The organism is Streptomyces sp. CB00455, from assembly GCF_001905445.1.
In the GTDB taxonomy this organism is placed as follows: Bacteria; Actinomycetota; Actinomycetes; order Streptomycetales; family Streptomycetaceae; genus Streptomyces.
On record NZ_LIVQ01000001.1, the window covers coordinates 282,603 to 338,136 of the forward strand.

Here is a 55,534-nt window from a genome sequence, read left to right on the forward strand (position 1 = left end):
GCAGGTCACCGTCTCTGCCGGAAAACCGTACGAGGCCCGCCAAGCGGTGTCCTGGCGGATCCTGCGGGTCCTGGCCGCCGAGGGCCGCATCCGGCGCGGCCGGCCCGCCGGTGCCTTCAACTCCAACCAGTTCCGCTGGACGCTCTCCACCCTGGCCGACGCCGCCGGTACCTGGGAGACGGGCGAGGCGAAGCAGGAACTGGCGCGCCGCTACCTGGCCGCCTTCGGGCCGGTCACCACCGAAGACCTCGCATGGTGGACCGGCTGGACCCTCACCGATACCCGCAGGGCCATCACCGCGACCGGCGCCCAGCCGGTCGAACTGGACGAGGGCGCCGGCCACCTCCTGCCCGACGACTTCGACCCGGTGACGGCTCCCGAGCCCTGGGTCGCGCTCCTGCCGGGCCTTGACCCGACCGCCATGGGCTGGCGCCACCGCCACTTCTACCTCGACCCGGCTCACGTCCCCGAACTCTACGACCGCAACGGCAACATCGGACCCACCGTCTGGGCCGACGGCCGCATCGTCGGCGCCTGGGCCCAACAACCCTCCGGCCGCATCAACACGCACCTGCTCACCGATCCCGGGCCCTCCGCCCGCGCCGCGCTGTGCGCGCGGGCCGAGGAACTGGCCTCGTGGCTGGGCGACCTGCGCATCACCCCCCACTACCGCACCCCCCTCGAACGCCGCCTCGCCCAGGCCGCGGACGGCAGTCCTCCCCGCGGCGGCGGGTGACTCCGAGGGGCGGACGCCCGGCGGGAAGCGCCTGGCGGGTGGTGTCAGGTGCCGTCCCGGCCGGCCCCGTCGTCCCCGTCGTCCCTGTCACCCCTGTCGTCCCTGTCGTCCCTGTCACCCCTGTCACCCCTGTCGTCCCTGAAATGGTCGCGCTGGACGTGGCAGGCGAGGACGCGTCGCAGCGCGGCGGGCGCGGGAGAGGCGGCCTTCGAGGGAAGGTCGAGGCCCCGGCTGATCCGGTCGTACGCGTCCCGGTAGGCGGTGGGGAATTCCAGCCGGTGGGACGCCAGGTCCTCTTCGAGCAGGCGCCGCAACTCGTCGACGTTCCGCGGGGTGAGGCGCTTCCTCCCCCGGGCGATGGCGTGGACGTAGCGCGTGCAGCGGGCCGTGTCGCATGCCTCCGCGATCTCCTCGGCCAGTCCCCAGAGGCGTCCTTCCAGCCACGGGGCGTCGTACTGGTCGAGGGTGAGATCCATCGGCGTCGGAGCCGGCGGTTCGCCGCTCCTGCACCTCGCCACCTGCTTGGACACGGCGGGCTGGCTCATGTCGGTGAGCCGGGCGATCCTGTCCTGGGTCCAGCCGAAGCCGACGAAGAGTCCGATCATCTCCGCGCGCAGCTTCCGCATCTCCTCACCGGCACGAATGACGTCGTTCATGCCCGCGAGCATCCGCTCGGCCTGCCGCTCGGTCAGCGCCCCGGACTGCCGGCGCACGTTCGCTTCTCTGTCCACACTGCGGTTATACACCCCTCGACCCCGACATATAACCTGGTTGTACAACCGAGTTATACGTGCCAGGATCCGGCTCCATGCCCACATTCACCGCACCGGACGGAACCCGGCTCGCCTACCGCACGCACGGCGTCAACGACGACGCGGACCCCGTCGTCTGCCTTCCGGGAGGACCTGCGGACTCCGCCTACCTCGGCGACCTCGGCGGCCTGTCCGCACACCGCCGACTGATCTTCCTCGACCTGCGCGGCACCGGTCGCTCCGCGGTTCCCGAGGACACCTCCTCCTACCGCTGTGACCGCCAGACCGGCGACGTCGAAGCCCTGCGCGAACACCTCGGTCTCCCCCGGATGGACCTGCTCGGCCACTGTGCCGGGGCCAACCTGGCGATCCAGTACGCGGTCCGCCACCCGGAGCGCGTCGGCAAGCTCGCGCTGATCACTCCTGGTACCCGCGCGGTCGGCATCCCCGTCACCGGGGAGATGCGACGAGAGGTCGCCCGGCGGCGGGCGGACGAACCGTGGTTCCCGGCCGCCTTCGCCGCCCTGGAGGCGATCACCCGGGGCGCGGGCGCCGACTGGGAAGCCATCACGCCCTTCTCCTACGGCCGCTGGGACGCGGTGGCGCACGAGCACCACCTGAGCGCCCGGCCGGGCAACGACGAAGCAGTCGCCCTCTTCGGGGCCGACGGGGCCTTCGACCCGGACGCGACGCGGTCGGCCCTCCGCGCCGGCGAGAGCCCCGTACTGGTGCTTGCGGGCGAGGTCGACGTGAACAGCCCCCCTCCCGCGATGGCCGAACTCGCGGCCCTCTTCCCCGACGCCACGCTCGTCCTCCAGCCGGGAGCAGGCCACTTCCCCTGGCTCGACGACGCCCACCGGTTCTCAGCGGCCGCCGAATCCTTCCTCAGCCGGCCTGCCGTGCGTGCCCGCTGACCGGGGCCCCGCCTCGGCTCCGCCCCGAGCCCGGGGCCGTCGACCAGGGCCGGGGCCGGGGCGACCGGCTACCGCGCACGTCAGGGTGGTGCGTCGCCCGCGTCCCGGTGCTGCCGGGCGACCTGATCCGCGTCGCCGAGCCGGTCCAGGCCGCGCACGGCCCGGGTCATGCGCGGATTGCCCTCCAGCCGGGCGCGGTGCCGGCGCAGGAAGGCCCAGTAACCCACGGTGTACGGGCAGGCCCGGGCGCCCGACCGGTCACCGGGGCGATAGCGGCACCCGCCGCACAGGTCGCTCATCCGGTGGATGTAGGCGCCGCCCGAGGTGTACGGCTTGGTGGTCATCAGACCGCCGTCCGCGTACTGCGACATGCCCACGACGTTGGGCAGCATCACCCAGTCGTAGCCGTCCACGAAGCACCGGTGGAACCAGTCCGTGACCGCCCCCGGATCCCAGCCCCGCTGGAGCGCGTGGCTGCCGAGGACCATGAGACGGGGGATGTGGTGCGTCCAGCCCGTGTCGCGGACCTGCGCCAGCACGGTCGACAGGCAGCGGGCACCCACCGCGTCCGCGTCCAGCTCGGCGAACCAGTCGGGGAGGGGTGCGGTGTGGCGCAGCGCGTTGCGGTGCCGGTAGTCCTCCCCGAAGTGCCAGTAGAGGTGCCACACGTACTCGCGCCAGCCGCAGACCTGCCGGACGAAACCCTCCGCGCTGTTCAGGGGGACGTGCCCGGCCCGCCACGCCTCCTCGGCCCGGCTCACGCACTCCCAGGGGTCGAGCAGCCCCAGGTTGAGGGAGGAGGACAGCAGGCTGTGGCTCATGACGGGGTCGCCCGCCAGCATCGCGTCCTCGTACGCACCGAAGGTGGGGAGGCGGTGCGTGACGAAGTGGTCGAGCGCCGCCAGCGCCTCCTGCCGGGTGGCGGGGAACAGGCGCGGGCCGTCGCGGCCGGCGAAGGAGATCCCCTCCTCGCGCTCCCACCGGTCCAGGTCCCGCCGGACCTCCTCGTCGATCTCGTCCTCGCCCGGGCGGTAGGGCCGCTCCACGTCCAGGGCGTCCGCGCCGCGGGGCGGCGGCTCGCGGTTGTCGTGGTCCAGGTTCCAGCGGCCGCCCGCCGGCCGGTCGCCCTCCATGAGGATGTCGTGGGTGCGGCGGGTGTGCTCGTAGAAGTTCTCCTGGAGCAGCCGTCGGCCCTTCTGCCGTGCGGCCCAGTCCGCGAACTCCCGGTGGCCGGTCAGGAAGCCGCGCGCGGGGTGGACCGTCACCTGCGGCAGCGAGTCGACCAGGGCCAGGGCGGCCCTGGACGTGGGGTGGTGCACCGACACCGGCCCCGCGCCCACCGTTCGCGCCAGGCCCTCCCGGTAGGTCTCCGCGCTGACGTGGCGGGCCCGGTCGCCCAGCTCCGCCGCCCGGTGGCGCATGGCGCTCAGTACGAGGTGGGCCTTGGCGCGGTGGAAGCGGCGGCGGCGGAAGACCGCCCGGGACTCGATGAGCAGCCACCTGGTGGCGGGCGGTGTCGCGCCGCCGTCGGTGGCGGTGAAATGCGGGCCGAGCTGGTCGCCGAACAGCCAGTGCACTGGACTCATGCTCAGCATCCAACCAAGCCGGTACGGGCCGGTGTCGGCAGGCGCGGCCGTCCCGCGCGTCGAACGCCCGTGTCGCCCACTGCCCGAGGTGCGGGAGCGGAGCGCGTACCGGAGCCTGGGACACGGGCGTCGATCCGGACACGGCCTACCGCCGGAGCTGTGCGGGCGGCCAGGACAGCAGGGAGAGCGTCATGAGCGGCAAGGACGACCTGAGCCGGGGTGACGAGGTGACGTGGAAGAGCCACGGCCGGAATGTGAAGGGAAAGGTGAAGAAGAAGATCACCGACCGTACGGAGGCGGCGGGCCGTACCGTCGACGCCTCGGACGAGGAGCCGCAGTACGAGGTGGAGAGCGACGCGTCCGGGCGCAGCGCGGTGCACAAGCCGGACGCCCTGCGCAGGAAGGGGCGCTCCTCCTGACGGCCGCGCTCACGTCGGCTCGCCCGCCCCGCGGTCGGACGCCGGCCAGACGTACGGCAGGTCGTCCGGCACATCGGGGAAGTGTCTGCGGTAGAAGTCCGGGTCCTTGCGCACCAGCGCGGACTGGTGGCTGCGGTGGAAGCCGGCATCGCCCAGCCACGGAGGCAGGTCCCCGTCGGCGGCGAGGCGCTCCTGCGTCCTCGGCTCCGGATGCTGCTCTCCGTGCGGCTCTGCGCCCGGCTGCCATGTCCGGAAGTCCTGGACCAGGGTGACGGCGCAGGTGTCCCCCCGGCCCCTGGCCGTCCAGATGTGACAGACGTCCAGTCCGTAGCGCACGAGGGCCTCCTCGTAGCCGGCCCACATCCGTACGGCCGGATGCCTGCGCCAGCCGTAGTCCGGGACGATCAGCCCGCGCAGCACCTGCACGGCCTCCACCCGTTGCTTCCCGAGCCGCCGTCCGTCGAGCACGGCTGCCGAGGCCTGGAAGGAGGGGAACGGCAGGAACGTCTGCACGGAGGTCTCCTCATCGTCTGCGCCCTGGATCGCGGCGTAACCCGCGTGAGCCGCGCAGCCTGACCAGGGCTCTCGATGCTTACCACGAGGTGGCAGGTTGCGCGAGCGGCGCGTGGGGCCGAGGCGGTGGTGTCCCCGATCGCCGAGCAGGGCTTTCGCCCACCGGCGCACGACGCCCGGGCGCCGCGCCCGTGGCTTCGGGCGCGGCGCCCGGGCGGGCGGCGGGCGGGTCAGACGGCGGCGGGGAAGCGTTCCCACACGCGGTGGGCACCCAGGAGCCGGACCACCTCTTCCAGCACCGTGGCGCCCGTCTCGCCCCGCACGACGCCGGGTGCCTCGGCGGGGATGCCGGCGGCGGGCAGGACCGCGTCGGCGCCCGCCCAGACGCCGATCGCCTTTCCGTGGCGGAACGCTTCGTTCAGGAGCAGCGGCAGCCTGGGGTCGGCGGTGGCGGGGTCGGCGTTGCCGGCCTTGGCGTCCCGGGCCCCTCGGGCATCCGCACCGGGGGCGGGGACGCCGGCCAGCAGGAGGGCGTCGAATTCGATGGAGCGGGCCGTGGCGAAGGTGCGCTGGACGGTGAGGGGGTCGCCGTCCGCGTCGATCCTGCCGCCGGCGGGAGCGATCACGAGGGGGACCATGCCGGCGTCCAGAACCGCCTGGCGTACGGACCTGACGCCCTCCACGTCCGCGGCGCCGTCGGTCACGATGCCGATGACGCGACCGTCCACCGGCCAGGTCCCGCCCAGCTGGGAGAGGGCCGGGCTGGGCTCCGGGTCGACGAGCGGGCTGGAGGGGGCCGGCGCGGGCAGGCCCAGTCCGGCGGCGACCCGGGCGCTGAGCCGGGGGTCGATGTTGGCAAGGACGGCCAGCGCGCGTTCCTTGACGGCCTGCTCGTAGCACTTGCCCAGTTCGAAGGTGTAGGCGGCGATGATGTGCTCCTGCTCGGGCGGGGTCATGCTGAGCCAGAACAAGCGGGGCTGGGTGAAGTGGTCGTCGAAGGAGGCCGGGGCCTGGCGCACCTTCTTGCCCTCCGCCACGTGCGCGGGGACCTCGATGAACGCCCCGGTGTCGGCGCCGGCGAGGAAGGGGCAGCCGCCGTCGAGGCTGTTGGGCCGGTAGGGCGCCGCCCCGCGGTGCACGGCGGTCTGGTGCATGCCGTCGCGGAGCATGTCGTTGACCGGAGCGTGCGTGCGGTTGATCGGCAGTTGCCCGAAATTGGGCCCGCCCAGCCGGGTGATCTGGGTGTCGAGGTAGGAGAAGAGCCGTCCCTGCAGGAGCGGGTCGTCGGTGACGTCGATGCCCGGGACCAGGTGACCGACGTGGAAGGCGACCTGCTCGGTCTCGGCGAAGTAGTTCGACGGGTTGGCGTTCAGGGTCAGCAGCCCGATCGGCCGGACCGGCGCCAGTTCCTCCGGGACGATCTTCGTCGGGTCGAGGAGGTCGATGCCCTCGAAGGTCTGCTCCGGCGTGTCGGGGAAGGTCTGGATGCCCAGCTCCCACTGCGGGTAGGCGCCCGCCTCGATGGCGTCGGCGAGGTCCCGGCGGTGGAAGTCGGGATCGACGCCGCCCGCGATCTGTGCCTCTTCCCAGACCAGGGAGTGCACCCCGAGCTTGGGCTTCCAGTGGAACTTGACCAGGGTGGTGGCGCCTTCGGCGTTGACGAGGCGGAAGGTGTGGACGCCGAAGCCCTCCATCGTCCGGTAGGAGCGGGGGATGCCGCGGTCGGACATGTTCCACAGGGTGTGGTGGGTCGCCTCGGTGTGGAGCGTGACGAAGTCCCAGAAGGTGTCGTGGGCACTCTGGGCCTGCGGGATCTCCCGGTCCGGGTGGGGCTTTCCGGCATGGATGACATCGGGGAACTTGATGGCGTCCTGGATGAAGAACACCGGGATGTTGTTCCCGACGAGGTCGAAGACACCCTCGTCGGTGTAGAACTTCGTGGCGAAGCCGCGGGTGTCGCGGACGGTGTCCGCGGACCCCCGGGACCCCAGCACCGTGGAGAAGCGGACGAAGACGGGGGTCTCGGCGTCCTCCGCGAGGAACGCGGCCTTCGTGACGTTGGCCGCGGTGCCGTAGGACCGGAAGACGCCGTGGGCGGCGGCGCCGCGGGCGTGGACCACGCGCTCCGGGATCCGCTCGTGGTCGAAGTGCATGAGCTTCTCGCGCAGGTGGTGGTCCTGCAGCAGCACCGGTCCCCGCGGGCCCGCCTTGAGCGAGTGGTCCGTGTCGGGCAGCCGCGCGCCTTGAGCGGTCGTCAGGTACGCGCCGCTCTGCGCGCTCCGGGCCTGCTCCGCACCCGTGGGCTGGCCCGTGGGACTGACGGTTTCCGGTCCGTGCTGGTCCTGCTTGGGCGGCAGCGGCTCCGCCGGCTCGGTCGGCTCCGTCACCGGGGGCGGGACCGGGCCCGGCTTGCCCGGAACACCGTCCTGCGGGCCGCCGTCGCCCCGGAGCGCGCCGGCGATCTTTTCCGCCGCGGTCTTGATGGGGTTGTGCTCGTTCACTTTCCACTCCTCTGTACATGTGCGTGACAAGGCGGACCGGAGAGAAGCCCCGAACGAGGACTCCGTCCTGCGGCCCGCGGGGGTGCCCCGTGCCGGTTCAGGGGCGCGAGCGCAGCGGATGGTCCGCCGGTACCTCCACGACGGCGATGTGCACGCCGTCGGGGTCCGCTATCCACATTTCGATCAGGCCCCAGGGCTCGCGCCGCGGGGCACGCAGCACCTCCACGCCCCCGGCGCTCAGTTCCTCGTACACCGCCCGCACGTCCGCGACCTGGAGCCACAGCCGCAGGCCGGGGGCCGGCGGCTCGTCGGACCGGCCGGACACCTCCAGGAACCCGCCGCCGAGGAAGTAGACCGTGCCGCGCTCGGGGCCGGTGCCGAACTCGCGGTAGACGGCGAGGCCGAGGGTGCCGCCGTAGAAGGCGCGGGAGCGCTCCGGGTCCGCCGGGCGCAGCAGGATACGGCTGCCCAGTACGTGCACGATGGTCACTCCTGCTCGCAGGACGGCCCGGGGACGAAACCCCGGGGGCGGCGACGATCCGTCAGGTCAGGTGGCGGGGAACGGCGTTGCGGGACTCGGACGGCCGACCGGGCGCAGGGCGTGCTCGTGCGTGGCCCCGGGAAGATTCCTCGGAGCCACGCACGTGCCCCGCCCGGTCGTCACCGCGTGGGGGGCTGCTGCGCGCCGGGGGCGCCGCGTACCTCGCCGACCGTGTCCTTTCCGACCTGACGCAGCCCCTCGGCGGTGTCCTGGCCGGCGTTCTGCGCGTGCTCGCTGGTGGTCGCCACGGCCTCCTGGGCCGTGCCCTTCACCGATTCGACGGCCTCCCCGACCGGCTCCTTCAGTTCCTCCCGGACTTCCTGCGCCGCTTGGAGGGCGGTCTGCTTGACCGGTTCCAGCAGCTCGTCCGAGTGCTCGCGCAGGTGCCGTCCCGCCTGTTGCTCGGCCTCGGTGGTCGGCAGGAGGGCGGCTGCGAGCATGCCGGCGCCGAAAGCCATCAGACCTGCCGCCAGGGGGCTGCCCTGCGTCTGGCGCTTGATCTGCGCCGGGGCCTGCTGCAGGGTTTCCTGGGCGCTGCTGCCGGCCTCCTTGGCGGTTCCCGCGATGCTGTCCGCGGCCTGGTGAAGGCTCCCGGAGGTTCCTTGTGCAGCGTCGTGTGCCGTACCCATCACCCGCTCCTTCACTCCGCCGGCCCGGTGGCGCAGCGAGTCGACCTTGCGCTGGGCCACCTTGCGGGGGGTCATCCTGTCCGCCAAGAGATCGACGTTGCGCGCGAGGTGCGCACGCCGGTATTCCACGTCGTTCCTCAGCTCGTCGGGTGTCGTGCCCATCGGGCGTCCTCCTTCAAGGTCTCCACGGTCTGTTCCGGCTTGAGGTTGACAGCGCGCAGGCGCTCGCGGCCCTTCGTGTACAGCACCCCGCCCACCACGGCCCACAGGGCCGTGACGATCAGGGCGGCCCAGGCCGGGTCCATCACGTTGGCCAGGGCGAAGACGACGGTCAGGCTGCCGAACAGCAGCACCACGTGTCCGGCGTAGCCCGCGCCGCCCAGCATGCCGACCGCCTTGCCGGCCTTGGCGGACTCCTGCTTGATCTCGGCCTTCGCCAGCTCGATCTCGTCACGGACGAGCTGGGACAGGTCCTGGCTGATCTCACCGATCAGATCACCGAGTGACGGCTCGGCCGCCGTCGCCGGCGGCGGGGCGGGCGCCGCCGGTCGTTCGTGGGAGGAAAGGGCCATGCTCAGACTCCTCCCCCGGGCTGCGGCGAACCACCGTAGGGCGGCGGACTCGCCGGCGGGTAGGCCGGCGGGGCCGGGGCGACGTGCGGCGGCTGCGACTGACCGTAGGTGTCGAGGGGGTCCTCGTAGCCGGCGGGGATGCCACTGCGGTCGGGAAGGGGACGCTCCACCGCCGTGTGCTCACCGGCCCGCGCGGGGGGTCCGCCGACTTCGGCGGGAGAGGTGGGTCCGCGGTCCGCAGGGGCGCCGGAGGAGGATCCCTCCGACGAGGCGGCCGCACCGACGCTCTTGCCCGCGCGTGCGACGACGAAGCCGGCCAGGGCCGCGCCGGCCAGGAACACGCCCGGGCGGCGGCGGGCGAAGTTCTGCAGGTCGCTGACCAGCCCGTCCGGGCCCCGCTTCTCCATGTGCGCGGCCACCTGGTGACCGCCGTCCGCTACCCGGCGTGCCATGTCGGCCATGGTCGAGTCCGGCTTGCCGTTCTCGCCCAGCTCCCTGAGCTCCTGGGAGAGCCGGCGCACGTTCTCGGCCAGGCGCTGGGTCTGGGTCTCGGCCTGCCCGGTCAACTGGGTGCGCAGCTCTCCGACGAGGTCCCGGGCCTGCGCGGTGGCCTCGCCGACGACGTTCGCCGCCTGCTCCTTGGCCGTACCGCCTACTTCGGCGGCCTTGCCGCCGACCAGCGCAGCGCTCTCCCCGGCTTTGTCCTGGACGGTGTGCGCTACCCCCGTCGTCCTGCTCTCGTCATGCCGGGCTGAATCCTGGAAGTCACTCAAGGCTCCTCCTGGGCAGTCGATCGGATCTACCGTTCACAGGGGCGCTTGCCCACGTTTCGGCCGACCACCCATCGCCCGGCCCTCAAACACATCCGGTTCCTGCCATCCCTGCCGCCCCGCCTCCTGCGTGCGCACGCACAGCCCACCTCTTGCCCTGCCTGCCCCGCCGGCGGACAGGGCTCGTGCGGCGAACCCGCCCACCGCCCGGCCGCGGCCCCGGCCGAGCTCCTCGGCACGGACTCCTGCATCGGCGGCCCGACCGCGCACCGCGCAGTTCGGCGCGCTCCTCCGAGCCCCAAGTGGTCCTCTCAGGATCGGCTGAAACTCGCCCATCTCATCAGAAACGGAAACTGCCGTCGGTACGTTCGACGATCTGTCAGGGCAATCACCGCTCCACCCGAGGAGTAACGCAGTGCGCATCCTTTTCACCGGCCCTGCCGCGGCAGGCCACCTGTTCCCGATGGTGCCGACAGCCCAGGCACTCCAGGCTGCGGGACACCAGGTGCTGTTCGCCGGTTCGGCTCCGCTCGACCACCTCCGGCAGACCGGCCTGCCCACCGTCGAGGTCGGTGACGGCTCGACGCTGACGGATGCCTTCCGGCGCGCCTCGGACGGCATCGATCCGCAGTTCGTCACGGACGGCAACAGCCCGGAGGACGCCCAGCGGCTGGCCGCGGCCGGTTTCGCCGAACACGGCCGGGTCACCATCGACGACCTCCTCGCGGTCGCCACCGCCTGGCGGCCGGACCTCATCGTCCACGCCGCCTTCCAGGCGGCCGCGCCCTTGGTCTCGGCGGCACTCGGCATACCCGCCGTGGTGCACAACTTCGGGGTGATGTCCGGCATCGGCATGGTCGGCAGCCTCGCCGAGCTCCTGGCGGACGAGTACCGGGCCCGTGAGGTCGAAGGGCCGGCCACCCGTACCGTCCTCGACGTCGTACCCGCCTCCCTCGGCGGGGACGGGGCCGGCTTGCGGGTCCGCTACGTGCCGTACAACGGCGGCGGCACGGTGCCCGTCGACCTCATATCCGGGGGCTCCCGGCCCCGGATCGCGGTCACCCTCGGGACGGTGGTGACCGCTTACGCGGGCGTCGACCCGGTCGCCCGGGTGATCGCCGAGGCGAGCTCCGTCGACGCCGAGTTCCTGCTCGCCGTCGGCGACACCGACCTGAGCCCGCTCGGCACCCTGCCCGCCAATGTCCGCCCCCTGCCCTGGGTGCCACTGGCCCAACTGCTGGACACCGCCGACGCGATCGTGCACCACGGCGGCTCCGGCACCATGCTCACCGCCGCTGCCCGGGGCGTCCCGCAGCTGATACTCCCGCAGGGCGCCGACCACTTCATCAATGTCGATGCCGCCACGGGGCTGGGCTTCGCCCTGCGCGGCAGCGGCGACGGCGTGGACGCCGCCCTGCTCAGCCGCCTCCTCACCGACGACGACCTCCGCAAGGCCGCGGCCACCATCCAGGCCGACATCACCGCGCTCCCCTCCCCCGCCGACCTCGTCGCCTCCTTCGAGGCCCTGCGATAACACCGGTCCCAGGACCGCGGGGAACCGCGCGCCGGCCGACTCCCGGCCGTGCCTGCTCGGCAGCGCGGTTCCCCGCCGCTCAGCACCCCGGGTTCGTTCCGAGCGGCAAGGCACCCCCGAGGACACCCGCGGTTATGGCTGGCTCCTGTGCAGCAGCGGAGGGGCGGCCTGGGCCAGTCCATGCTGGCCGCCGGCCTGTGGATGCTCCCCGGCGGGCTGATGATGCTGGCCGTCTCCCCCCTGGGGGGCAGGCTCACCCATGCCCGCGGCCCGAAGGTGACCAGACTCCTCGGGGGGCCCGGGACCGCCCAAGCGCCGTGACTACGTAGCGTCCCCGCCGCCCCTGGCGCGGCTTCCCCACCACGGAGGCGCCACCACGGACGCGACGCCACGGCCGTCGGGCACGCCCGCGGTCATGGCGTCGCGTCAGTGGCGGCGAGGAGTGCGCACTGGTCGAAGTTCATGCAGCCGCACTCCAGACAGTCCGCGACTGCCTGTCGTAAGGCGACGGTCTGGGTGATGTGCCGGTCGAGTTCGGGCAGCTTGCGCGCGGCCATGTCCCGCCACTGGCGGGTAGCGGAGGGCGTGGCGCTGCCGGCCAGCAGCTGCCCGATCTCGGCGAGGGTGAACCCGGCCCGCTGCGCCATCTTGATCAGCGCGACCCGGCGGACGGTGGTCGCGGGCCACACCCTGCGTCCGCCCTCGCGGCGCGCGCCGGGCAGCAGACCGCGCTCCTCCCAGTAGCGCAGTGCCGAGGCGCGCACGCGGGCCCGGTCCGCGAGTTCCCCGATGGGCAGGTACCGCATGCCGGCCCCCTCCTTGTTCATGCTCGTCAGGCCTTGACTTCAAGCGTGCTTGAAGGACGACTGTGACCCGCATGTTCTCAACTGCTCCGGGACGCCTGGTGCCCGGCCCCTACCGCTCGCTGTTCGCCGACCGGACGTTCCGGCGGTTGTTCCCGGTCTTCGCGTTGTCCGATCTGGGCGATGGCATGAGCGTCGTCGCCGTCGTGTGGCTGGCACTCGCGCTGGGGCCCGAGGGCGGTGAAGGGGCACTGGCCGGCATCGCCGTCGCCGCCTACGTCCTTCCCGGCGCGCTGGGCGCGCTGGTGCTGGGACGGTGGATGCGGCGGCTTCCCGCAGGGCGGCTCCTGGTCACCGACTCCTCGCTACGGGCCGCCCTGTTGGGGGCGGTCCCGCTCGCGCACCTGGCAGGCCTGCTCACCCCGGCCGTGTACGTGGGGCTCCTGGGTGCCTCCTCGCTGCTGCACGCCTGGGGCAAGGCGGGCAAGCACGCCCTGTTCGTCCCTGTGCTCGGCCCGGCCCAGCGGCTGACGGCCAACAGTGTGCTCAGCACCAGCCTGTGGAGCGCGACCATCGCGGGCCCGGCTCTCGCGGGCCTCCTCGTGACAGTGGTGTCCCCGGCATGGATCATCGGCCTGGACGCCGCCACCTTCGCCGTGCTGGCCTTCCGGACCCGTCGCACCACCCTGCCTCCTCCCTCGGCGCCTGCGACGGAACCGGCAGAGCAACCGCCGGCGCAGCCGGCACCGCAACCGGTACACGTGAACGGCGGTGCACAGCGCGGGCTGCGCATCCTGCTCCGCCGGCCGGAACTCCTCGGCCTGCTCGCGGTGACCTGGGTGTTCAACCTCGCTTTCGGCCCCGTCGAAGTCGCTCTGCCCCTCTTCGTCGTCGACGACCTCGATGCCGGCGCCGGGCTGCTCGGCGTCTACTGGGCCGCCTTCGGCAGCGGAGCCGTCATCGGCGCCCTCGCGCTGGGCGCCGTCAGGCGGCTACCGCTGTGGCCGGCCATCCTCGGGGTCATCGCGGGTCACGGGATCGGCCTGCTGGCCTTCGCCTTCACGCACACCCCCCTCCCCTCCCTGCTCGGCTTCGCCTTCGCCGGCCTGGTCTACGGCCCCTACTCCGCGCTCTCCCTCACCCTGATCCAGGGCCGCACACCCGCCGAGTCCCTCACCTCGGTCCTGGCCGCGCGCAGTGCCGTACTCCTGACGGGCTCGCCCCTCGGAGCGGCGCTCGGTGGACTCCCCCTCGACCGGACCGGCGCCCCGGCCGTACTGGTCGGCTGCGGTGCACTGATGATCGCCCTCGTCCCCGTCAGCGCCGTGGCACTGAGGCTCACCGCCCGGCACCGACGACGGCGGCACCCCCTGCCCGCGCCGGCCTGACCCGGCGCGCGGCCAAGGGGCCGACCGGGCGGCCTGCGGGGTCCTGACCGGCGCGCCCGCCCGGGCCGTGCCACCACCGGGGGCGTCAGCGGACGCGGCGGATGCGGATCGGGCCGCGGGCCTCTGCCGGATCGACTCGGCGGCCGCCCTGGGTGATCTCCACCTCGCCGGCCGTGACCAGCCGGCGGGCCGCGCGGCGGGCCGGTTCCATGAGTGCGCGCCAGCCGTCGCCGTCGCCCTCGTACACGGCCCGTGCGGCGTCAGAGGGACAGATCGTCGCGGTGGGGCCACGACGCTCCAGCAGCTCCAGAATGGTTCGCTCCAGGCGCCGGTCCGTCCGGCGTTCGCTGTCGGTCACCCTGCCATTGTCGCCCCGGCAGCCCGGCACCCCGTTCCTGGCTCCCGGCACCTCGGCTGCCCGGCTGAGCGTGCGGTGTTCCTCGGGCCTTCCGACACGGCCCGGGGGGCACGGGTCAACACGGTGATCGTCAGGTGATCGTTCGGTCATCCTCCGGGCCTCTTCTTCCGCACGTCCATCCTGCGGCGGCCCGCGGCGCCGCATCGGCGCGCTCCCGATCGGTCCGACGGCCGGAGCGGACCGGCGGTGTCAGCCGGTGAACCCCGGCACCACCAGGCCGGTCTCGTACGCGATCACCACCGCGTGGGTCCGGTTCTGCGCGCCGAGCTTGGTCAGCACGTTCCCGACGTGGGTCTTGACCGTCTCCAGGCTCACCGTGAGCGAGCGCGCGATCTCCGGATTGGACAGGCCGGTGGCCATCGACCGCAGCACCTCCTCCTCCCGCCCCGTCAGCGCCGCCTTCGGCAGCGCCTCGTCACAGCCCCGCGGGCGGGGGGAGACCATCCGCCGCAGCGCCGCCGGGAAGAGGATGGCCTCTCCCGCGGCCACCACGCGCACCGCCTCCGCGATCTGCCCGACCGGATGCCGCTTGAGCACGAACCCGCCGGCACCCGCGCTGAGCGCGGCGGTGACGTAGTCGTCGTTCTCGAAGGTGGTGATCACCACGACTTTCGGCGGTTCGGCCGACCCGGCCAGCAGCTGCCGGGTGGCCTCGATGCCGTTGAGGCGGGGCATCCGCACATCCATGAGGACGACGTCCGGCCGCAGCTGCCGCGCCCGCTCGACCGCCTCGGCACCGTCGGCGGCCTCCCCGACGACCGTGATCCCCGGACGGGCCGCGAGCAAGGTGCGCAGTCCGCTGCGCGTCACCTCGTCGTCATCCGCGATCAGCAGGGTGACGGGGGCAGCGACCGGTCCGGGCGGGGCAACCGCTCTCGCGTCGGGCGAGGCCGACACGGCCGGGACGGCGGCGTCGGGGTTCGCGTTCGTATTCGGGTTCGCGTTCGCGTTCGCGTTCGCGCCGGTCACGGGGAGCACCGCATCGGCAGCCGGACCAGCAACCGCCAGTGCCGTGGCCCGTCCGGGCCGACCTCGATCTCACCGTGCAGCAGGCGCACGCGCTCGGCCAGGCCCGGCAGGCCGTGCCCGGAGGCGGGAAAGGCGCCCGGGCCCCTTCCGGAGCCCGTCCCGGTCCGGTTGACCACGCTGAGCTCCAGCCCGTTCGGCGTGGCCGCCACGCGCACCTGGACCGGACCGCCGGCCCCGTGCCGCAGCGCGTTCGTCAGCCCCTCCTGGAGGATCCGGTACGCCGCCCGCGAGAGCATTCCCTGGACCTGTTCCCACCCGCCCGACAGTTCCGGCTCCACCACCGCGCCCGCGTGCCGCAACCGCTCCAACAGCTCGGGCAAATCGGCCAGGGTACGGGTCGGCGCCGTCTCCCCCTTCTCCTCGCGCAGCGCGCCCAGCACGTAGTCGAGGTCTTCCAGAGCGGCCCGGGTCGACTCCTCGATGCTGCGCATCGCTGCCCGCGCTGCCGCCGGATCGGCGTCGAGCACTTCGCCGGCCACGGCCGCCTGGATCGTGGCCGCCGTCAGGGTGTGCCCGATCGAGTCGTGCAACTCGTGGGCGAGGCGATTGCGTTCGGCGAGCCTCAGCTCCCGCTCGGCCGCCAGTGCGAGCCGTTCAGCGGAGGACGGACCCAGCAGCCTGGGTGCCGCCCAGCGCAGCGCGTTCGTCACCAGTGCGCACGCGGTGGCCGCCGACAGCAGGCAGCCGAGCCCGACCGCCCAACTGCTCCAGCCGCCGTCCGCCCGCGCCGACCAGCCGAACAGGCTCAGCCGCGCCTCGGCTCCGAGCAGGTCTCCCGGGAGGGTCAGGCCCATCAGGAGCAGCACGCCGGTCACCAGCGCCCCCGTCCACCCCAGCGCCACGTGCAGCAGCAGCCAGAGCGGAGTGCGCCAGCGGTCGGCGCCGGACCGCCCGGCGCGGGTCGGCGCGGCATGCCCCGGCACGGCAGGGGTCGGCCCGGTGCCCGGTGGACGTGCCGAGCGGCGACCGACCGCCGGAGCCGGCAACGGCAGTCCCAGCAGCCGGCGGGCGGACACGACCAGGATCCGCCGCGTGGTGCGGGCCAGCCCGACCAGGCCGATCAGCGCTGCCCAGACGAGCAGGACCAGAGCGGTCCGCACGCCCTCGGGAGCGGACTGCCACATCATCGCCGGCAGCAGGGCGAAGGGCAGCAGGGGGAGACTCGCCAGCGCGCCGCCATAGGCGAACAGCACACCCGTGTACGTGGAGCCGCGCAGCAACGGCCGGAGTCCCGTGATCATGACGGTCAGTATGGCCGGACCAGCCACTGGCGGCCTCCCCCGATCGGGGGAGCTTCTTCTCCCGCCTTTCCGCGATGCGCACGGCAGCCCCCGGAAGCCACGATCGTGCCCCGAGCGGCTCACGGCTCTCGGCACACACCGCTGATCTTCCAACGACTTCCATGGAGTGGCTCATGCAGGAGCAGGAACGCCGGATGCCCCTTTCGTCCAGGTGGCAGCGAAGCGGTCGGCGACGCGTCGTATCCGCCGCGGCCACCGTTGCCGTCGGTGTCATGACGATGGGCGGCCTGGCGCCGTCCGCGACGGCCGCCGCCAGGCCGGACCCCGTCCAGCAGGGCCTGGGTGCACTGGTGCGGGACGACGGCATGCCCGCCGCGCTGGCGAGCGTCATGGACCGCGCCGGCCGTACCCGGACCTACACCGCGGGGGTCGGCGACCTGGCGACCGGCGCCAAGGTGCCGGCCGACGGACAGGTCCGGATCGGCAGCACCACCAAGACGTTCACCGCGGTGACCGTGCTGCAACTCGTCGGTGAGGGCAGGATCGCACTGGACTCCCCGGTGGAGACCTACCTGCCGGGCCTGGTCCGTGGGGAGGGGATCGACGGGCGCCACATCACCGTCCGCGAGCTCCTCCAGCACACCAGCGGTCTTCCCGAATACGGATCGGACATTCCCGACGACGACCTCCCGCACCGCTACTTCGACCCCCGCGACCTGCTCGACATCGCGTTCCGGCACAAGGCCGACTTCGCCCCCGGGACGAGCTGGGCGTACAGCAACACGAACTACGTGGTGGCCGGCCTGATCGTCCAGAAGGTCACCGGCCGCCCCCTCGCCGAGGAGATCGACCGGCGGATCATCAAGCGCATCGGGCTGCGCCACACCTACTTCCCCGCCCCCGGTGACAAGACCATCCGGGAACCCCATCCCCGGGGCTACCACAGGAATGCGGCAGGCGCTCCTCTGCGCGATTTCACGGAGATAGACCCCTCGGCGGCCTGGGCGGCGGGTCAGCTGATCTCCACGAACTCCGACGTGAACCGGTTCTTCACCGCGCTCATGACCGGCCGCCTCCTCCCGGCGGCCCAACTGGCCCAGATGCGCACCACCGTCCCGATCGGGGACACCGGCGCGGGTTACGGACTGGGGCTGATGAGCAGGCCGTTGTCGTGCGGCGGTGTCTACTGGGGCCACGGCGGCGACATCCCGGGTTACGAGACCAGGGGCGGGATCACCGACGACGGCCGCGCCGCCAACATCGCGGTGACCAGCGTCCCGACCGACTTGGCGGCCACCAGGCGTGTCGAGGGCGTCGTGGACAGGGCCCTGTGCGGCTGAACCGCGCCGGGCACGCGGCGCCGAGCCGCACAGCCGCCGGGTCCGGCAGGACGTCGGGCCCGCGGAGCCGGCCGCGGTGGCGGTGACGGCCGCTGCGTCCCGGGCGCCGGCCGGCGCCCGGGGCGCGGACGTGCAGACGTGCAGACGTGCACAGGTGCACAGGTGCAGAGGTGCAGAGGTGCAGACGCATCGTGCGCCCCCCGGGTGCGGCCCGCCCGCGGGGCCTCACTTCGGCGGCTTCTTGTGCTCCTTCTTCCCGTTGTTCCCGGACTGGTGCCCCTTGTCCTTGCCCGTCGGGCGCTCATCCGTCGCGCGCGTACCCTCCGGGGCGGAGGCGGGGGCGGCAGCGGGTGGGGGGCTGGAGGGCGCGGCCGCCGGGGTGGCGGGTAGTGAGGGCGCGCTCGCGGGCACGGACACGGGCACGGCGGGTGGCACGGACGCCGACGGCGACGGTGACGCGGGGGTCGTGGAGGTGTCCGACGGGCGCGCGGCAGCCTCGGGCGCCGTCGGCCGGCTGTCCGAGGGCGGGCGGCCGGATCCCGTCGCCCCCACCATGAGCACGGAGGCGCCGATCACGCTCGCGGCCATCACGGCCACCCCCGCCGTACGGCGGCCGCGCCGGGATCCGCGGCCGCCCCCGCGGATATCCGAGGTGCGGTCGAAGCCCGCGGCGGCGCGGTGCGTGTCCGGCTCCGACCCGGGCGCAGACTTTGGCCCCGGCTCCGGCTCCGGCTCCGGCTCCGTGGGAAGGGTGGTACGAGCCGCCGTCACCGTGCCACGCAGGGGCGGCGTGGTGCCGGAGCCGCGCAGGGTCAGGTGGATGCCGGCTGCGTCGGGGCGTGCCCGCGGGTCCTGGTCGGTCATCGCCCTCAGCAGCCGCCCCAGGTCGTCGGGCAGCCGCTCGGGTATCTGCGGGGGACGCAGGAGCGGAGCCACACCGACTTCGGCGGGAGAGCCGCGGTACTCGCGGACGCCGGTCAGCGCTTCCAGCAGGGTGAGTCCCAGGGCGTAGACATCACTGGCCGTACCCGCTCCCTGGCCGAGGAGTTGCTCGGGTGCCATGTAGGCGAGCGTGCCGACGAGTGTGTCCGGTTCACTGCGGGAATGGTCGTCGACGGTTCGGGAGAGCCCGAAGTCGGCCAGGAAGGGTGAGCCGTCGTCGCTGAGCAGGACGTTGGAGGGCTTGATGTCCCGGTGGATGATGCCGTGCGCGTGGACGTGGTCGAGGGCCGAGGCGATTTCGGCACCGAGCCGGGTCACCTGTACGGGACTCAGGGGACCGGCGTCGATGCGGGTGCGCAAGGTAATACCGGGGATCAACTCCGTCACCATGTAGGCCCCTTGTTCGTGGCGGCCGGTGTCGTAGACGGTGACGAGCGCGCGGTGCGAAAGGCGGGCCAGGGTCAGCGCCTCGTCGCAGAAGCGGTCGACCGTGACGGTGTCCGCACCGGGGCGGAAGACCTTGACCGCCACCTCGCGTCCCAGGATCTGGTCGGTCCCGCGGAAGACGTCCGCGGTCCCGCCGGAACCTATGAGGGAGCACAGGCGGTAGCGGCCGCCCAGCACGGATCCGAGCTGGAGCTGCGCTGCGTGGCCTGGGCTCGGGCGCGCCGACATGCGGGACCTCCTCGACTCGCGGGCAGTAGGTCGCGTCTACCCCTGACGGACCGGGCTACGCAACGAGCCGCGTGATCCCACTGTCGAGGACCTGGCCGACCGCAGGATCATCGGCATGGGGACTACCGCGATCCGGATCGGTTCCTTACGCGCGTCCGAGGAGCTGCCCGGCGGCCGTGCTGTCCGTACGGGCGGTGAAGTAGTCGGTGAAGGCCCGCAGGAACTCCTCTTCGGTGATACGGCCGTCCCCGTCGGTGTCGAGCTGCCTGAAGCCGTGGTTCAGTTCGGCGGGATGGACGCGCGAGCCTCCGAAGACCGTGCGGTACTCGTCCGCACACAGGTGCCCGCTGCCGTCGGTGTCCACCGCGTGGAAGACGGCCCGCACGGCGACGTGCAGCCCCTGCTGGAGGTAGTCCGGGCGCGTGTCGATTCCGGCGAGCGTGGCGGTCACGAACTCCTCGCAGGTCACGTACCCGTCGCCGTCCGCGTCCATGCCGGTGCGCAGGTGCTGCCACCACGTCTCGAAGGCGGCGTAGACCTTGGCCTCGTCCTCGGCGTCCAGTTCCAGTGGCCAGCACACGTTGTGGGCCATGGCCTGCAGGTCGGCCGAGCCGATGCGCCCGTCGCCGGTCTGGTCCAGAACCAGACGGAAGAACGCCCCGAGGCGTTCAGGACGGCTGTCCGCGCCCTTGCGCCCGCGCGCCGCCGGCAACCGCACCCGGCCCGGGATCGGCCCGGACGGGTGCCCGGCGGCAGCGGCGGGTGACCGAGGTGTCGACGGGACGCCGTTCAGGGGCGTGCGGTAGCGCCGGTTCTCGGGGAGCGCGCTCATCAGCACCCGCATGCCGCGGTGCACGGTGAAGGAGAGGAGGGCAGCGCGGCGGGTGCGGGGCAGGTCGAAGCGTTCGCGGAAGGCCACGGGAAGGTCCGCGAGGGTCAGCTCGCGCACGAGGTGGGCGACCACCGTGCGCATGAGGGGCCAGGCGGGCGCCAGGCGGCCCAGGCGACGGGGCGCCGGTGCTTCCCGGAGGATGTCGAACAGCAGGTAGCGCACCGCCTCGCTGTACTCCAGGCGCTCCTCGACGGTGCGCCGCACGTAGGCGGGCACATCGGCGGCCGTCGCCGGGAACAGCTCGTCCGGCAGGTCGAACTCCGCGCACACGGTGCGGAACTCGCCGTACATCTGCTGCTGTTCGGACGGGGTGAGGGGGTGCCCGGACAGATCCCGCATCGCCGTCATGCACTCGTACAGGGTGACCAGCACCCACACGCGGACCGCAGGGTCCAGCGCGGTGAACGGCCTGCCCTGCTCGTCGGTGCCGGCGAGCCGGCGGTGGGTGCGCTCCAGGCGGGCCACTTCCCTGCGCAGCCCCTCGCGGTCGGCGAAGAACAGCCGCTTGCCACTGTCCATGGTGTGCTGGACGCGCCGCCAGGGGTGGGCCCGGTAGGTGGAGAACTGCGACATCCCGGCGGCGACCGCCGGATCGGCGCTCTGCAGGACCAGCAGACGCCACGCCACCAGCCCGATGCGCCACTCCCCCAGGGTGCGGCGCAGCAGGGAATCAGGACCGGGAAGATCATCGGAAGGCAAGGGGCATCTCCAAACGGTTACCGGGAACGAACTGCCGGACGACCCGGGGTGCGGGTGTCCCTCCAGCCCAACGACCGCACCGGATCGCAGGAAGCGGCCGGCCGGCACCGGGATCCCGATGTCGCCTACGAGGCGTTCTTCCGCGCGGGCCCGCGAAGGGTCGAAATCCGCGTACACGCCCGCGCGGACGGCGCCGCGTGGAGCGGCTGGTCTCCCGCGTACCGGCCCACGCACGTCCTGCTCCTGGCGGAGGCGCTGCGGCAGAGGGTCGAGGCGGGCGAGGCACAACGGCTCGGTGACGCCGACTGCTGCGGTGGGCGGTCGGACACCTGGCGACGGTGACGTCCTGGCCGATCGGCAAGCAGCCCCCGGCCGTGGTGCAGGCGGTCCTGGCGGACTGACCCGGAGCACCTCGCGACCGGCGCCTGGGCATGTCTCCCGTGGCGGCACGGATGTCCGCGCGCTTCGGAGGGAGGAGATGTGCCTCGGTGCGCGCCTCGGCGCCCGCCTTGGTGCCCCGCGGGTGAGCGGGCGAGGAGGAATGAGGAGAAGGAAGAGGGGGAGGAGGGAGAGCGCATGCGGCTCCCTGGACGGCCCGCGAGGGGACCGTCCCCGCGCTGGTCAGCCCCTGGCCCCGGTCCGGTGCGCGCCTTGTAGGAGGATGTAGGAGTGATCGGAGAAGAACCGGTGGTCACCGCGACCGCCCACGACGGCATAGTTCTCGTCCGCCTGCGGGGCGAACTCGACGAGGACAGCGCACCCGTCCTTGCCCAGGCCCTCGCCGAGGCGGCCACGAGCGGATCCGCCCGCACGGTGGTCGACCTGTCCCGCACCCGTTTCGCGGACTCGTCCATCCTCCACGCCCTGCTCGAAGCCCACAGGGCCCACACCGAGGCCGAGACGGCACTCGTGCTCGCCGGCCCGCTGCAGACGGCGGTCGACCGACTGTTCGAGGTCACCGGGACCCGGCACGCGTTCCGCGTGGCGGACAGCGTGGAGACCGCGATGACATGGTGATCGCACGCTCCGTACCCGCAGCCGCACCCAAATCTTCGCGGAGCGGCATGGCTCGCGCGACCACGGGCAGGCGGTGAAGGTATGAACCCGCCCGCAGCAGCCGACGACACCCGCGGTTCCATAAGCCGAAGGGGCAGCCGCCACGCGCTCCCCGGCCTGCCCGCGACCGCGGCGGCCGCACGCGAGACGATCGGCGCCCTCCTGCAACACGCGGGCATCAGCCTCGACAGCGTCACCGCGGCCGACGCGCTCCTGGTCACCTCCGAGCTGGCCACCAACGCGATCCGCCACGGCGGCGGCATCACCGCCTTCCACGGCGACATCGCCGACGACGCCCTGCACCTGACCATCGGCGACACCAGCCCGCGTGCCCCGGCCCCCCGCACCGGGTCCCCCGATCATCCGGGTGGCTACGGGTGGCCGCTCATCCAGCGCCTCACCGAGCACATCAACATCACCGTCCACCCCGGCGGCAAGACCATCAGCACCACCCTGCGCCTGACCTGACCTGACCTGACCTGACCTGACCTGACCTGCTCCACCGCCCTGCCGGGACGGCCGGAGCCGGAACCAGAACCGGTCACGAGCCGCGATCCCCTGCCGCCTGCCGCCTGCCGCCGACGGTCGCGGCTATATGCCGTGGACGGTGGTGAGATCGGCGAGTCCGGAGATGGTCAGGACCGGTTCCAGGAGGGGGTTGGCGAGGAGTTCGATGCGCTCGGCGTGCGGGAAGAGCACGCTGAGACCGGCGCTGTCGAGGTACTCGACGCCGGTGAGGTCCAGGACCAGGGGGCCGGCCGTGCCCGCCAGTGCGGTGGCCAGCTCCCTGGTGTTGCTCATGTCGATCTCGCCGACGGCGGTCAGCAGCGCGGTGCCGTCGGGTCGCCGTCCGGTGGTCAGGGTCAGTGCAGTGGTCATCAGGCGATCCTCGTGTGCATGTCGACGGTGGTGCCGGACGGGCCGGGCGTGACGGTGACCTGCTGCATGAGCGCGCGCATCAGGCCCATCCCGCGACCGCGGTGGGTGTTCAGCTCCGGCCGCGGGGTCTTCCAGCAGCCGGTGTCGGCGATGGTCAGGTGCAGCTGGTCGACGTACGCCTCGGCCCGGAAGTAGATCGTGTCGCCGGGGGCGTCGCGGTGGCCGTGCTCGATGGCGTTGGCACACGCCTCGCCCGCGGCGACCAGGATGTTCTGCACGGTGGCGGGGGGCAGATCGCACTGGTCGAGCCAGCTGCGCAGCGTCTTGCGGACGGGGGCGAGCTGGGACGACTCGGCGGGGAAGGACATCTCCAGCGGCGCGGGGTGCCGGTAGAGCAGCAGGGCGACGTCATCGTCGTAGCCGTCGGCGGGGGCCAACCGCGCCATGACGTCGGTGGCGAGGTCGTCCACCGCGGTGTCCCGGCCGTCCTTGAGGGCTGCGCCGGCCTGGTCGATGCCCGCGCTGAGCGGACGGCGGCGGCGTTCGACGAGCCCGTCGGTGTACAGCAGCAGGGTGGAGCGGGCCGGGATCGTGCACGCGCCTTCCGGGCGCTTGTTGCCGGGCCGGACGGCGAGCGGCAGCGAACGTCCCTCCTCAAGGAGGTGGGTGGTGCCGTCCGGGTGGACGAGTATGCCGGGCGGATGGCCGGCGCTGGAGTACGTCAGCTGCCCGGTCTCGGCGTTGAGGACACCGCAGAAGACGGTGGTGCAGGCCGCGCCCGGAACTCCGGCGGCGAACTGGTCCAGGGCCATCAGCGTCTGGGCGGGACTCGCGTCCTGGAGCAGCAGGGCGCGGCAGGCGCTGCGGAGTTGACCCATGACGCTGGCGGCTTCCAGGCCCCGCCCGACGCAGTCGCCGACGACGATGCCGATGCGGCCGTCGGGCAGGACGACGGTGTCGTACCAGTCGCCGCCGACCTCCAGGGGCTTGGTGGCGGGTTCGTAGCGGACGGCGAAACCGTCGGGCAGCCGTGCCGGGCCGAGAATGGCGCGCTGCAGGGCGATGGCGGTCTCGCGCTGCTGGTCGATCTGGTGGGCGCGGCCCAGTCCCTGGGCGAGGTGTCCGGCCAGGAGGGACAACAGCAGCTCGTCCTCGCCGGTGAAGGGCCGGTTCTCGCCGAGGTCCATCCACAGGACGAGCGGGCCGTCGGGGAACTCCAGGAGGATCCCGGCCCCGGTGTGGTCGGCGACCGGGGTCAGGACCGGCCCCCGGCGCAGGTCTTCCAGCGCCTGCCGTCGGCCGGCGGTCAGCTCCGGCCAGGTGAGCGACGCGTCCGTGGAGGTCAGCGTGGGTTCGTCACCGTGGTCGAAGACCGCTGCCACGACCCACCGGGCGCGCCAGGTCTTGCGCAGTTCGTCCAGCGCGCCGGCCAGCGCTTCGGGCAGGCCGGCGGCCCGGGACAGGCAGGTGCCCAGGGCTGCCACGGCGCTCTCGCGCTGGATGGCGTAGTGCTCGGCGGTGACGTCGCGGAAGGTGCCGACGGTCACGAGGCGCCCGGTGTGGGGGTCGTCGACCTGGTTGAAGTAGGCCGTCACCCAGAGCCGGTGTCCGTCGCGGTGGGTGACCGGAATGGTGTAGGAGCCCTTGGTGCTGCCGAGCAGCAGGGCGAAGGCCTCGCTGACCTGCCGGTGTGCCGCGGCGTCGGTGGCGGCGTCGGGCCACCAGGGGTGGATCGGCCGGTAGGGCAGGCCCTCGGGCCCGTAGCCGAGGATCTCGGTGAACGCCGTGTTGATCTCGACGACGGCGCCCTCCTCGTCGCAGACGAAGAAGGCTTCCTGCAGGGAGTCCACGAGGGCGGTGCGCCAGCGGGCGTGGTGGTTGCGCAGCCGCGCCAGCTCGATGTTCGCCCGTACCCGGGCCAGGAGTTCGGCGGCCGCGAACGGTTTGACCAGGTAGTCGTCCGCGCCCGCCTGCAGGCCCTCGATGGACGATTCCTGTCCGGCCCGGGCGGACAGCAGCAGCACGGGGACCGAGGCGGTGCGCGGGTCGGACCGCAAGGCGGCGACCAGGGCGAGGCCGTCCAGGTGGGGCATCATGACGTCGCTGACGACCAGGTCGAAGGACTTCGCGCGGACGGCCCCCAGGGCCTGTCGGCCGTCATTGACCGCGCTGACCTGGTAACCGGCTCCGCGCAGCAGGCGGATGAGGTACTCACGCATGTCGGCGTTGTCGTCGGCGACCAGTACGCGTGCCGGCAGCTCCGGGCCGGTGGCCGGTCCGTCGGTGCTGCCGTCCGCGAGGTTCTCGACCGCGGCGGGCGTCGCCGCGGTCTGCTCGCCGGGCAGCCAGCGCAGGGCCTCCTGCACGAAGGGGTCGGTCGCGGTGGGAGCCGCTCCCGCGCCCGTCTTCGGGACGACGGCGTCCTCGGGCAGGTGCGCGGAGCCGAAGGGCAGCCGGATGGTGAACCGCGTGCCGCGCCCTTCGGCGGAGGTGGCGCTGATCTCGCCGCCGTGCAGACCGACCAGTTCCTTCACGAGGGCCAGACCGATGCCGCTGCCCTCGTTGGAGCGCGACCGGGCGTTCTCGATGCGGTGGAAACGTTCGAACAGCCGGGGCATCTCCTGCGCTGCGACACCGATCCCGGTGTCGTCGACGCTCACCACGGCGGCACCGTCCTCGGCGCCCACGGCGATGCGGATCGAGCCGTCGAAGGTGAACTTCAGCGCGTTGCTGAGCAGGTTGAGGACGACCTTCTCCCACATGTTCCGGTCGATGAAGACCGGCTCGGGCAGTGGGGCGCAGTCGACCAGGAAGTCCAGGCCGGCCCTGTCGACGGCGGAGCGGAACACGCTGGCGAGTTCACCGGTGACGGTGGCCAGGTCGACCGGCTCGTAGCGCGCCTGCATCCGGCCGGCCTCGATGCGGGAGAAGTCCAGCAGGGTGTTGACCAGCTTGCCCAGCCGCAGTCCGTTGCGGTGGACGACGTCCAGTTCCTCGCGCACGTCCGCGTCCGCGTCCGCGAGCCGGTCCCGCAGCTCCTCCACCGGCCCCATGATCAGCGTCAGGGGGGTGCGGAACTCGTGGCTGATGTTGGAGAAGAACGTGGTCTTCGCCCGGTCCAGCTCAGCGAGTTCCTCCGCGCGCCGCTGCTGCGCCTGGTAACTGCGGGCGCTGGCGACTCCGGTGGCGACGTGCCCGGCGAGCAGTTCCACGAAGCCGCGGTAGCCGTCGTCCAGGGCCCGGTACCGGTTCAGGCCGACCACCATGAATCCGTACGGGGCGCCGCCCTGCTGCCGCAGCGGCACCACCAGTGCCTGCTGGGGCGCTTGGGCCCACTCCCCCGTCGGCAGGTCCGCGAACACGGCTCCGTCCAGGGGCAGCAGCGCGGACTCGCCCCGGGCGGGGGCGTCCATCGGCCACACCGTCTCGGCGCCCGGCGAGAGGAGCTTCACGGCGGCCGGGTGGTCGGCCGGGATTCCGGTGGCCGCGGCCAGCGCGGCGCTGCCGTCGTCCTGGAAGAGGTAGGTCAGCGTGAACGGCAGGTCGTGCGGGTTGCGGCTCAGCTGCAGACGGGCGAAGTCGAGCATTTCCTGCTCGGTGCGCACCACGCTGGGGTCCGAGCCGAGTTCGCGCAGCGTGGTCATCCGCCGTTCGCCGATGACCCGCTCGGTCTCTTCGCTGACCACGCACAGCATGCCGACCACGTGGCCGGCGTCGTCGCGCAGCGGGCTGTAGGAGAAGGTGTGGTAGCTCTCCTCGGGGTATCCGGAGCGCTCCACGAACAGCAGGAGCGCCTGGTCCCAGGTCGCCTCGCCGGTGGTGAGCACGGTGTCGATGCGGGGGCCGATGTCGTCCCAGATCTCCGCCCAGACCTCGTCGGCCGGCCGTCCCAGGGCCCACGGGTACTTACGCCCCAGGGTGTCGCGCCGGTAGGCGGCGTTGCAGAAGAACGTGAGCTGCGGCCCCCAGGCCATCCACATCGAGAACTTCGACGAGAGCAGGATGCTCACGGTCGTCCTGAGGCTCTGCGGCCAGCCTTCGGGGTCCCCGAGCGGGGTGGTGGCCGCCCAGTCCACCATGGCCAGGTCCCGGCCGACCACCTCGTCGGCGGCGAAGACCTCGGACCGGACCGGCGGCGGCGTCGCCTGCTGCTGGGACCCGGCCGCCGCGGACGTCGCCTGCGGCGCGGATCCGTCAGGCGCCGTCGCCTGCGGCCCGCCATCCTCGGAACGCGTCACTTCCCACCCCTTCGTTCACGACGGCCGGTGCCCGGAGCCGGTGCCCGGGCACGGCTGCCAGCGTCCATTGTGCCGTCCCCTGTCGCGCGCCGCGGTCTCCACGACCGTGCGGTACCGGGTGACTGCCGGACCACACGCAGAAGCTCGTTGACGTGATCCGTAGGATAGGACGGCCGCGCCGCGGACCGAGGGGCAAGGCCGACGAGGAGGGGCGGGGGACATGACGGGGGCCGATCTGGGAAGCACAGTGAGCGACGACACCGCGCTGCCCGCCCTCTCCGTCCCGCCCGCCCGCAGCACACCCCACCCGCCGAGGAGAACAGGTGACCGACCGCACTCTGACCGCCACCCGCCACACCCACTCCCGCGGTGCCGCCGTGCTGGCCGTGGTCGGCGAACTCGACCACCACACCGCACCGGAGCTCACCCGGGTCATCCAGGAGACACCTTTCAGCCCTGACGTCCCCGTACTGATCGACTTGTCCGAGCTCACCTACTGCGACTCCACGGGCATCACCGTGCTCGTCAGCGCCTACAACCGCGCGCACGGCGCCGACGCCCCTCTGTTCCTCGTCGGGCTGAACGCCGACCTCATGCACGTCTTCCGCATCGTCGGCCTCGACCAGCTCTTCCGTTTCGAGCTGACCGTCGAAGACGCCATCGACGCCCTGCACGCCTGATCCCCGCCTGTCGGCTGCGGGTCCGTCAGGCGCCGGGGAGGAAGAGGCAGAAGGGGTGGCCGTGCGGGTCACGCAGGACCCGTACGCCTTTCAGGGGCTGGTGCTCCTGAAGTGTCGCGCCTAGGGCGCAGGCGCGTTCGGTCTCGGCCTCCAGGTCGTCGACTTGGAGGTCCAGGTGGGCCTGCATCTGCTGGGTGCCGGGGCGCTGGGGCCACACCGGGGGCGTGTGGTCGGTCTCCAGTTGGAAGCTGAGGCCGGGGCGTTCCCGTTCCGGGTCCCGCAGGCGGACCCACTGCGGCTCGCGTTCCACCTCTTCCCAGCCCAGCAGGGCGCAGTAGAAGTCGGCCAGGGCGGGCGGGTCGGGAGTACCGAGGACAAAGGCGCCGATCGTCGTCGTCATGCCCCGCCCCTGCCCTTGGCGGCGGCTCCCATACGTCGGGTACGTCGGGGCGCGCGCCGGGGATCCGAGGGGCCGGGCCGTCGCCGGGCCTTCGCCGGGCCGGCCGGTTCCGGCCCCGGCATGCCGGCGGACAGGAGGGCCGCCGCCCCTCGCGGGGAGGCGGCCCGGTCAGTGGCGGTCAGATGCGGGCCACGTTGCCCGAGTAGATCCAGCCGTCCTTGACCCCGTAGGTCTTGTCCACCCAGTACCAGAGGTGGCCCTTGGAGTTCTTGCACCACTGGGTGAAGTTGAGCCGGTCGGCCCGGTGGACGGTGTCGACGACCCGCCCGGTCTCGTAGTACTTCGTGCGGACCGGAGCCGAGCCGGCGGTCACGTAGAGTTCCCCGCCGCTCATCTCGCACGTGATGGACCCCGCCGAGGCGGGGGTGGTGGCGATGATGGTCGCGGAGAGGGTCAGCCCGACCCCCACAGCGAGGGTGGAAAGGCGTCGTACGGCGCTTGCGCGCATGGTGCTCCTTCGGGGTTGTCACATGAACCGGACTGCCCCAAATGATCTCTGTATGACGTGCACAGGTCAAACCGATGGGCGCGGCTCGAAACCCGACAGGCGCACCTACGGACCCCGGACGCCCACATCAGTCGCGGTCGACGTGCTCGCGCACGACGGTGCCCTTGGCGGCATCGATGTCGTAGGTGGTCTTGTTCCAGTCCGGAGTGACGATGTCGACCGACCAGACGTCGTGGTCCAGTTCCACCGCCGTGACGGTGCCCTGCTTGCGGCCCGTACCGGTCCGTACCGCGTGCTGCACGGTGGTGGTGGCCGCCTTCAGCTGCTTGGCCAGCTTGCGCTTGTCGTCCGCGTCCTGTCCCGGTTCGACCCGCGAGCGGGTCACCTTCCCGGTGACCGCGTCGACCTGGACGTCGTGCGCGGTTCCGTCGTCGGTGGCGACCGTGACGTCCCACACCGGCGCGGCGGCGGCCGGGGAGGGGCTCGCCGGGTTCGCACTGGACGAGGCGGTGCCCGTGCCGGCGCTGCGGGAGGCGGTCAGCTCGATCTCGACGAGCCTGCCCTGCGGAACACCGCTGACAGCGGTCTGCGCGGCCTGGTCCCACCGGACCTTCGCCGCGGGCACCACGGCCATGCGCTCACGCTGATCCTCGCTCGGTGCGGATCGGCCGCCGCTCGGGCCGGCCGGCGAGGACGACGGCGCCGCGGGGGCGGCCGTGACGGGATCGTGGCCGCCGCCACCACAAGCTCCGGCCAGCAGCGTGGACGAGACGGCAAGACCGACGGCCAGGCCGCGGAGTCGCGTAAGAGTGTTCATGCACGTCACGCTCGACGCGCCGCGTCCGTTCCCGCGAGGAGCCGCGCCGCAACCCACCCGATCGCGAACCCCCCGCACGCCCGAACGGGCGAACCGGCAGTCCCCTTCGGCCTCGCAGGTCCCGCGCGGCCGAGACGCCGTCCTGGACGGCCCCGGTCCGGTGGAGAGCATGCCGGTGGAGAGCAGGCCGGTGGCGGGGACGGCACGCGGCGTGCCGGGGCCGATGAGACGACCGGCACCCGGCGACGCCGTCGTCGGCAACGGCGTCTGGTCCGGTCACGGCGCCATGGTGAGACGGCGCGCCCGCCGGCATCACCCGCGGGTGTTGAGCCGGGCGGCCTGGCGCGTCAGGTGGTCGCGTTCGGCGAGGTTGGGTGCCTTGCGGGCCGCCTCCGCGTACAGCCGCGCCGCCGCCACCGGATCACCGGCGCGCTCGTGGAGGTACGCCGCCACCGCGGTGTGGCGCGGCAGGGAGTCGTCCAGCGCCGCGAGCGCCGCGAGGCCGGCGCGCGGCCCGTCGGCCTCGCCGACGGCCACGGCGCGGTTGAGCCGGACGACCGGGTTGTCGGTCAGACGCGCCAGCTCGTCGTACCACTCCACGATCTGCACCCAGTCGGTCTCCCCGGCGGTGGGGGCGTCCGCGTGGAGCGCCGCGATGGCGGCCTGGGCCTGGAACTCGCCCAGCCGGTCGCGGGCCAGGGCCGCCTGCAGGATCCCGATGCCCTCCGCGATCGACCCGGTGTCCCACCGGGCGCGGTCCTGCGCGGCGAGCGGCACCAGGCTGCCGTCGGACGCGGTGCGGGCGGCGCGCCGGGCGTGGTGGAGGAGCATGAGGGCGAGCAGCCCCGCCACCTCCGGGTGGTCGATCGCGGCCGCGAGCTGCCGGGTGAGCCGGATCGCCTCGGCGGCGAGGTCCACGTCGCCGGAGTAGCCCTCGTTGAAGACCAGGTAGAGGACGCGCAGCACGGTGGCGACGTCGCCGGGCCGGTCGAAGCGCACGCCGGAGACGGTGCGCTTGGCCCGGCTGATGCGCTGCGCCATGGTCGCCTCGGGCACCAGGTAGGCCTGGGCGATCTGGCGGGTGGTCAGCCCGCCCACGGCGCGCAGTGTGAGCGCGACCGCGGACGACGGCGTCAGCGACGGGTGGGCGCACAGGAAGTAGAGCTGGAGCGTGTCGTCCACCGCGGGCGCGGGCCCGGGCGCCGGTTCCTCCTCCACGCGGTCCTCCCGCCGGCGGCGGGCGGTGTCGGCGCGCGTCGCGTCCAGGAACTTGCGCCAGGCCACCGTGACCAGCCAGCCCTTCGCGTCCCGCGGGGGGTCGGCCGGCCAGGTGCGGACCGCCTCGGCCAGCGCGTCCTGCACGGCGTCCTCGGCCGCCGCGAAGTCTGCCCCGCGGCGGACGAGGATCCCGAGCACGCCCGGTGTGAGGCTCCGGAGCAGGGCCTCGTTCATTTCCGGGTCATTCCGCGATGGTGGGCGGCGCCGGCATGATCTGCCGCAGTTCGAGCCACTCGTGGATCGGCTTCCCGCCCGACCCGGGGGCGGCCGACAGCTCCCCGGCCAGTTCGAGGGCGCGCTCGTAGCTGTCGACGTCGATCACCATCCAGCCGGCGATGAGGTCCTTGGTCTCGGCGAACGGCCCGTCGGTGACCGGCGGGCGGCCCTCCCCGTCGTACCGGACGAACGTCCCTTCCGGGGAGAGCCCCTGCCCGTCGACGAACTCGCCGGTCTCCTGCAAGCGGGCCGCGAAGTCGTGCATGTACTGCACGTGGTCGGAGACCTCCCGCGGCGTCCACCGGTCCATGGGCACGTCGTTGAGCGCCGCCGGGGCGCCGCGGTAGTGCTTGAGCATCAGGTACTTGGCCATCGTGCTGCTCCTCGGTGCTGGTGCGACCCATTGTCGTCGCGTTCACAGCCGGGACGGAGCCGGGCACGCATTCTCGACATCACCGTCCGGATCTTTTCCGGGGATCCTTGTCCCGGGTTCCTGGACGTTGCGTACCCGCGAGCCCGTAGCGGGCCGCGAGGTGATCCGGGAGAGAGACGGCCTAGTGCAACGGGGGGAGGCGCGCGAGGCGTACAGCGGCCTTCTTCCGCGCGGGGCCCATCCTGATGTCTCCCGGGGTCGGCAGGGTCGCCCGCCCGGCCGTCCCGACCGCCCCTCGACTGCGCCCCGCCGGAAGCTACGGAGACCCATGTCCGCGCCCGCCGCCCCTGAAGTCACCGCCGCGGCCCTGCTGCGCCGTCCCCGGCTGTGGCTGATCCCCACGCTCCTCACCGGGTTGCTCGCCCTGCTGCTGTCCCTGCTGTACATGGGCGGCATCGTCAATCCCCAGGCGGACCTGCGTGACCTGCCGATCGCCCTCGTCAACAGCGACACGGGCCCTCCGCCGGCCGGCCGGTCACAGAACCTGGGTGCGCAGATCACGGCCGCCATCGCCTCCGACCCCGCGGGCGGCAAGGCCGGCTGGCGGGTGCTGTCCCGCGCCCAGGCCCAGGAGCAGCTGGACTCCGGCAAGGTGTACGGCGCACTGGTGGTCCCGGCCGGCTTCACGGAGTCCGTCACCGCTCTCACCACGTCCGGGGCCACCCGGCTGCCGGCCATCACCGTGCTCACCAACCCCGGTAAGGGCAGCCTCGGCTCCTCCCTCGCCAGTCAGATCACGACCCGTGCCGCACACAGCGCGTCGCAGTCCGTCGGCCGGCAGCTCACCGCGGCCGCCGGCGCCGGGGCGAGCCCCACCGCGAAGCTGCTGCTGGCCGATCCGGTCGAGGTGATCACCCAGGTCGGCCACCCCATCGGCGCCCACAGCGGCCTGGGCCTCACGGCCTTCTACTACACCCTGCTGCTGGTGCTGGCCGGTTTCATGGGGGGCAACGTCATCAGCAACGGCGTCGACACAGCCCTCGGCTACGCCGACAACGAGATCGGCCCCTGGCACACCCGGCGCCCGACCGTGCCCGTCAACCGCACGCAGACACTCCTCCTCAAGATGGTGATGACGGCGGGCATCACGCTCCTGAGCACCGCACTGATCATGCTGGCCTGCGTCGCCGTCCTCGGCATGGACGCGACCCGCCTGCCCCTGCTGTGGATCTACTCCTACTGCGCCGCCCTGGCCGTCGGCCTCGGTGTGCAGGCCATCAACGCCGCGTTCGGCGGGGTGGGTCAGCTGGTGTCGATGTTCGTGTTCATCGTGCTGGGTCTGCCGTCATCCGGTGCCACGGTCCCGCTCCAGGCGGTCCCCGGCTTCTACCGTTTCCTGTCCCACTTCGAACCGATGCGCCAGCTCAGCGACGGCGTGCGCGCCATCCTCTACTTCGACGCCCGCGGTGATGCCGGGCTCACCCGCTCCTGGATCATGATCGCTGTCGGTACCGTCCTGGCCCTGCTCTTCGGTTTCGCCATGACCGTCTACTACGACCGTGCGGGCCACAAGCGCCTCACCCCGCAACCCGCCTGACGCCGCTCCCGCCGGTGCGCGTCATCCGACGACGCCGACCGCGTACAGGACGCCCAGGACGGCGATGACCGGCCCCAGCAGCCTGAAGGCGGCCGTGTCGGACACTTTGAACCGCTGCCCCGCGCCGCTGCCCACCGCGGCGGAGAAGCGGGGCCCGGCGACGGCCGGCGCGATCCCGAAGACGGCGACGACGATTCCGACGACGACGTGCATACCCATCACCCTCCGATGACGAGGGAGGCGCCCCGGGCGGGGCACCTGCCGTCAGACTGCTGCTGTCAGACTGCTGCCGTCACCGGCGCTTCTTGGCGTACATGACCCCCACGAAGATCATGACGAGCAGGAAGGCCCCGATGGCCAGGTACGGCGACCACGAGGGTCCGTCGGGGCGGTTGGTGGCGAGGTGCAGCAGGTCGTTCATTTCGCTTCCCTTTCTGCTCGTCGAACTGCTTCAGAAGGTGTACTTCGCGGATGCCGAGCACTTGCCGGAGCTGCCCCCGGTGCCGACGCCTTCGGAGCCGCCCGTGGCCACCGACAGTTCCGCCGGGCCGTACCCGCAGGCCACTTCACCGGTCCAGCCCTAGTCGGCCGAACCCGAGGCCAGGCTGCCGTCGACGCTGGCGCCGGGCGATCCGGCACCGAAGGACACGTACGGGTGGACGCTGCCGTCGTCGTTGATCGAGACCCCCGCACCGCCGCAGAGCCAGAAGCACGCCTCTCCGCCGATGTCCAGGGACAGCAGGCCGTTCGGGTCGATGCGGTTGACCGGGTCACCCTCCGCGTAGAGGTAGAGGTTCTTGCCGCCGGAGCCCCAAACGCTTCCACGAGCCACGGGGGCTTCCCAGAAACCGGTTCGATATCCGCTCGGGAACCGGCCAACTTGCCTGCGGGCCGGTTTCTTGCGGACACCCCTCCTCCGGCGCCGGGGCGTCCCGGCGGGTCCCGGGCGACCCTGGTGACCTTGGCCGGAACCTTCCGTGTCACTTCGATCTCAGCTGCCGTTGCGGGACACACCCGTGCGTCGCGGGCAAGCGGGCCGCCCGCTCCGTAGGGTGCGAGGAGCGCCCGGCGGCCCGCCACGATGCTCCGCCGCGCGCGCCGGGACGGGCCCGCCTGCGGCGAGTACGCGCGGATGCCCTGCTCCCGGGCGCATCCGCAGCGGTGGCCGAGCCGGAAGAGACGGCGTGGCCGAGACGGGAAGAGACCTGGCTTGTGAGTTGGGATGCTGATGTCACTGTGGTGGGCGCGGGCGCGGCCGGCTTGTCGTTGGCCGACCGGCTCACGGACCCGGACGGCCCGGCGCCCGCGCCCCGCGTGGTCGTCGTGGAGGCGCCGGCGGGCCCGCACCGCGCACCCGACCGCACGTGGTGCTACTGGGAGGCGGGCGACGGCCCCTTCGACGACATGCTGACGGCGAGTTGGGCCCGTCTGCGCGTGTACGGGTCCGAGGGACACCTCGTCGATCGGACCACCGGTCCCCTGCGCTACAAGATGCTCCGGTCGCAGCGCTTCACGACGGTGATGCGGCAGCGGCTGCGCGCCCGCGGCGTGGAGGTGCGCCGCATGACCGTCGACTCCGCGCTCGATACCGCCGGCGGGGCGGAGGTCCGGGGACGCGACGCCGCCGGACAGCAGTCGGTGATCCGGTCCCGGTGGGTGTGCGACTCGCGGCCGCCCCCGTACCTGCCGGCCGCGCGGACCACCTTGTTGCAGCACTTCCGGGGCTGGTTCGTCACGACGCTCCGTCCCGCGTTCGATCCGGCAGTGCCCGTGCTGATGGACTTCCGTACCCCTCAGCCCGCCAGGGGGCTGTCCTTCGGCTACGTACTGCCCCTGAGCCCGCACGAAGCACTGGTCGAGTACACCGAGTTCTCGCCGTCCGTGCTGAGCGCGAACGCCTACGAGTCCGCCGTGCGCCACTACTGCGACGAGGTCCTGCGCCTCGGTGAGCTGCGCGTCCTGTCCCGGGAACAGGGCGTCATCCCGATGACGGACGGCCGCTTCCCGCGGCGCAGCGGACGCCGCGTCCTGCTGATCGGAGGAGCGGGCGGTGCCACGCGTCCCTCGACGGGCTACACCTTCGCCGCGATCCAGCGCCAGACCGAAGCCCTCGCCGGGGCGCTGCGCACCGGGCTCCCGCCGGACGGGGTGCCCGCCGTACACGGCAGACGGGCACGGGCCATGGACGCCGTGCTGTTGCGGGCCCTGGACACGGGGCGGGTCGAGGGCGGCTCCTTCTTCACCCGTCTGTTCTCGTCGGTTCCGACGGAACGGATGCTCCGGTTCCTGGACGGGGCGACGACACCGTGGGAGGACATCGGCATCGGCATGCGCACCCCCGTCCTGCCCATGCTGCTCTCCCTGGTGGAGCTGCCCCTCCTGCCCCGAACGGTCCCGGCCGCAGTGCCGGGACGTCACTGAAAGGCTGCCATGTCCGTCCTGCGCCACGACGCCCTGTCCGCCGCCTTCGACCATGCCGCGACCCGGTACGACCTCATGGTCGCCGCGAGTCCCGGGTACCACGGGCACCTGCGCCGCTCGGCACGCCGGCTCGGGCTGCCGGACGAAGGGCGCGGCGCCCACGTGCTCGACCTCGGCTGCGGCACGGGCGCGTCCACCGCCGCAGTGCTCGCCGCGGCCCGCCGGGCCCGGGTCACGGGCGTCGACGCCTCCCCGGGCATGCTGGAGCGGGCTGCGGCGAAGGACTGGCCGCCCGGCGTCGATTTCACCCGGGCCTGCGCGGACCGGCTCGCGGACGCCGGCGTCCACGGCCCCTTCGACGCCGTCTTCGCCGCCTACCTGCTGCGCAACGTCCCCGACCCCGACCGCACGCTGGCCTCGGTGCGGGAGGTCATGGCACCGGGCGCCCGCATCGCGGTGCACGAGTACACCCTGGGCGGCCGGCGGGTGGACCGGGCGCTGTGGACGGCCGTGTGCAAGTCCGTGATCATGCCCCTGGGCCGGGTGGGCGGCGACGCCGGCCTCTACGAGCACCTGTGGCGCAGCGTCCTGGACTTCGACACGGCCGGTGCCTTCGCGGCCCGGATGCGCAGAGCGGGCTTCGTGGACGTGCGGGTGCTGCCGCTGCCCGGCTGGCAGTGGGGCATCACCCACACCTTCGTCGCGCGGGCACCGGGGGCGGCGGCGTGAGCGCGCCGGCCCGGTACCCGGGCAGGGACCGGCTGGCCCGGCGCGTGGCCGGGCACGCGGGACGGCCGCGGATCCTGGGGCCGGCTCCCCGCGTGGCCGTGGTGGGCGGCGGGATCGCGGGCCTCGCGGCGGCCACCGCACTGGCCGAGCGCGGGGTGCGGGTGACGCTCTACGAACGGGACCAGCAGCTGGGAGGCCGACTGGCCGGCTGGCAGACGGTGTTGGCGGACGGGTCGACGGCGACGATGAGCCGCGGGTTCCACGCCTTCTTCCGCCAGTACTACAACCTGCGGGCGCTGCTGCGTCGCACCGACCCGGGCCTGCACGCCCTGACCGGGCTGCCGGACTATCCGCTGCGGCACCGGGCGGGCCACCAGGACGGTTTCGCGCGCGTACCGCGCACGCCGCCGCTCAGCGCCATCGGCTTCGTCGCGCGCAGTCCGTCCTTCGGCTGGGGCGACCTGGCGCGGATGAACCCGCGCGCCGCGCTCCCCCTGCTCGACGTGAGCGTGCCGGGCGTCTACGAGGCGCTCGACGAGGTCAGCGCCACCGACTTCCTGGCGGCCATCCGCTTCCCGCAGGCCGCGCACCACTTGGCCTTCGAGGTGTTCTCCCGCAGCTTCTTCGCCGACCCCGCGACGCTGTCGGCGGCCGAGCTGGTGCTCATGTTCCACATCTACTTCCTCGGCTCCAGCGAGGGCCTCCTCTTCGACGTCCCGCGCGAGCCCTTCCCGCAGGCGCTGTGGGACCCCCTCTCCCGCCATCTGCGCGCGCTGGGCGCGCGCGTGCGCACCGGGACCGCCGTACGGGAGGTACGCCCCGCGGGCGAGGACCTGATGGCCGTCGAGGCCGAGGGCGACCGTGAGGAGTTCGAGGCGGTCGTACTCGCTCTGGACACCGCGGGTCTGCGGGACGTGGCAGCGGCCTCCCCGCAGCTGGTGGGAAGGGCGTGGCGGGCCCAGGTCGCGGCCCTGCGCACCGCGCCGCCGTTCCTCGTGTCGCGGTTGTGGCTGGACGGCCCGGTGGCGGCCGAGCGCCAGGGCTTCCTCGGTACGAGCGGATTCGGTGACCTCGACAACGTCAGCGTCCTGGACCGGTGGGAGGGCGAGGCCCACCGGTGGGCGCTGCGCACGGGTGGGTCCGTGGTGGAGCTGCACGCCTACGCGGTCGACCCGTCGGCGCGGCGCGAGGAGGTCCAGGCGCGGGTGGTGCGCCAGCTGCACGAGGTGTATCCGGAGACCGCCCACGCCGCGGTCGTCGATGCCCGGCACGAGTGGCGGGCCGACTGTCCCCTCTTCGCCGTCGGGAGCTACTGCGGGCGGCCCTCGGTGAGTACGGGCGACCACCGGGTCGTGGTCGCGGGTGACATGGTGCGTACGGGGCTTCCCGTGGCATTGATGGAGCGCGCCGCCACCAGTGGTTTCATGGCGGCGAACGTTCTGCTCGAACGGTGGGGCGTGCGCGGCGAGACGCTGTGGACGGTGCCGCTGCGCGGGCGTTCGGCGGCCGCGCGGACCCTTGCGGGCCTCGGGCGGCGGTGACGCCACCCGCGGCCCCGGACCCCCGATGAGGTCGAGGGGGCCACGGGCCGGCTGCCTTGCCGGACTCAGCCGGGGAAGCGGCCCGCGCTGCGCAGCTGCCAGCGCCTCTCCGCGTAGGCCAGGTCGTCCTTCCACAGCCGGCCCGCGGCGTGCCGCATGAGGGGGCGCAGGAGGGGCGCCGCCGTGCGGGCGAGGGCGAAGCCGGGGCGGTCCGAGGCGGCGATGACCGCCTCGGTCACGCGGGTGCGGGGGCGGCCGTCGCGTGCCGTGCCCAGGGGCGTGGCGTGGGTTTCCACGACCGAGCCCCGGCCCTCGCCTTCGGTGATGCGCATGACGACGGTGCGGGGTCCCGGCGCGGTGAATTCGGCGATGACGGGCACCACGACACGGCGGGCCAGTGTGAAGGAGACGCGCACGGTGAAGGCATCGTGGTCCGGGGTGCCGGGGGTGCCGGCGGCCTGGTCCAGCACGGTCAGGTCGGCGAAGGAGTAGGGGTGGAACCAGGCCCCGTGCCAGGGGTCGAGGCGGTTGGCGATGATGTCCTGCGGCTCGCAGACACCGGTGCCGGTGTAGACGGCGGTGACGGCGGTCGCGGCGGGCGGGCGCCGGGGCACGGGCGGGGTGTCGGTGGGTTCCGCCCCGCCGCGGTCGTCCAGCCGTACCCAGGCGAGCACCCCGTCGTCGTGGGCGGGAAGGGGGCTCCAGCCGGCGAAGGGCGCGCCGTCCAGGGCGAGTCCGTGCCAGTGGCAGACCAGGGTGCCGCAGCGGACGGGTGAGCGGGCCAGGGGGGCGCCGAGGTGGGGGCAGGCGCCCGGGCCGGCGACGAGGCCGCCCTCGGCGTCGCGCCAGGCAACGACCTCGGTGCCGTCGACGGTACGGCCGTAGGCCGCGTCGGGTCGTACGTCGCGGCTGGGGCCCAGGACGTACCAGTTGCCGGCGGGACGGGCCTGCGCCCGCTTGAGGGCTGCGTCGATCACGCGCGGCGCCGCATCCCGCCACGTCGGCTCCTGCTCGTGCCAGGCGACCGGTTTGCGCCGAAGGGAGAGCGGGAAGCGTTTGCGGCTGCGCCCGGTCGTGTTCATCGTGCCTGCTCGGTGGGGAGGGGGTCCGACGGAAAGGTCGATACCGCCGGGCTCGGAGAGGGCGAGGCGCGCACCGGGGTCGGGGTCGGGGTCGGGGTCGGGACGGGGAGGGTGGCCGTCAGGCGTGCCGCGGTGATCCTCGCGAGCCCGGCCGCCGCCACGGCTGCCCTGCGGCGCAGCGACACGGTGGAGCGCCGGTGCACGCTGGCGTACCCGTCGCGGGCGATCGCGCCGAGGATGTCGCCGTAGAGCACGAAGGCGGTGCGGACGCACGGCCGGGAGACCGGTTCCAGCATGTCCAGCCCCGGTCGCGCCTTCTCGTAGAACGACCGGGTCACCGCGGCCGCGGAGCGCAGGGCGCGGGTGATGCGCGGATCGCGCCGACCGGTCCCCCTGGACCAGTGCAGCAGGTCCCGGTCCACGCCCTCGGCCGCCAGCAGGTCCGCGGGGAGGTAGACGCGGCCGCGGTCCAGATCCTCCCCCACGTCGCGCAGGAAGTTGGTCAGCTGGAAGGCCTCTCCGAGTGCCGCGGCGTGCGGGGCGGCTTCTTCCCGTGGGGTGGTGTGGCCGAGGACGGGGAGCATCTGCAGTCCGATGACGGCCGCGGAGCCGTGCATGTACGAACGCAGCGCGTCCAGGGTGGGGTAGTCGGTGACGGTGAGATCGCTGCGCATCGAGGTGAGGAAGTCGTCGAAGTGACGGTAGGGGATCCGGTAGCGGTGTGCGGTGTGGGCCACCGCGGCGACGACCGGGTGGCTGCTGTCGCCGCCGTTCATGGCGGAGCCGAGGTCCTGGGAAAGCTGTCGCAGCCGTTGGGCGCGGACGGGCTGCGGGGTGTCGGTGCCGAGGTCGTCGACGATGTCGTCGGCCAGGCGGGCGAAACCGTACAGGGCGTGGACCGCGGGGCGCCGGCCGGCGGGCAGGAGCCGGGTGGCGAGGAAGTACGTCTTGCCGTGGGCTGCGTTGAGGCGGCGGCATCGTGCGAAGGCCTGGCGCAGGCGCGGATCGGTGATGGCGGCGGCGTCCAGCTCGCGTCGCGTCATGGAGCGGTGCCTTTCGTCGCCGCGGTGCCGCGGGAGCGTTCGGGGAAGGTGCGGGGCGGGGCGGGCAGACCGGTGATGCGGGCGGCGGCGAGTTTGCCGGAGATCAGCACGGTCGGCACGCCCACGCCCGGCGTCGTCCCGCATCCGGCGAGGACGGCGTTGGAGGCCCCGCGGACGAGGTTGCGGGGGCGGAAGGGGCCGGTCTGGGGGAAGGTGTGGGCCACCGAGAAGGGGGTGCCGGCGGCATGACCCTGTGAGGTCCAGTCGGCGGGTGTGACGAGGACTTCGTGTTCGATGGCGTCCGCGAACCCGGTCAGGCCCCGTCGCTCCAGTTCGCGCAACAGGCTGTCCCGGTAGCGGGGTCCGAGGTCGGACCAGGCCGCTGCGCGGGGCCCGATCGCCGTATTGGGGCAGGGCGCGAGGACGTAGTGCGTGTGCCTGCCGGCCGGAGCCAGGCCCGGGTCGGTCGTCGTCGGCCGGGTGATCAGGAGGGAGGGGTCGCTCATCAGCCGTCCGTCGCGGGTCAGCTCGCGGAAGGTCTCCTTCCAGGCGGAACCGAAGGAGATGGTGTGGTGGCCCAGTTCCGGCCAGGTGCGGTCGGTGCCGGCGTGGAGCACCACGGCCGAGGGCGAGTGGCGCAGGGCGAGCGGGCGGCGGGGGCGGGCGCCCAGCAGTCCGTAGGACAGCGGCAGATCGGGCGTCAGGACCACGGCGTCGCAGGCGATGCGCTGCCGGTCGGTGACGACCGCGGTGACCCGTTCGCCGGTCCGCTCCAGGCGGGTGACTTCCTGCCCGTACAGGAGGTCGGCGCCGGCTGCGGACGCGGCCTGCGACATCGCGGCGGGCACCGCGTGCATGCCGCCTTCGGGGAAGTGGACGCCGGCGATGGTGTCCATGTAGGCGATGACCGCGTAGGCGGCCAGGGCCCGGGCCGGTGGAACGCCCGCGTAGAGGGCCTGGAAGGAGAAGACCCTTTGCAGGCGCTCGTCCTTGAGGAACCGGCCGATCGCGGGCTGGAGGCGGCCGAAACCTCCCAGCGCCGCCAGCCGTGCCAGATCGGGGTGGAACAGTTGCAGCGGGGAATCGAAGTTCGTGTCGATGAACCGGCCCATCTGGGCCTGGTAGAGGTCCTGCAGCCATTGCCGCAGGCGCCGGTAGCCGAGGGCTTCGCGTCCTCCCGCGAAGCGTTCGACCTCGGCTTCCATCGCCTCTGCGGCGGTGTGGACCCGGATGCTGCTGCCGTCGGCGAAGCGGGCGTGGTAAGCGGGATGGAGGGGGTGCAGCGTCAGCAGGTCGGACATCTTGCGGCCGACGGCCGCGAAGGCGTCCTCCAGCAGGTGGGGCATGGTCAGGACGGTGGGCCCGGTGTCGAAGCGGTAGCCCCCCGTCTCGATGAGGCCCGCCCTGCCGCCGGGAACCGCAGCACGTTCCACGACGGTGACCCTGCGGCCCGCACCGAGGAGGTGCAGGGCTGCCGAGAGACCGGCGAGTCCCGCCCCGACGACCACCACGTGATCGGACCGCCCGGGAAGTGTCCTCACTGCGTCTCCCCCGCCCACGGCGTCCGTGCGCTGCTCCGGCCGGCTCTCCCCTCGGGCCGCCGGCCGGCTCTCTCGGCAGTGCCCGGGCCAGTCGGTGCCGGCGCGGCATCCGGTGGAGCGGCCGCCCGGCGCATCAGCTCGGCCAGCCTTCCGGCCGCCGGCTGGAGCAGCGTGACGCCGACGGCCGCGAGGTGGTGCTCGGATTCCTCCACCAGACGCGCGATGCGCCGCTCGACCCGGGCCGGCGCACCGGTCGCGACGAGCGCTTCCCGTACGGCGGCCAGGGACTCCTCGGACAGGGGCACATCGCCGCGGACGTCGTCCAGCAGGCCGGAGATCCGGGCGTTGCCCAGGGCGCGGGCACGGGCACGGGCCACCGACAGCAGATAGGTGGGCTTCCCGAAGCGGAGGTCGTCCCCCGACGGTTTCCCCGTGACCTCGGGATCACCGAACGCGCCGAGGAGGTCGTCACGCAGTTGGAAGGCGATCCCCGCACACCTGCCGGCCGCGGTCAGGGCCTGCACGGTGACGGGGTCGGCGCCCGCGAGGGCGGCGCCGAGGGCCAGCGGCCGCTCGACGGTGTAGCGGGCCGTCTTCAGGCACACCGTGCGGATGGCCTGGACGACGGAGTGCGAGGCGGTGGCCTCCCCGTGGAGGTCGAGGTACTGGCCGGCGACCATCTCGGTCCGCATGTCCCGCCAGATCCGCAGCACGTCGGCGCGGACGGACGGCGTGAGGTCGAGGGCGGCCACCAGGTCGTCGGCCCAGGACAGTGCGAGGTCGCCGGCAAGGACGGCCGCCGATGACGCGAAGGCCGGTCCCGCGGACGGCGCCGTCCGCGCCGCCACCGGATACTGCAGTGCGATCTGGGTGTGCAGGGAGGGCCGGCCCCGCCGCACGGCCGAACGGTCCATGACGTCGTCATGGACCAGCGCACAGCTCTGGATGAGTTCGAGGGCGGCTGCGGCGTGCAGGGCGGGAAGCGTGTGCCGTTCGGCGTCGCTGCAGGCCCGCATCGCCCACCACAGGAACTGCGGGCGGATGCGGGAGCCGCCGCTCAGGGTGAAGGACGCGAGCCGTTGCGCGATGTCGGCGGCGAACACCGGGTCCAGCTCGGCGCATTGTCCGACCCGTTCGGCCAGCGCGTCCTGCAGCGCGGCGTTCACCGCCGCGGGCACGTCCGCGTCCACGGCGGCGCTGCCCGTCAGGTGATCCCTCGGCAGCTGCGGTGGTCCGAAGGGCTGACGAGCAACCGACTTCGCGTGCATCCAGTCCTCCGTGTCGTGAAGTGGTGCCGCCCTTGCTTACGCGCTCACCGCACAGACGGATGCACCTGTGCCCCCGCGGATCCGCGGGACGGCGGCCGCGCGTGGGGCTCCGCACGGCAGCCGGCCCCGGGCATGGGTCCGGCCACGGCGCGCGCCTGCATCATGTGCCGCCTTCGGCCGCCTCCACGGCCGTCTTGATGCCGCGCAGGGTTTGCGCCAGGCCCTCGTCCACCCGGTCGCCTTCGACGCGCTCGGTGTGCAGTTCGACCGAGAGCCGTGAGTGGTGCGCGTCGTCACCGGCGGCGACGTGCAACCGGCCGCGGTAGTCGTGCGGGCCGGGTGCGCCCCACTCCAGCGACCGGCCTTCCTCGACGACCCGGATCCACGCCTCGCTCCGGACGTCCTGCTCCGGCTCACCGGCCGGTTCGATGTGCGCGGTGACGGTGACCTGGTCGCCGTCATGCGGTTGCGCGGAGGTCAGACGCGGCATGTAGGCGGGAAGGTTCTGCACGTCGGCGAGGTAGCTGAAGAGCCGCCCTGGCGGAACTGCCACGCTGATCGATGTGTCGTAGTCACCCATGGGCATTCCGCTACCCCACCACCTATCGAGCAAAACGGCGCAAAAGGGTACACGCGGTGCGTCATGACGGCGTGACGAGCGTGTTTCGGGGCCGGGTTCAGGGCGGAGGCGGCGCGGGAGGCACCCGCTGCGGGCGGGCGAAGTCAACCCGTGTGGCGGCGCGGCCCCGCAGGCTGCGCAGGGCCCGGACGGAAGGGCGCCCCGGCACCGATGCCGCCCCCGCCCCAGCGCCCGGCCCCCCGGCCCCGCCCGGGCTACCGTGGACGCATGCGGCTTCTGCTGACCTCCGACACGCATGTGCCCGCCCGCGCGCGACGCCTCCCCGAAGCCCTCCTGGCCGGCATCGACGCCGCCGACGCGGTGATCCACGCGGGAGACTGGATCGACGAGGCCACGCTGGACCTGCTGGAGTCCAGATCCCGCCGGCTGATCGGCGTGTACGGCAACAACGACGGCCCGTCACTTCGCCGAAGGCTCCCCGAGATCGCCCGCGCCGAGCTGGCCGGGGTGCGCTTCGGCGTCGTGCACGAGACCGGACCGGCCACCGGGCGCGAGGGACGCTGCGCCGCGCGCTTCCCCGACCTGGACGTCCTGGTCTTCGGGCACAGCCACATCCCCTGGGACACGGCGGCCGGGAACCTGCGCCTGCTCAACCCGGGCTCCCCCACGGACCGCAGGCGCCAACCCTTCTGCTCCTTCATGACCCTGACGGCCTCGGACGGGGCGGTCCACGACGTCGTCCTGCACCGGCTCCCCCCGAAACGGTGACCGGACACCCGCTCTCGACCGTCGCACCGCCCCCGGCCCGACGGCCCGACGCGGGGCCGGGGCGCGCGCAGGACCCCGCGGTGCGGATCACGCCGGGGACGGTTCCGCGCCCTCCCGCCCCCCGAACGGCGCCGAGGGGCCGAGGGGCCGCCCGGGAGCGGGCAGGACTACCGGAGCGGCGTCGCGAACCGGCTGCTCCCCGGGCCCGCCCGCCGCGCCGGGACCGGGCGGCGCCAGGACGATCACCGAGTCCTCGGGACCGAAGCACACCCGCTCCCGCTTGTCCGGGTTGATCCGTACGCCGCACGCGGGACGGTCCGCCCCGCCCCTGCCGTCCGCCCCGCCGGTGCCACCCGCGGCGCCGGTGCCACCCGCGGCGCCGGCGCCACCCGCGGCGCCGGCGCCACCCGTGGCGGCCTCGCCGTCCGCTCGGTTCGCGCGGACCGTGTGCAGCCGGTACCCGATGACGCAGTGCCCGCGGCGGCGCCCGGCCTCCACCACCGTCGCGTAGCCGACGGGCCGGCCGGTGAGGACGTAGTCGCCGGCCGGCCGCAGGTGCAGGGTGTCGCCGGTGGAGGCGAACAGGCAGTCGAAGACGGCGGCGAGGTTCCCGTCCTCGGCGATCTGCGTCATCAGCAGGCTGATCAGGCGGCTGCCGACGATGAAGTCGGCGCCCTCCCGCGCGGGTGCGAGCAGCCGGTTGCGGTCGTCGGCCATCTCGGTCACCACGGCCAGTTCACGGCCCTCGGCCTCCTCCAGGGCCCGCAGGTGCAGCAGCGTCACCAAGGTCCGGTCGTCGCCGGCGAGGGGGACGCCCCCCGCCTCCGGGCCGTCGTAGCCCAGGACGACGGCCCGGTCGAAGGTCAGCACGTCGAGCCCGGCCAGCACGTCCGGGTCGGTCACGTCGCCGTCGAGGACGGTGACCGGCATCCGCCGCCCCGGCAGGCGGGCGCAACGGCCGGCCTCGCCGAGGTGATCCGCGCCCTCCGCCATCACGACCAGCACGGAACCTTCGGGCACCCCGCCGTCGAGCTGCTCGATGATGCGCGGCGCTCGGGGGTTCCAGCCGAGCAGCAGGAACCGTTCCGGAGCCCGCGGCGCGGGCGGCGCCGCGACGATAGCGTCGTGGTCGACGGGCAGCGGCACCCGGGACGGGACCGCCGTGTCGTCGTCCTCGGTGATGACCACGATCCGGTCCTCCGCGCCGAGCACGCTCTCGCAGGGCGGGTTCAGCTCGACCCGTCCGCCGGCGCGCAGCAGACCGATCACGCTGGAGTCGGCGTACGCCGACAGGAGGGCGCCGAAGGTGCTTCCGGCGAGGGGGCCCGCGGGCACCGTGTAGATCTCGTCCCCGTCGAAGTCGAGCAGTTCACGGTAGACGAGCGAGAGCCCGGGCTCGCAGGACGTCCGCGCGATCAGCCGGGCGGTGACGTCCTCGATGTTCAGCACGTGCCCGTGCGGCCCGGCGGCGAGATCGGCGGCCCGTTTGTGCCGCCCGTCGCGCACCGCGGCGACCACGCCGGGCCGGCCCCGTCCGCGGACCGCCGCCTCCAGCGCGAGGAGCGTCTTCACCACGTGGGCGTCGCCGTTCTCCCCGTCGTGGGTCAGGACCAGCACGGCGCGGGCGGTCTCGGGCGTGACCAGGGAGACGAGGGCGGGATCAGTGGTCACCCCGCTGCGGCAGATCAGCCGGGTCCGGCCCAGCCGTCCCACGGCGGTGCCGATCTCGTCCTCCATCTCCGCCTTGTCCTTGGGGCCGAGGACGGCGAGGACCGCGCGGCGCCGGTTGGCATTGGCCGCGACCAGCTCGGAGACGATCGGGAAGACCTGGTCGGACCAGCCGAGCAGGACCGTGTGCCCCGCCTCCAGGACGGTGGAACGGCCGCGCCGCAGGGCGAGCACCTTGTCGTTGAGGCCGGTGGTGATCAGGCTGACGAGCGTCGAGACGAACAGCAGCGCGACCAGCGCCAGGACCACCGAGAGGAGCACGTACAGGGGACTGCCGACCGCGCCCCCGATCTTCAGGGTCTGGCCGACGCTCACCCACACGGCCAGGGCCCGGCCCGAGAGGGTGGTGGGACCGTCCTTGTCGGCCCACACCAGCGCCGTGCTGGCCGGTACGACGACGGCCAGGCACATCAGCACGAGCCAGCCGATCAGCACTGCTGTTCCGCGGGCCACTATGGTGTCGAACCAGTAGCGGGTGCGGGACCAGGCGGGTGCCGGTCGTTCTGTGCGTACGCGGGACTCGGGTCCTGACAACCGGCGTTCCTCGGTCTGGATGGCGTGGCGGGCGCGCCGCCGTGCCACGGGCCACCCGGCACCGGCAAGTCGGTGCAGGCTGCACTTTAACGTGGCGTCACGGTCCGCAATGGACAGACCGGCAAAACTCACCCGCCGCGTGACGAATAGGACGTGCTTTCGACCCCGAAGGCGGCGGTCGCACGGGGGCGCTGCCGGGTCTTGGTGTCCGTCGGGGTCGTCGCCATCCGGGGAGCCCCGAGCCGTCGTCAGACCGCGGGCCTCCGAGCCGTCGTCAGGCCGAGGCGGTCCAGGCGGTCGTCAGCCCGTCCAGCCACGCGGGCGGCAGTTCGGCGGCGTCCCACTCCTCCCGCAGCCCCTGCTCCGCGGTGACGAGCCGCTCCAGCACGGCGACGCTCGTGGCGGAGTGGACCAGCGAATAGCGACCGTGCACCGCGATGGAGCTGCCGGGACCGAACGCGGCGAACAGCCGCTCCAGCCTGGCCCGGTGCACCGTGGCGAACTCCGTCAGCCGGCCGGCGTACCCGGCCCGCTGCCGGGGGCTCATCGTGCCGAGGACCGCGGCGAGCACCTCCGCCGTCACCTCGGGATCCAGCTCCGAGTCCGTGGTGAAGGACAGGTACAGCGGCGTGACCGCCACCTGCGCCCGCTCCACCTCCATGCGTCCGGGCCGCGGACGCTCCTGCGCCGGACCGGCCTGCTCGTCCGCCCCCACGACCCGCCGCAGGGTCCGCTCGGCTACGGCGGCGAGCTCCTCCAGGAGATCGCCGGAGCCGTCGAGCCAGCCCGACTCGTACGCCTCGCCCTTGTCCCCCGGGGCGCTCCGCTCACCGCCGGCCAGCTCCTCGTGTGCGAGGGCCAGCGCACCCGCCTCCACGAGCCCGATCAGTTCCTGCGCGTCATCGGAGGGGACCCCGGCACGGGCGAGGAGTTGCAGCAGCGTCGTCCTCGCGTTGTCGACACTGACTTCGTCCGGCCACTGCCGTCCCTCGTCGGCCGCGCTCATCGGGTCCTCCTCGTGGTTCGGGTGGTGCGGTATGCGCACGCGCGATCCTTCCCTTCGCCCTTCCAACGCCCGGAGGCCGGGCTGTGCTCCCGGTCCGTGCTCCCCCGGCGGCGCGGCCGCCTCCGAGGAGGGGGGACCCCCGGCGCCTGCCACCGGCCCGCCTGCTCCCCCTGGTGCTGTGACCGGAAAGGTTCACCGGGTCGCGGCACTAGCCTACGAAGTCGGGCTCCGGTGCGACCGGGACGATCGCGTACTGGGGGCACGGCGCGACGAAACACTGCTTGGGCTCGGGAACGCAGGCGGAGCCTTCGGGCACCGCGACACCGGCGCAAGGACCGCTGAACGGGGGTCCGGGTTCCGCGTGCGCCGGACCGGGGGCGGCGAACAGCAACGGAGCGACGATCAGCGGCAGACCGGCTGCGAACCGAGCGGACGTACGGGTCGGTCGGGGCTTCTTCATGGGCCGCAGCCAAGCACGGCGCACCGTTCGCGGACGCTCAGGCGCGGCGGCGCTTCACTCACGGGGGTGGGGTCGGCCGGCTCCGGCCACCCGCCCGTGGGCCCCGGCGTCCCGGCTCAGTCGTCCGCGCCCCGCGTCACCCGCCGGTGGATCCCCCGCTGAGCGCGTCCCGGCCCTTTTCCTTCACCTGCTTCAAGGCGTCGTAGTACGCCTCGAGGTAGGCGGCGTCCTCCAGGCCCTCGCAGCCGGCGGGGCGCGGCTGTGCCTGCAGCCGGCCGGGATCCGTCGCGGCCTGGCCGGCTATGGCCCTCACGCAGGTTTCCTTCTGCCCGTCCGCCTTCGGTGCCGGTGACGTGGTGGGCGGCGCCGACGGCGGGACCGCCGGCCCGGGGTCGGTACTGCCGCCGCTGGAGCAGCCGGCCAGGACGGCGGCGAGGACGAGGGCCGCCGTCACGGTGCGGGTGGTACGCATGGGTCCCTCCAAGGATCCGGGTGGGTGGCATCATGCCGCGTGCACGGCAGTCCGGCGAGAGGGTTCCGGTAGCGACCGGGGGGCGGACCGGCGGCCTCTCGCCCCGGCCCGGACCCCGCGCCCCCGGTGCACGCGGCTGTCCGGCCTACGGGGTTGTCCGGCCGAGCGCGCCGCGACGAACGGGGCCCGGTTCACGTACGGCCCGCGGCCCGTTCCTGTTCGCCGCTCCCCCGCGGCGCGTCCGCGCGGCGCGGGAGCAGCAGCGGGGTGGCCAGCAGGAGGACGCCGGCGGCCGCGATCGCGCTGCGGGTGCCGGTGAGAGCGGCCAGCAGGCCCCAGGCGGCGGTCAGGGCCGCGATGGCCAGGCTGCTGCTGATCGACCAGGCGGCCAGGGTACGGGCGGTCCGTTCGGGATCGGTGTGGTCGAGCCGGTAGGTGGCCAGCACCGGATTGAAGATGCCGCAGCAGGTCACCAGGCCGAGCTGGACGGCGATGACGAGCGCCATCCCGGGGACACCGGGCTGGACGAACGCCAGTGGGAGGGGCCAGCACGCGCGCAGGGCCCCGGCGGTGCGCATCACCTTGTGCTGCCCGAACCGCGCCGCCAGGCGGCGGGCGACCCGCGAGCCGACGAGGCCGCCGACGCACGGGGCCGCGAACACGAGACCGTACTGCCAGGGTGCGAAGCCGAGGTGGCCCAGCAGGAGGACGGCGAGCAGCGGCTCGGAGGCCATGATCAGGCCGTTGACCACGATCGCGTTGAGGAACAGCGGGCGCAGCGTGGGGTGGGTGAGGATGTGGCGCCATCCTTCGAGCAGGTCGCGGGCCCGCAGCCGCGACCCGCCGGTGCGCGCGGGAGGGGGCTGTTCGCTCCCGCCGATCGCACTGAGGCCCAGCGCCGAGAGCAGGTAGCTGACGGCGTCGGCGACCAGGGTCGCCACCGGGCCGAACAGCCCGGTGGCGGCCCCGCCGAGGGGTGGTCCGATCATGGTCGCGGACCACGTGGTGGACTCGAACCGGCTGTTGGCGACGAGCAGGTCCCCCGGCGGCACGAGCGCCTTGAGGTACGCGCCGCCGGCCGCCCGGAAGGCGATGTCCGCCGCGGCGACCACGACGGACACGACGAGGAGCTGGACGAAGCCGAGCAGGCCGAGTGCGAACGCGGCGGGGACGCTCATCAGCGCGAGGAACCGGGTCACGTCCATGGCCACCATGACCGGCCGTTTGCGGCGGAACTCCACCCATGGGCCGAGGGGCACCGCCACCACGGCTCCGACCGCCCGCCCCACCGCGGCCAGTGCCGCCACCTGGGCCGGGCCGGAGTGCAGCACGAGGACCGCGATCAAGGAGAACGCGCCGAACCCCAGCCCCGTGCCGTACGAGCTGACCGCGAACGACGCCCACAGCCACCCGAACCGCCGTCCCAGCGCCCGCCTGCCCGTCATGCCCCCGCACTCCTCCGCCGATCCGGCCGACCACGCGCCGTCGACATCCGCGCCGTGACATCAAAGCGACTGGCAGGGGCCGAGGGCAAACCACCGGCCGGCCGGGGAGGCCGGACCCACCGGCCGGCGACGCGGCCCCACCCGGGCAGCCAGGCCCTTCCCTGCCGCGTGAACCACCCGGATCAGCCGTATCTCCCGGATCAGCCGTATTTCCCGGATCGCCCGGATCACCCGCGGATCGCCCGGATGCGAACTGGTGCGCACTCCTGCGGGCGCCACACCGGGAAAGTATGATCAAGCAATGTCTGACATGACCGAGACCACGCCCGGCTGGCTCAGCACGGATGAGCTGGAGATGGCCAGGGCTCGAATGCCGATCCTGTACGTCGAGGCCGTGCCCGTGCGCGTCGACGAGAGCGGTGAAGTCACGAGCATCGGGCTGCTGCTGCGCATAGGTCCGGACGGAACGGTCAGCCGAACCCTGGTGTCCGGCCGCGTCCTGCATCACGAGCGGGTCCGTGACGCGCTGCTGCGCCATCTGGAGAAGGACCTCGGCCCGGTGGCCCTGCCCCGTGTTCCCGCCTCGCTCCAGCCGTTCACGGTCGCCGAGTACTTCCCCACGGCGGGCGTCACCGCCTACCACGACCCGCGCCAGCACGCGGTCTCCCTCGCCTACATCGTGCCGGTGAGCGGCGACTGCCGGCCCCGGCAGGACGCGCTGGACCTGGTCTGGTTCAGCCCCCGGGAGGCGGCCTCTGCCGCCCTGCAGAACGAGATGCCCGGTGGACACGGGGTGCTTCTGAAGCAGGCGCTCGCGCACGCCGGGCACGCCTACTGAGCACCCCTGGCCACTGCCCGTACGGCGGGACCCGCCGCCGGCAGGCCCGACGTTGCCGGCGTTCCCCGTACGGTCCCTATCATCGGGTCGTACGGATGACGGCAGAGCTGGAGGCAGCCGACGGTGTTCTCGGTAGACATCAGGCCCGCCGGGCCGGCATGTGTGGTCGCGCTGCGCGGGGAGCTGGACTTCGAAAGCGTCGTGCAGCTCCAGGAGGCGGCCGAGTCGGTGCTGACGGCGCCCTCCCGGCCGGTGCTGGCCGTGATCGACTGCACCGAACTGGACTTCTGCGATTCGTCCGGCATCGGCAGCCTGGTCAGGATCTACCAGCGGCAGTCCGCACACGGCGGTGAGCTGCGTCTGGCGGCCGTCCCCGGTTCGGTGGCCCGGGTCCTCACCCTGACGGGACTGGACCAGGCGATCGGCGTGTACGCCACCTTGCAGGACGCGCTGACCGTCGACGGCGGCACGCGGGGAGGCGGCTCCCAGGGCGCCGGGTCCGCAGACGGTGAGAAGGCCGAGCGGTGACCCCCACTCCTGGAAAGCAGCTTCCGCCGGCCGCCGGACCGGACGCCGGGCGGCGGACGGTGCGCCTCGACGGCAGCGCGGAGGACGATCTCCGGGGTCTGTTCGGTCAGTCCACCGCCGTCTTCGCCTCCCTGGCCGGGCCCGCCCACATGGTGGAGGCCGCCAACGCGGCGTTCTTCACCGCGATCGGCGGTGGCGACCGCGCCCGTACCGGGGTGCCGATCGGGCAGCTGATGCCGGAGCTCGCCGGGCAGGGGTTCCTCGCGCTGCTGGACCAGGTCTACCGCACCGGCCGGCGGCATACGGGGCGCGACGCCCGGATCCTGCTGGGGACCGGCTCCGCCGCGCGCGAGGCGTTCTTCGACTTCACCTACGAGCCCCGGCTGGACGCGGGCGCCAACGTCATCGGCGTGCGCGTCATCGGCGTGGAGACCACCCAGGTCAAGCAGGCCCAGCGGCTGACGGCCGAGCACCGCGCCCTGCTGGAGCAGATAGCCCGACAGGCCCCGCTGGAGCAGGTCCTGGAGGGCATGGCCCGCACGATCGAGGACCTCACGCCGGACGAGGTGCTCGTCTCCGTGCTCCTCGCCGACGCCGACGGCCTGCACCTGCGTCACGGCGCAGCCCCCAGCCTTCCCGACTTCTACAACAAGGCCATCGACGGCATCGCCACGGGCGACGGCGTCGGTTCCTGCGGCACCGCGGCCCACCGGCGGCAGATGGTGATCGTCACCGACATCGCCAACGACCCGTTCTGGGACGACTTCCGGGACCTGGCCGAGCAGGCGGACGTGGCCGCGTGCTGGTCCACCCCCATCCTGGCCCGCGACGGATCCCTGCTGGGCACCTTCGCGATGTACCACCGCACCCCGCGCGCTCCGCAGGACACCGATCTCGCCCTCGCCCGGGTCTTCGCCGGCACCGCCGCCCTGGCCATCGAGCGCCACCAGGCCGAACAGGCCCGTCTCGCCGCCGAAGCCAGCGAGAAGGCCGCCCGCAAGGATCTGGCCTTCCTGCTGGAGGCCAGTACCGCGCTGACCTCCCACCTGGATCCGGCCCACACCCTTGAACGTCTGGCGGCTTTCTGCGCGCCCGCGCTGGCGCCGCTGTGCGTCATCGACGTCGTGGACGCCGGCCGCCTGCGGCGCATCGCCACCGCCGCGCCCAGCCCCGGCGCTCAAGCGCTGCTCGCCTCCCGGCTCCCCCTCTACGAAGCCGGCGACGACGCCATCTCCCGCGTCCTGGCCACCGGCCTGACCGAAGTCTCCCGCCGCGGCCCCGGCGGCCCCGGACCGACCCCGTGGCACGAGCTGGAGGTGACTGGCTACCTGTGCGTCCCCCTCCTCGACCGCGGCCGGGCCTTCGGCACCATGACGCTGCTGTCCACCGGCGCGCACACCCTGGACGGCCACACCATCGCCCTGGCCGAGGAGATCGCCCGCCGCGCCGCCTCCGCGGCCCTCAACGCCCGCCAGTACGACCAGCGCGTCACCCTCGCCCGCGACCTGCAAGCCGGGCTCCTCCTGGCCGAGGTGCCCGCCGTGCCCGGCGCGGACATCGCCACGTACTACTCCCCCGCCGGTGAGGGGCTCGACATCGGCGGCGACTTCTACGACGTCTTCCCCCTCGCCGACGGCACCTGGGCCTTCATGCTCGGGGACGTCTGCGGGCGCGGCGCCTTCGCCGCCACCACCACCGCGCTGGTCCGCCACACCGCGCGCGCCGTCGCGCCCTTGCTCGCCGGCCCCGATGCGGTCGTCCGCGCCGTCAACAAGGCCCTCCACGACCGCCCCGACAGTCACAACACCGGCTTCGTCACCCTGGTCTACGGTCACCTCACCCCCGGCGCGGACGGGCTCGACATCGCCCTCGTCCGCGCCGGCCACACCTTCCCCGTCCACCTCGACGCCGGGCACACCGCCCGTCCCGTCGCCTGTGAGGGCACCCTCCTGGGCATCACCACCGATCCGCACCTGCCCGTCCACCACCTCCGGCTGCGCCCCGCCGAAAGTCTGTTGTTCTACACCGACGGCATCACCGAAGCCCGGGACGGCAGCGGTGAGCAGTTCGGCGAGGATCGCCTCGTGCAGGCCCTGTCGGGCGGTGGGGGTCACCGCACCGCCGCCGAGGTCATCGACCGCCTCACCCACGCGGTACGCGAGTTCAACGACGCGACCGACATCGACGACGACCAGGCCGCCCTCGTGCTGACCGCGACGCCCCCGACAGCGGGGTGACGGCCCCGGCGCGCTTCTTCGATCCGCTGCGGACCCGGCCGGCGGCAGCGGGTGCGGCGGCGCTGACCGCCGGCGCGGGGCTGGGGCTCCGGGACGCCGGCGGGAGGTCGCTCAGCCGGTGGCAGCGCCGAACCATGCCGGCAGCCGGTCGAGCAGCTCCTGCTGGTCTTCGCCGACCCATGCGACGTGGCCGTCGGGCCGCAGCAGCACCGCCGGCACGTCCAGTTCCTCGCCGGCGTCGATGACGTCGACGACGTGGTCGACCCGGTCCGCCCAGCCCTCCGCCGAAAGCCGGCCGGTCTGGTCGAGCAGCAGGCCGCGGCCCCCGTGCATCAGCTCGTAGAGGCGTCCCCGCTTCAGCTTCACGTCCCGCATCCGCGCGCCGAGCAGTTCGTGGCCCTCGCCGAAGTCGTAGCGGACCGCGACCGCGGTGATCACCCCGGTCACGTACCGGTTCACCTCCTCGATGTCCATCAGCTTCGAGAACAGCTCCCGCAGCGCGGTCGCGCCCGGATCGGTCCCCAGCAGCGTGATCTGTGCCCGGGTGTTGTCGAGCACGGCGGCGCCCACCGGGTGCCGTTCCGCGTGGTAGCTGTCGAGCAGCCCTTCCGGCGCCCAGCCGTTGACCTCTGCGGCGAGCTTCCAGCCGAGGTTGAACGCGTCCTGCACGCCGAGGTTGAGCCCCTGGCCGCCGGTGGGCGGGTGGATGTGCGCCGCGTCGCCCGCCAGCAGCACCCGGCCGACCCGGTAGCGCTCGGCCTGCCGGGTGGCGTCGCCGAACCGGGCCAGCGAGCGCGGCGAGTGGACGCCGAAGTCGGTGCCCGCGACCTCCCGCAACCGCTGCTTGAACTCCTCGAAGGTCGGCGCGCCCGCACGGTCCTCGGCCACGCCGTCGGCGGGCACGATGACGCGGTGCGTTCCGTCCCCGTTGGAGATGGTGCCGAACCGCAGTTGCGTGGTGCGTACTTGCGCGACGACGGCGGCGACCGTCGCCGGATCCTCGGTCATCTCCATGTCGCCGAGCAGCGTCTCGACGGTGGCGGGTTCGCCGGGAAATCCCACACCGAGCCGCTTGCGCACCACACTGCGGCCGCCGTCGCACCCCACGAGGTAGCGCGAGCGCAGCCGCGTGCCGTCCGCCAGCTCGACGTTCACGCCGTCCGCGTCCTGGCTCAGCGCGACCACTTCGCAACCGCGCCGGATCTCGGCACCGAGTTCGCGCGCGCGCTCGTCGAGCAGCCGCTCCGTGACCGGCTGCAGGGTGGACAGGCCGTACGGGTGCGCGGTGTCCAGCGAGTTTGGCCACGGCTTGGCGATGCCGCCGAAGAGGCCACCGGCCTGGAACTTCTCACTGACGGCGAGGAAGCGGTCCAGCAGGCCGCGCTGGTCCATCACCTCCACGCTGCGTGCGTGCAGGCCGCGCCCGCGGGACTCGGCGGCCGGGGCGGCCGACTTTTCGAGCACGACGGTGCGTACCCCCGCCAGCCGCAGTTCAGCGGCCAGCATCAAGCCGGTCGGTCCGCCACCGGCCACGATCACGTCGATCATAGATAACCCATTTCCGCAGTTCCTGGCTCCGGCCGACGATTCTGCGGCACCACCGGGGCCTTGCCGCAAGGCCCCCCGTGCGCTATATGTTGAGAGTGGCAAGGAGTGGGTGACCTCCTTGCCTTTCCTTTTGCCCTGGTGCGTTTCGCCCGCGTGGCGGGGACGGGGCACTTCGCGCGCCCGGACGTGCGCCCGCGTGCCTCCGCGCGCCCCCGCGGGAGGGATGGCCGCGGGCCGGAGCCCCCACCACCATGAACTGCCGCCACCCGCCGGGCAGCTGCGGTCGCCGCGGGCCGCCCGGGCTGCGTGCGGTGCGGTGCGGCAAGGCGACATCGGGCGGAACTCAGTCACCACGGGGGAACGATGGGACGACGCTGGCTGGTCACGGGATGTTCTTCCGGCCTCGGACACGCACTGGCCACTGCCGCCGCGCGGGCCGGGGACGAGCTGGCGGTCACCGCCCGGAAGACCGCCGATCTGGAGGAACTGGCCGCCGCCTGGCCCGGTCGCATCACTGCGGTCCCCCTCGAACTGCGTGACGCCGCCTCCTGCGAGGAGGCCGTCCGCACCGCGGCCGACCGGCTCGGCGGCATCGACATCCTCGTCAACAACGCGGGCACCGGCCTGTTCGGCGCCGTCGAGGAGGTGTCGGACGCCGAGCTGCGCGACCAGCTGGAGACCCTGGTCGTGGGGCCGTGGCGGCTCACCCGGCTCGTCCTGCCGCTGATGCGCGCCCAGGGGCACGGCCACGTCCTCAACGTCTCCTCCGTGGTCGGCCGCATGGCCTTCCCGGGGCTCGCGGCCTACGTGGCCGGGAAGCACGCCCTGG

General features: G+C 73.2%; 54 protein-coding genes and 1 pseudogene (2 of these 55 only partly in view). 20 read left to right on the forward strand and 35 right to left on the reverse strand.

Going from position 1 to position 55,534, the window contains the following annotated elements:
• Positions 1-736: the 3' portion of a winged helix DNA-binding domain-containing protein gene (locus AMK16_RS01305; RefSeq protein ID WP_073907359.1), read on the forward strand. The gene continues 476 nt to the left of window position 1, outside the view; 736 of the gene's 1,212 nt are visible here — the last part of the coding sequence; its start codon lies beyond the left edge, outside the window; its stop codon occupies positions 734-736.
• Positions 737-780: 44 nt separating this feature from the next.
• Here AMK16_RS01305 and AMK16_RS01310 read toward each other — a convergent pair whose 3' ends face one another.
• The gene (locus AMK16_RS01310; protein WP_242438513.1) at positions 781-1,467 is read right to left on the reverse strand and encodes a sigma-70 family RNA polymerase sigma factor; all 687 of its coding nucleotides are present in this window, start codon (positions 1,465-1,467) and stop codon (positions 781-783) included.
• Between the two features lie 77 nt (positions 1,468-1,544).
• Between AMK16_RS01310 and AMK16_RS01315 the strand changes: the two genes are divergently transcribed.
• On the forward strand, positions 1,545-2,402 hold the full coding sequence (locus AMK16_RS01315; protein ID WP_073907366.1) for an alpha/beta fold hydrolase: 858 nt from the start codon (positions 1,545-1,547) through the stop codon (positions 2,400-2,402).
• An 80-nt stretch (positions 2,403-2,482) separates the two neighbouring features.
• Here AMK16_RS01315 and AMK16_RS01320 read toward each other — a convergent pair whose 3' ends face one another.
• Entirely contained in the window at positions 2,483-3,988 is a 1,506-nt protein-coding gene (locus AMK16_RS01320; RefSeq protein WP_199885323.1) for a cryptochrome/photolyase family protein, read from the reverse strand.
• 191 nt (positions 3,989-4,179) lie between these two features.
• On the opposite strand from AMK16_RS01320, the gene AMK16_RS01325 reads away from it, so the two are divergent.
• The gene (locus AMK16_RS01325) at positions 4,180-4,407 is read left to right on the forward strand and encodes a DUF2945 domain-containing protein (RefSeq protein WP_073907372.1); all 228 of its coding nucleotides are present in this window, start codon (positions 4,180-4,182) and stop codon (positions 4,405-4,407) included.
• A 9-nt stretch (positions 4,408-4,416) separates the two neighbouring features.
• Here AMK16_RS01325 and AMK16_RS01330 read toward each other — a convergent pair whose 3' ends face one another.
• From AMK16_RS01330 to AMK16_RS34735, 6 genes are all read right to left on the reverse strand, one after another.
• Entirely contained in the window at positions 4,417-4,920 is a 504-nt protein-coding gene (locus AMK16_RS01330; protein WP_073907375.1) for an MSMEG_6728 family protein, read from the reverse strand.
• 230 nt (positions 4,921-5,150) lie between these two features.
• Positions 5,151-7,421, reverse strand: a complete 2,271-nt coding sequence (locus AMK16_RS01335) for a catalase (RefSeq protein ID WP_073907378.1) — start codon at positions 7,419-7,421, stop codon at positions 5,151-5,153.
• A gap of 97 nt (positions 7,422-7,518) precedes the next feature.
• On the reverse strand, positions 7,519-7,905 hold the full coding sequence (locus tag AMK16_RS01340; protein ID WP_073910163.1) for a VOC family protein: 387 nt from the start codon (positions 7,903-7,905) through the stop codon (positions 7,519-7,521).
• A 176-nt stretch (positions 7,906-8,081) separates the two neighbouring features.
• Complete coding sequence (locus AMK16_RS01345; RefSeq protein WP_073907381.1) at positions 8,082-8,753, reverse strand: DUF3618 domain-containing protein; 672 nt, start codon at positions 8,751-8,753, stop codon at positions 8,082-8,084.
• Complete coding sequence (locus tag AMK16_RS01350) at positions 8,729-9,163, reverse strand: phage holin family protein (RefSeq protein WP_073907384.1); 435 nt, start codon at positions 9,161-9,163, stop codon at positions 8,729-8,731. The genes AMK16_RS01345 and AMK16_RS01350 overlap by 25 nt, the downstream gene beginning before the upstream one ends.
• A 2-nt stretch (positions 9,164-9,165) precedes the next feature.
• A complete protein-coding gene (locus AMK16_RS34735; RefSeq protein WP_073907388.1) occupies positions 9,166-9,936 on the reverse strand; it encodes a hypothetical protein in 771 nt (256 codons plus the stop codon).
• A 412-nt stretch (positions 9,937-10,348) separates the two neighbouring features.
• On the opposite strand from AMK16_RS34735, the gene AMK16_RS01360 reads away from it, so the two are divergent.
• Together AMK16_RS01360 and AMK16_RS34740 are read left to right on the forward strand one after the other, a co-directional pair.
• Positions 10,349-11,467 (forward strand): glycosyltransferase, encoded by a 1,119-nt coding sequence (locus AMK16_RS01360; protein WP_073907391.1) that lies wholly within the window; start codon positions 10,349-10,351, stop codon positions 11,465-11,467.
• 165 nt (positions 11,468-11,632) lie between these two features.
• A pseudogene (locus tag AMK16_RS34740) lies at positions 11,633-11,761 on the forward strand (MFS transporter); the annotation flags it as partial.
• Positions 11,762-11,880: 119 nt separating this feature from the next.
• Here the strand turns inward: AMK16_RS34740 and AMK16_RS01365 are convergent.
• Positions 11,881-12,273, reverse strand: a complete 393-nt coding sequence (locus AMK16_RS01365) for a MerR family transcriptional regulator (RefSeq protein WP_073910166.1) — start codon at positions 12,271-12,273, stop codon at positions 11,881-11,883.
• 71 nt (positions 12,274-12,344) lie between these two features.
• Here AMK16_RS01365 and AMK16_RS01370 point away from each other — a divergent pair, with 71 nt between their 5' ends.
• Positions 12,345-13,658, forward strand: a complete 1,314-nt coding sequence (locus AMK16_RS01370) for an MFS transporter (protein ID WP_073907393.1) — start codon at positions 12,345-12,347, stop codon at positions 13,656-13,658.
• A gap of 85 nt (positions 13,659-13,743) precedes the next feature.
• Here AMK16_RS01370 and AMK16_RS01375 read toward each other — a convergent pair whose 3' ends face one another.
• The 3 genes from AMK16_RS01375 to AMK16_RS01385 all read right to left on the reverse strand — a co-directional run bounded on the left by AMK16_RS01375 (position 13,744) and on the right by AMK16_RS01385 (position 16,346).
• Positions 13,744-14,016 (reverse strand): DUF3253 domain-containing protein, encoded by a 273-nt coding sequence (locus AMK16_RS01375; protein ID WP_073907396.1) that lies wholly within the window; start codon positions 14,014-14,016, stop codon positions 13,744-13,746.
• 249 nt (positions 14,017-14,265) lie between these two features.
• A complete protein-coding gene (locus AMK16_RS01380) occupies positions 14,266-14,973 on the reverse strand; it encodes a response regulator (protein ID WP_073910169.1) in 708 nt (235 codons plus the stop codon).
• 68 nt (positions 14,974-15,041) lie between these two features.
• Positions 15,042-16,346: a sensor histidine kinase gene (locus AMK16_RS01385; protein ID WP_073910172.1), complete on the reverse strand. Its 1,305-nt coding sequence runs from the start codon at positions 16,344-16,346 to the stop codon at positions 15,042-15,044.
• A gap of 272 nt (positions 16,347-16,618) precedes the next feature.
• On the opposite strand from AMK16_RS01385, the gene AMK16_RS01390 reads away from it, so the two are divergent.
• Entirely contained in the window at positions 16,619-17,686 is a 1,068-nt protein-coding gene (locus AMK16_RS01390; protein WP_242438514.1) for a serine hydrolase domain-containing protein, read from the forward strand.
• A gap of 225 nt (positions 17,687-17,911) precedes the next feature.
• Here the strand turns inward: AMK16_RS01390 and AMK16_RS01395 are convergent, their stop codons facing one another.
• Positions 17,912-19,303: a serine/threonine-protein kinase gene (locus AMK16_RS01395; RefSeq protein ID WP_073907399.1), complete on the reverse strand. Its 1,392-nt coding sequence runs from the start codon at positions 19,301-19,303 to the stop codon at positions 17,912-17,914.
• Positions 19,304-19,448: 145 nt separating this feature from the next.
• The gene (locus AMK16_RS01400) at positions 19,449-20,894 is read right to left on the reverse strand and encodes an oxygenase MpaB family protein (protein ID WP_073907402.1); all 1,446 of its coding nucleotides are present in this window, start codon (positions 20,892-20,894) and stop codon (positions 19,449-19,451) included.
• A 54-nt stretch (positions 20,895-20,948) separates the two neighbouring features.
• On the opposite strand from AMK16_RS01400, the gene AMK16_RS01405 reads away from it, so the two are divergent.
• The 3 genes from AMK16_RS01405 (at position 20,949) to AMK16_RS01415 (ending at position 22,418) form a co-directional block, all read left to right on the forward strand.
• The gene (locus tag AMK16_RS01405; protein WP_073907405.1) at positions 20,949-21,236 is read left to right on the forward strand and encodes a hypothetical protein; all 288 of its coding nucleotides are present in this window, start codon (positions 20,949-20,951) and stop codon (positions 21,234-21,236) included.
• A 327-nt stretch (positions 21,237-21,563) separates the two neighbouring features.
• Positions 21,564-21,911 (forward strand): STAS domain-containing protein, encoded by a 348-nt coding sequence (locus AMK16_RS01410; RefSeq protein ID WP_073907408.1) that lies wholly within the window; start codon positions 21,564-21,566, stop codon positions 21,909-21,911.
• Between the two features lie 81 nt (positions 21,912-21,992).
• Complete coding sequence (locus AMK16_RS01415) at positions 21,993-22,418, forward strand: ATP-binding protein (RefSeq protein ID WP_073907411.1); 426 nt, start codon at positions 21,993-21,995, stop codon at positions 22,416-22,418.
• A 123-nt stretch (positions 22,419-22,541) separates the two neighbouring features.
• Here AMK16_RS01415 and AMK16_RS01420 read toward each other — a convergent pair whose 3' ends face one another.
• Complete coding sequence (locus tag AMK16_RS01420) at positions 22,542-22,829, reverse strand: STAS domain-containing protein (RefSeq protein WP_073907414.1); 288 nt, start codon at positions 22,827-22,829, stop codon at positions 22,542-22,544.
• Positions 22,829-26,908 carry a SpoIIE family protein phosphatase gene (locus AMK16_RS01425; RefSeq protein WP_073910179.1) on the reverse strand — a complete coding sequence of 1,360 codons (4,080 nt, stop codon included), beginning with the start codon at positions 26,906-26,908 and terminating at the stop codon, positions 22,829-22,831. Before AMK16_RS01425 ends, AMK16_RS01420 begins: the two co-directional genes overlap by 1 nt.
• 482 nt (positions 26,909-27,390) lie before the next feature.
• On the opposite strand from AMK16_RS01425, the gene AMK16_RS01430 reads away from it, so the two are divergent.
• Positions 27,391-27,747, forward strand: a complete 357-nt coding sequence (locus AMK16_RS01430; protein ID WP_073907417.1) for an STAS domain-containing protein — start codon at positions 27,391-27,393, stop codon at positions 27,745-27,747.
• Positions 27,748-27,772: 25 nt separating this feature from the next.
• Here AMK16_RS01430 and AMK16_RS01435 read toward each other — a convergent pair whose 3' ends face one another.
• From AMK16_RS01435 to AMK16_RS01455, 5 genes are all read right to left on the reverse strand, one after another.
• On the reverse strand, positions 27,773-28,147 hold the full coding sequence (locus AMK16_RS01435; protein WP_073907420.1) for a VOC family protein: 375 nt from the start codon (positions 28,145-28,147) through the stop codon (positions 27,773-27,775).
• Between the two features lie 178 nt (positions 28,148-28,325).
• A complete protein-coding gene (locus AMK16_RS01440; RefSeq protein WP_073907423.1) occupies positions 28,326-28,655 on the reverse strand; it encodes a hypothetical protein in 330 nt (109 codons plus the stop codon).
• A 127-nt stretch (positions 28,656-28,782) separates the two neighbouring features.
• The gene (locus AMK16_RS01445; protein WP_073907426.1) at positions 28,783-29,472 is read right to left on the reverse strand and encodes a PepSY domain-containing protein; all 690 of its coding nucleotides are present in this window, start codon (positions 29,470-29,472) and stop codon (positions 28,783-28,785) included.
• 312 nt (positions 29,473-29,784) lie between these two features.
• On the reverse strand, positions 29,785-30,924 hold the full coding sequence (locus AMK16_RS01450; protein ID WP_073907428.1) for an RNA polymerase sigma factor: 1,140 nt from the start codon (positions 30,922-30,924) through the stop codon (positions 29,785-29,787).
• Positions 30,925-30,931: 7 nt separating this feature from the next.
• Positions 30,932-31,339, reverse strand: a complete 408-nt coding sequence (locus AMK16_RS01455) for a YciI family protein (protein WP_073907431.1) — start codon at positions 31,337-31,339, stop codon at positions 30,932-30,934.
• Positions 31,340-31,667: 328 nt separating this feature from the next.
• Between AMK16_RS01455 and AMK16_RS01460 the strand changes: the two genes are divergently transcribed.
• A complete protein-coding gene (locus tag AMK16_RS01460; protein ID WP_073907434.1) occupies positions 31,668-32,936 on the forward strand; it encodes a YhgE/Pip domain-containing protein in 1,269 nt (422 codons plus the stop codon).
• A 21-nt stretch (positions 32,937-32,957) separates the two neighbouring features.
• Here AMK16_RS01460 and AMK16_RS01465 read toward each other — a convergent pair whose 3' ends face one another.
• From AMK16_RS01465 to AMK16_RS01470, 3 genes are all read right to left on the reverse strand, one after another.
• Positions 32,958-33,149, reverse strand: coding sequence for a hypothetical protein (locus AMK16_RS01465; protein ID WP_073907437.1), 192 nt, complete (start codon positions 33,147-33,149; stop codon positions 32,958-32,960).
• A 79-nt stretch (positions 33,150-33,228) separates the two neighbouring features.
• Positions 33,229-33,357 (reverse strand): hypothetical protein, encoded by a 129-nt coding sequence (locus tag AMK16_RS38005; RefSeq protein WP_274535327.1) that lies wholly within the window; start codon positions 33,355-33,357, stop codon positions 33,229-33,231.
• 159 nt (positions 33,358-33,516) lie between these two features.
• Complete coding sequence (locus tag AMK16_RS01470) at positions 33,517-33,768, reverse strand: hypothetical protein (protein ID WP_073907440.1); 252 nt, start codon at positions 33,766-33,768, stop codon at positions 33,517-33,519.
• 380 nt (positions 33,769-34,148) lie between these two features.
• Here AMK16_RS01470 and AMK16_RS01475 point away from each other — a divergent pair, with 380 nt between their 5' ends.
• Genes AMK16_RS01475 through AMK16_RS01485 form a run of 3 tightly spaced genes read left to right on the forward strand, consistent with a single transcriptional unit; the run spans position 34,149 to position 37,627 of the window.
• The gene (locus AMK16_RS01475; RefSeq protein WP_073907443.1) at positions 34,149-35,357 is read left to right on the forward strand and encodes a lycopene cyclase family protein; all 1,209 of its coding nucleotides are present in this window, start codon (positions 34,149-34,151) and stop codon (positions 35,355-35,357) included.
• Between the two features lie 9 nt (positions 35,358-35,366).
• Positions 35,367-36,086, forward strand: a complete 720-nt coding sequence (locus tag AMK16_RS01480; RefSeq protein ID WP_073907446.1) for a class I SAM-dependent methyltransferase — start codon at positions 35,367-35,369, stop codon at positions 36,084-36,086.
• A complete protein-coding gene (locus AMK16_RS01485) occupies positions 36,083-37,627 on the forward strand; it encodes an FAD-dependent oxidoreductase (protein WP_073907449.1) in 1,545 nt (514 codons plus the stop codon). Before AMK16_RS01480 ends, AMK16_RS01485 begins: the two co-directional genes overlap by 4 nt.
• A 65-nt stretch (positions 37,628-37,692) precedes the next feature.
• On the opposite strand, the gene AMK16_RS01490 is transcribed toward AMK16_RS01485, so the two are convergent.
• The 5 genes from AMK16_RS01490 to AMK16_RS01510 all read right to left on the reverse strand — a co-directional run bounded on the left by AMK16_RS01490 (position 37,693) and on the right by AMK16_RS01510 (position 43,141).
• Positions 37,693-38,709 carry a DUF5914 domain-containing protein gene (locus AMK16_RS01490; RefSeq protein WP_073907452.1) on the reverse strand — a complete coding sequence of 339 codons (1,017 nt, stop codon included), beginning with the start codon at positions 38,707-38,709 and terminating at the stop codon, positions 37,693-37,695.
• The gene (locus AMK16_RS01495; protein ID WP_073907456.1) at positions 38,706-39,752 is read right to left on the reverse strand and encodes a phytoene/squalene synthase family protein; all 1,047 of its coding nucleotides are present in this window, start codon (positions 39,750-39,752) and stop codon (positions 38,706-38,708) included. Before AMK16_RS01495 ends, AMK16_RS01490 begins: the two co-directional genes overlap by 4 nt.
• Entirely contained in the window at positions 39,749-41,293 is a 1,545-nt protein-coding gene (gene crtI, locus AMK16_RS01500; RefSeq protein ID WP_073907459.1) for a phytoene desaturase family protein, read from the reverse strand. The genes AMK16_RS01495 and crtI overlap by 4 nt, the downstream gene beginning before the upstream one ends.
• On the reverse strand, positions 41,290-42,561 hold the full coding sequence (locus AMK16_RS01505) for a polyprenyl synthetase family protein (protein ID WP_079191246.1): 1,272 nt from the start codon (positions 42,559-42,561) through the stop codon (positions 41,290-41,292). The genes crtI and AMK16_RS01505 overlap by 4 nt, the downstream gene beginning before the upstream one ends.
• A 160-nt stretch (positions 42,562-42,721) precedes the next feature.
• Positions 42,722-43,141, reverse strand: coding sequence for an SRPBCC family protein (locus AMK16_RS01510; protein ID WP_073907465.1), 420 nt, complete (start codon positions 43,139-43,141; stop codon positions 42,722-42,724).
• A gap of 267 nt (positions 43,142-43,408) precedes the next feature.
• Here AMK16_RS01510 and AMK16_RS01515 point away from each other — a divergent pair, with 267 nt between their 5' ends.
• A complete protein-coding gene (locus tag AMK16_RS01515; protein ID WP_073907468.1) occupies positions 43,409-43,909 on the forward strand; it encodes a metallophosphoesterase family protein in 501 nt (166 codons plus the stop codon).
• Positions 43,910-43,996: 87 nt separating this feature from the next.
• Here the strand turns inward: AMK16_RS01515 and AMK16_RS01520 are convergent, their stop codons facing one another.
• From AMK16_RS01520 to AMK16_RS01535, 5 genes are all read right to left on the reverse strand, one after another.
• Positions 43,997-46,171, reverse strand: a complete 2,175-nt coding sequence (locus AMK16_RS01520) for a CASTOR/POLLUX-related putative ion channel (protein ID WP_143196775.1) — start codon at positions 46,169-46,171, stop codon at positions 43,997-43,999.
• A gap of 274 nt (positions 46,172-46,445) precedes the next feature.
• A complete protein-coding gene (locus AMK16_RS01525) occupies positions 46,446-47,216 on the reverse strand; it encodes a hypothetical protein (RefSeq protein ID WP_338014399.1) in 771 nt (256 codons plus the stop codon).
• A gap of 169 nt (positions 47,217-47,385) precedes the next feature.
• Positions 47,386-47,637, reverse strand: a complete 252-nt coding sequence (locus tag AMK16_RS35665; RefSeq protein WP_143196776.1) for a hypothetical protein — start codon at positions 47,635-47,637, stop codon at positions 47,386-47,388.
• A 136-nt stretch (positions 47,638-47,773) separates the two neighbouring features.
• A complete protein-coding gene (locus AMK16_RS01530; protein ID WP_073907474.1) occupies positions 47,774-48,109 on the reverse strand; it encodes a hypothetical protein in 336 nt (111 codons plus the stop codon).
• Between the two features lie 191 nt (positions 48,110-48,300).
• On the reverse strand, positions 48,301-49,554 hold the full coding sequence (locus tag AMK16_RS01535) for an MFS transporter (protein ID WP_073907477.1): 1,254 nt from the start codon (positions 49,552-49,554) through the stop codon (positions 48,301-48,303).
• A 310-nt stretch (positions 49,555-49,864) separates the two neighbouring features.
• Between AMK16_RS01535 and AMK16_RS01540 the strand changes: the two genes are divergently transcribed.
• The 3 genes from AMK16_RS01540 (at position 49,865) to AMK16_RS01550 (ending at position 53,157) form a co-directional block, all read left to right on the forward strand.
• On the forward strand, positions 49,865-50,392 hold the full coding sequence (locus AMK16_RS01540) for an NUDIX hydrolase family protein (protein ID WP_073907481.1): 528 nt from the start codon (positions 49,865-49,867) through the stop codon (positions 50,390-50,392).
• Between the two features lie 123 nt (positions 50,393-50,515).
• On the forward strand, positions 50,516-50,920 hold the full coding sequence (locus AMK16_RS01545; protein WP_073907484.1) for an STAS domain-containing protein: 405 nt from the start codon (positions 50,516-50,518) through the stop codon (positions 50,918-50,920).
• Entirely contained in the window at positions 50,917-53,157 is a 2,241-nt protein-coding gene (locus AMK16_RS01550; RefSeq protein ID WP_242438515.1) for a SpoIIE family protein phosphatase, read from the forward strand. The genes AMK16_RS01545 and AMK16_RS01550 overlap by 4 nt, the downstream gene beginning before the upstream one ends.
• A gap of 111 nt (positions 53,158-53,268) precedes the next feature.
• Here the strand turns inward: AMK16_RS01550 and rox are convergent, their stop codons facing one another.
• Positions 53,269-54,705, reverse strand: a complete 1,437-nt coding sequence (rox, locus tag AMK16_RS01555) for a rifampin monooxygenase (RefSeq protein WP_073907490.1) — start codon at positions 54,703-54,705, stop codon at positions 53,269-53,271.
• 363 nt (positions 54,706-55,068) lie between these two features.
• Between rox and AMK16_RS01560 the strand changes: the two genes are divergently transcribed.
• Positions 55,069-55,534: the 5' portion of an SDR family oxidoreductase gene (locus AMK16_RS01560; protein ID WP_073907494.1), read on the forward strand. It continues 392 nt past the right edge of the window; the window shows 466 of its 858 coding nt (coding positions 1-466); its start codon is at positions 55,069-55,071; the stop codon falls past the right edge of the window.

Bases quoted from the DNA above. Each gene is read 5' to 3' on its own strand.
- AMK16_RS01385 (WP_073910172.1), bottom strand. From the start codon at position 16,346: ATGATCACGGGACTCCGGCCGTTGCTGCGCGGCTCCACGTACACGGGT.
- AMK16_RS01420 (WP_073907414.1), bottom strand. From the start codon at position 22,829: ATGACCACTGCACTGACCCTGACCACCGGACGGCGACCCGACGGCACC.
- AMK16_RS01440 (WP_073907423.1), bottom strand. From the start codon at position 28,655: ATGCGCGCAAGCGCCGTACGACGCCTTTCCACCCTCGCTGTGGGGGTC.
- AMK16_RS01395 (WP_073907399.1), bottom strand. From the start codon at position 19,303: ATGTCGGCGCGCCCGAGCCCAGGCCACGCAGCGCAGCTCCAGCTCGGA.
- AMK16_RS01505 (WP_079191246.1), bottom strand. From the start codon at position 42,561: ATGCACGCGAAGTCGGTTGCTCGTCAGCCCTTCGGACCACCGCAGCTG.
- AMK16_RS01535 (WP_073907477.1), bottom strand. From the start codon at position 49,554: ATGACGGGCAGGCGGGCGCTGGGACGGCGGTTCGGGTGGCTGTGGGCG.
- AMK16_RS01415 (WP_073907411.1), top strand. From the start codon at position 21,993: ATGAACCCGCCCGCAGCAGCCGACGACACCCGCGGTTCCATAAGCCGA.
- AMK16_RS01490 (WP_073907452.1), bottom strand. From the start codon at position 38,709: ATGAACACGACCGGGCGCAGCCGCAAACGCTTCCCGCTCTCCCTTCGG.
- AMK16_RS01390 (WP_242438514.1), top strand. From the start codon at position 16,619: ATGACGATGGGCGGCCTGGCGCCGTCCGCGACGGCCGCCGCCAGGCCG.
- AMK16_RS35665 (WP_143196776.1), bottom strand. From the start codon at position 47,637: ATGAAGAAGCCCCGACCGACCCGTACGTCCGCTCGGTTCGCAGCCGGT.
- AMK16_RS01540 (WP_073907481.1), top strand. From the start codon at position 49,865: ATGACCGAGACCACGCCCGGCTGGCTCAGCACGGATGAGCTGGAGATG.
- AMK16_RS01480 (WP_073907446.1), top strand. From the start codon at position 35,367: ATGTCCGTCCTGCGCCACGACGCCCTGTCCGCCGCCTTCGACCATGCC.
- AMK16_RS01465 (WP_073907437.1), bottom strand. From the start codon at position 33,149: ATGCACGTCGTCGTCGGAATCGTCGTCGCCGTCTTCGGGATCGCGCCG.
- AMK16_RS01325 (WP_073907372.1), top strand. From the start codon at position 4,180: ATGAGCGGCAAGGACGACCTGAGCCGGGGTGACGAGGTGACGTGGAAG.
- AMK16_RS01530 (WP_073907474.1), bottom strand. From the start codon at position 48,109: ATGCGTACCACCCGCACCGTGACGGCGGCCCTCGTCCTCGCCGCCGTC.
- AMK16_RS01315 (WP_073907366.1), top strand. From the start codon at position 1,545: ATGCCCACATTCACCGCACCGGACGGAACCCGGCTCGCCTACCGCACG.
- AMK16_RS01515 (WP_073907468.1), top strand. From the start codon at position 43,409: ATGCGGCTTCTGCTGACCTCCGACACGCATGTGCCCGCCCGCGCGCGA.
- AMK16_RS01460 (WP_073907434.1), top strand. From the start codon at position 31,668: ATGTCCGCGCCCGCCGCCCCTGAAGTCACCGCCGCGGCCCTGCTGCGC.
- AMK16_RS01365 (WP_073910166.1), bottom strand. From the start codon at position 12,273: ATGCGGTACCTGCCCATCGGGGAACTCGCGGACCGGGCCCGCGTGCGC.
- AMK16_RS01370 (WP_073907393.1), top strand. From the start codon at position 12,345: ATGTTCTCAACTGCTCCGGGACGCCTGGTGCCCGGCCCCTACCGCTCG.
- AMK16_RS01345 (WP_073907381.1), bottom strand. From the start codon at position 8,753: ATGGGCACGACACCCGACGAGCTGAGGAACGACGTGGAATACCGGCGT.
- AMK16_RS01425 (WP_073910179.1), bottom strand. From the start codon at position 26,908: ATGGTGGACTGGGCGGCCACCACCCCGCTCGGGGACCCCGAAGGCTGG.
- AMK16_RS01450 (WP_073907428.1), bottom strand. From the start codon at position 30,924: ATGAACGAGGCCCTGCTCCGGAGCCTCACACCGGGCGTGCTCGGGATC.
- AMK16_RS01495 (WP_073907456.1), bottom strand. From the start codon at position 39,752: ATGACGCGACGCGAGCTGGACGCCGCCGCCATCACCGATCCGCGCCTG.
- AMK16_RS01320 (WP_199885323.1), bottom strand. From the start codon at position 3,988: ATGAGTCCAGTGCACTGGCTGTTCGGCGACCAGCTCGGCCCGCATTTC.
- rox (WP_073907490.1), bottom strand. From the start codon at position 54,705: ATGATCGACGTGATCGTGGCCGGTGGCGGACCGACCGGCTTGATGCTG.
- AMK16_RS01455 (WP_073907431.1), bottom strand. From the start codon at position 31,339: ATGGCCAAGTACCTGATGCTCAAGCACTACCGCGGCGCCCCGGCGGCG.
- AMK16_RS01445 (WP_073907426.1), bottom strand. From the start codon at position 29,472: ATGAACACTCTTACGCGACTCCGCGGCCTGGCCGTCGGTCTTGCCGTC.
- AMK16_RS01510 (WP_073907465.1), bottom strand. From the start codon at position 43,141: ATGGGTGACTACGACACATCGATCAGCGTGGCAGTTCCGCCAGGGCGG.
- AMK16_RS01435 (WP_073907420.1), bottom strand. From the start codon at position 28,147: ATGACGACGACGATCGGCGCCTTTGTCCTCGGTACTCCCGACCCGCCC.
- AMK16_RS01350 (WP_073907384.1), bottom strand. From the start codon at position 9,163: ATGGCCCTTTCCTCCCACGAACGACCGGCGGCGCCCGCCCCGCCGCCG.
- AMK16_RS38005 (WP_274535327.1), bottom strand. From the start codon at position 33,357: ATGAACGACCTGCTGCACCTCGCCACCAACCGCCCCGACGGACCCTCG.